The organism is Ohtaekwangia sp., assembly GCF_036568665.1.
Taxonomy (GTDB): domain Bacteria; phylum Bacteroidota; class Bacteroidia; order Cytophagales; family Cyclobacteriaceae; genus Ohtaekwangia.
Window position 1 is genome coordinate 1 of sequence record NZ_DATCSD010000354.1, and the last position, 49725, is coordinate 49725.

The 49725-nt window shown below is 44.1% G+C and carries 37 protein-coding genes; 19 read left to right on the forward strand and 18 right to left on the reverse strand.

Annotated elements, in window-relative coordinates; translation table 11 throughout:
- Positions 1-240: 240 nt before the first annotated feature.
- The 4 genes from VIN08_RS20195 to VIN08_RS20210 form a co-directional block, all read right to left on the reverse strand.
- Complete coding sequence (locus tag VIN08_RS20195; RefSeq protein ID WP_331968892.1) at positions 241-1521, reverse strand: vanadium-dependent haloperoxidase; 1281 nt, start codon at positions 1519-1521, stop codon at positions 241-243.
- Positions 1522-1606: 85 nt separating this feature from the next.
- A complete protein-coding gene (locus VIN08_RS20200) occupies positions 1607-2485 on the reverse strand; it encodes an AraC family transcriptional regulator (protein ID WP_331968894.1) in 879 nt (292 codons plus the stop codon).
- 262 nt (positions 2486-2747) lie between these two features.
- Positions 2748-3398 (reverse strand): NADPH-dependent F420 reductase, encoded by a 651-nt coding sequence (locus VIN08_RS20205; RefSeq protein WP_331968896.1) that lies wholly within the window; start codon positions 3396-3398, stop codon positions 2748-2750.
- A gap of 107 nt (positions 3399-3505) precedes the next feature.
- Positions 3506-4126, reverse strand: a complete 621-nt coding sequence (locus VIN08_RS20210; RefSeq protein ID WP_331968899.1) for a Crp/Fnr family transcriptional regulator — start codon at positions 4124-4126, stop codon at positions 3506-3508.
- A 451-nt stretch (positions 4127-4577) separates the two neighbouring features.
- Between VIN08_RS20210 and VIN08_RS20215 the strand changes: the two genes are divergently transcribed.
- Positions 4578-5165 carry a TlpA family protein disulfide reductase gene (locus VIN08_RS20215; RefSeq protein ID WP_331968901.1) on the forward strand — a complete coding sequence of 196 codons (588 nt, stop codon included), beginning with the start codon at positions 4578-4580 and terminating at the stop codon, positions 5163-5165.
- 95 nt (positions 5166-5260) lie between these two features.
- On the opposite strand, the gene VIN08_RS20220 is transcribed toward VIN08_RS20215, so the two are convergent.
- From VIN08_RS20220 to VIN08_RS20270, 11 genes are all read right to left on the reverse strand, one after another.
- Complete coding sequence (locus tag VIN08_RS20220) at positions 5261-6121, reverse strand: helix-turn-helix domain-containing protein (RefSeq protein WP_331968903.1); 861 nt, start codon at positions 6119-6121, stop codon at positions 5261-5263.
- A 478-nt stretch (positions 6122-6599) separates the two neighbouring features.
- Positions 6600-7901 (reverse strand): HupE/UreJ family protein, encoded by a 1302-nt coding sequence (locus tag VIN08_RS20225; protein WP_331968906.1) that lies wholly within the window; start codon positions 7899-7901, stop codon positions 6600-6602.
- The gene (locus VIN08_RS20230) at positions 7882-9600 is read right to left on the reverse strand and encodes a DUF3500 domain-containing protein (protein ID WP_331968908.1); all 1719 of its coding nucleotides are present in this window, start codon (positions 9598-9600) and stop codon (positions 7882-7884) included. Before VIN08_RS20230 ends, VIN08_RS20225 begins: the two co-directional genes overlap by 20 nt.
- A gap of 142 nt (positions 9601-9742) precedes the next feature.
- A complete protein-coding gene (locus VIN08_RS20235) occupies positions 9743-10699 on the reverse strand; it encodes an alpha/beta hydrolase (protein ID WP_331968911.1) in 957 nt (318 codons plus the stop codon).
- 500 nt (positions 10700-11199) lie between these two features.
- Complete coding sequence (locus VIN08_RS20240) at positions 11200-12405, reverse strand: hypothetical protein (RefSeq protein WP_331968913.1); 1206 nt, start codon at positions 12403-12405, stop codon at positions 11200-11202.
- A 177-nt stretch (positions 12406-12582) separates the two neighbouring features.
- Entirely contained in the window at positions 12583-13962 is a 1380-nt protein-coding gene (locus tag VIN08_RS20245) for an alpha-L-fucosidase (RefSeq protein WP_331968915.1), read from the reverse strand.
- A 30-nt stretch (positions 13963-13992) separates the two neighbouring features.
- Positions 13993-15126 (reverse strand): glycoside hydrolase family 88/105 protein, encoded by a 1134-nt coding sequence (locus VIN08_RS20250; protein WP_331968918.1) that lies wholly within the window; start codon positions 15124-15126, stop codon positions 13993-13995.
- Between the two features lie 85 nt (positions 15127-15211).
- Complete coding sequence (locus VIN08_RS20255) at positions 15212-17125, reverse strand: glycoside hydrolase family 97 protein (protein WP_331968921.1); 1914 nt, start codon at positions 17123-17125, stop codon at positions 15212-15214.
- A gap of 102 nt (positions 17126-17227) precedes the next feature.
- Entirely contained in the window at positions 17228-18721 is a 1494-nt protein-coding gene (locus VIN08_RS20260; protein WP_331968924.1) for a RagB/SusD family nutrient uptake outer membrane protein, read from the reverse strand.
- Between the two features lie 11 nt (positions 18722-18732).
- Entirely contained in the window at positions 18733-21906 is a 3174-nt protein-coding gene (locus VIN08_RS20265) for a TonB-dependent receptor (RefSeq protein ID WP_331968926.1), read from the reverse strand.
- A 535-nt stretch (positions 21907-22441) separates the two neighbouring features.
- Complete coding sequence (locus tag VIN08_RS20270; protein WP_331968929.1) at positions 22442-24925, reverse strand: glycoside hydrolase family 2 TIM barrel-domain containing protein; 2484 nt, start codon at positions 24923-24925, stop codon at positions 22442-22444.
- 526 nt (positions 24926-25451) lie between these two features.
- Between VIN08_RS20270 and VIN08_RS20275 the strand changes: the two genes are divergently transcribed.
- On the forward strand, positions 25452-29567 hold the full coding sequence (locus VIN08_RS20275; protein WP_331968931.1) for a two-component regulator propeller domain-containing protein: 4116 nt from the start codon (positions 25452-25454) through the stop codon (positions 29565-29567).
- 21 nt (positions 29568-29588) lie between these two features.
- On the opposite strand, the gene VIN08_RS20280 is transcribed toward VIN08_RS20275, so the two are convergent.
- Positions 29589-29927, reverse strand: coding sequence for a cyclic-phosphate processing receiver domain-containing protein (locus VIN08_RS20280; protein ID WP_331968933.1), 339 nt, complete (start codon positions 29925-29927; stop codon positions 29589-29591).
- Between the two features lie 119 nt (positions 29928-30046).
- Between VIN08_RS20280 and VIN08_RS20285 the strand changes: the two genes are divergently transcribed.
- From VIN08_RS20285 to VIN08_RS20345, 13 genes are all read left to right on the forward strand, one after another.
- Positions 30047-31459 carry a M48 family metallopeptidase gene (locus tag VIN08_RS20285; RefSeq protein WP_331968935.1) on the forward strand — a complete coding sequence of 471 codons (1413 nt, stop codon included), beginning with the start codon at positions 30047-30049 and terminating at the stop codon, positions 31457-31459.
- Between the two features lie 109 nt (positions 31460-31568).
- Positions 31569-32048: a nuclear transport factor 2 family protein gene (locus tag VIN08_RS20290; RefSeq protein WP_331968936.1), complete on the forward strand. Its 480-nt coding sequence runs from the start codon at positions 31569-31571 to the stop codon at positions 32046-32048.
- Positions 32049-32380: 332 nt separating this feature from the next.
- Complete coding sequence (locus tag VIN08_RS20295) at positions 32381-32659, forward strand: metalloregulator ArsR/SmtB family transcription factor (protein WP_331968938.1); 279 nt, start codon at positions 32381-32383, stop codon at positions 32657-32659.
- A 549-nt stretch (positions 32660-33208) separates the two neighbouring features.
- Positions 33209-34297: an efflux RND transporter periplasmic adaptor subunit gene (locus VIN08_RS20300; protein ID WP_331968941.1), complete on the forward strand. Its 1089-nt coding sequence runs from the start codon at positions 33209-33211 to the stop codon at positions 34295-34297.
- Positions 34298-34333: 36 nt separating this feature from the next.
- Positions 34334-37465, forward strand: a complete 3132-nt coding sequence (locus VIN08_RS20305; protein WP_331968944.1) for an efflux RND transporter permease subunit — start codon at positions 34334-34336, stop codon at positions 37463-37465.
- An 11-nt stretch (positions 37466-37476) separates the two neighbouring features.
- Positions 37477-38820 (forward strand): TolC family protein, encoded by a 1344-nt coding sequence (locus tag VIN08_RS20310; RefSeq protein ID WP_331968947.1) that lies wholly within the window; start codon positions 37477-37479, stop codon positions 38818-38820.
- Positions 38821-38994: 174 nt separating this feature from the next.
- A complete protein-coding gene (locus VIN08_RS20315) occupies positions 38995-39252 on the forward strand; it encodes a hypothetical protein (protein WP_331968950.1) in 258 nt (85 codons plus the stop codon).
- Between the two features lie 19 nt (positions 39253-39271).
- Positions 39272-39487 carry a hypothetical protein gene (locus tag VIN08_RS20320; protein ID WP_331968953.1) on the forward strand — a complete coding sequence of 72 codons (216 nt, stop codon included), beginning with the start codon at positions 39272-39274 and terminating at the stop codon, positions 39485-39487.
- Between the two features lie 185 nt (positions 39488-39672).
- The gene (locus VIN08_RS20325) at positions 39673-40509 is read left to right on the forward strand and encodes an SDR family oxidoreductase (RefSeq protein ID WP_331968955.1); all 837 of its coding nucleotides are present in this window, start codon (positions 39673-39675) and stop codon (positions 40507-40509) included.
- A gap of 179 nt (positions 40510-40688) precedes the next feature.
- The gene (locus VIN08_RS20330) at positions 40689-41522 is read left to right on the forward strand and encodes an oxidoreductase (RefSeq protein ID WP_331968958.1); all 834 of its coding nucleotides are present in this window, start codon (positions 40689-40691) and stop codon (positions 41520-41522) included.
- A 43-nt stretch (positions 41523-41565) separates the two neighbouring features.
- Positions 41566-42411, forward strand: a complete 846-nt coding sequence (locus VIN08_RS20335) for an aldo/keto reductase (RefSeq protein ID WP_331968961.1) — start codon at positions 41566-41568, stop codon at positions 42409-42411.
- Between the two features lie 511 nt (positions 42412-42922).
- Positions 42923-44497 carry an Ig-like domain-containing protein gene (locus VIN08_RS20340; protein WP_331968964.1) on the forward strand — a complete coding sequence of 525 codons (1575 nt, stop codon included), beginning with the start codon at positions 42923-42925 and terminating at the stop codon, positions 44495-44497.
- Positions 44498-44653: 156 nt separating this feature from the next.
- A complete protein-coding gene (locus VIN08_RS20345; protein ID WP_331968967.1) occupies positions 44654-45529 on the forward strand; it encodes an alpha/beta hydrolase in 876 nt (291 codons plus the stop codon).
- On the opposite strand, the gene VIN08_RS20350 is transcribed toward VIN08_RS20345, so the two are convergent.
- Positions 45530-46399 carry an ankyrin repeat domain-containing protein gene (locus VIN08_RS20350; protein WP_331968969.1) on the reverse strand — a complete coding sequence of 290 codons (870 nt, stop codon included), beginning with the start codon at positions 46397-46399 and terminating at the stop codon, positions 45530-45532.
- 17 nt (positions 46400-46416) lie between these two features.
- Positions 46417-47397, reverse strand: a complete 981-nt coding sequence (locus VIN08_RS20355) for a GlxA family transcriptional regulator (RefSeq protein ID WP_331968972.1) — start codon at positions 47395-47397, stop codon at positions 46417-46419.
- Positions 47398-47675: 278 nt separating this feature from the next.
- Here VIN08_RS20355 and VIN08_RS20360 point away from each other — a divergent pair, with 278 nt between their 5' ends.
- From VIN08_RS20360 to VIN08_RS20375, 4 genes are all read left to right on the forward strand, one after another.
- The gene (locus VIN08_RS20360) at positions 47676-47951 is read left to right on the forward strand and encodes a hypothetical protein (protein WP_331968975.1); all 276 of its coding nucleotides are present in this window, start codon (positions 47676-47678) and stop codon (positions 47949-47951) included.
- A gap of 142 nt (positions 47952-48093) precedes the next feature.
- Positions 48094-48432, forward strand: a complete 339-nt coding sequence (locus VIN08_RS20365) for a metalloregulator ArsR/SmtB family transcription factor (protein WP_331968978.1) — start codon at positions 48094-48096, stop codon at positions 48430-48432.
- 128 nt (positions 48433-48560) lie between these two features.
- Entirely contained in the window at positions 48561-49001 is a 441-nt protein-coding gene (locus VIN08_RS20370; protein ID WP_331968981.1) for an SRPBCC domain-containing protein, read from the forward strand.
- A 446-nt stretch (positions 49002-49447) separates the two neighbouring features.
- Positions 49448-49725 (forward strand): hypothetical protein (locus VIN08_RS20375; RefSeq protein ID WP_331968984.1); only part of this gene is annotated, 278 nt, incomplete at its 3' end.

The following is a 49725-nucleotide window of genomic DNA, read 5'->3' on the forward strand; positions in this document are numbered from 1 at the left end:
TATTCACTCCCTAAAAGGTGAATGGCAGGCTGCTCAACAGCTACACGACACAGAACGTGCTAATGCATTAAAGGAAAAACTGAACACCATTCTGAAAGATGCAGATCCTTCCGTGAAAAACAGTACTGCTGCATTTATACCCGTCCTGTCGCTGCCTTCGCACTAGCAAGATATAGTATATATTAAAAAGACCCGCTATACTCAGATATAGCAGGCCTTCAATATAATATGATGCTAAATTTACTTCGAGAGCTTTACGGCCTTTGCTACATTGTCTGCCACTTCTTTGCCAATGAGCAATCCCTGTTCAATAGAGAAACGGTAATGTATACCTCCATATAGCCGGGATATACCGGCCTCACGGGCAGCATCTGTAAAAGAGGTAAATTTCCGTGGAGCCATGCCCAGGTATGAATACGTTTGATCGGTAAAGGCAACGCGATCACCTAATACAACGGTTAATCCTGTTGCTGCTGCCGATGACAACGTAGCATGTGCAGCAGGATATTCCGGGTGAGGCGGTGTTTCAATCAGCGGCATCCATTCTTTCTTTATTAGTCGCTGTATATTCGTTACCGGCCGAACTACGCCATAGGTATATTTACCCTTCCATGCAGCAATAGTAGCATCATAGAGTGACAAATGCATACATGCATACGCAGCTGCACCTTTCTGCAGCGGAATATTATTGGATGCAACCACCTGCGCCAGTATAGAAGACCAATGCCCGGGCACAGTAAGAAATTTACCATTCGGTGAATCATCCCAGAACAACGCTATATTTCTTTGCTCATTGGTTAATGTCTGCGATACATCAAACACTTCCTTTACCATACCAAAATATACCGATGCCGGGTCCGTTGAAAATGCAGGAGGTGCTGTTCGCACAACATCGGTTGTACTACCCGCTACCATCGGTCTGTTTGCCTGCCAGTAAGGCAACGCTGCTTTAGCGAAAGCTGGCGGTGTAGGTTGCCACCAGGCTATTTCTGCAGGAGGTGTATAGGCAGCATTGGCTTTATCGGAGTTATCCATTTCGGCCCATGCTATAACTTCTTCTGCTATTCGTTTACCAAAAGTACCGGAAGCCAGCAACGCATCTTTTGTAATTCCGGATCGCTCCAGCAATACCTGGTTTGCTGCCAGCGTAGAATCTATTATAGCATGGTTCAGATTCCTGCCATAGAAATATACCAACATGGCTGCATACGCTTCGTTGGCTGCTGCTGCAGGAACTATAGCATCTGAAGGAAGTTTCTTCAGCGACAGGTCTGATACCAGCCCCGTAAGTGAATGGTATACTTTACTACCTGCAATAGACGATTCATAGAACGCAACGGCCGAGTAAACAAAATGCCGGGAATACGCCACGTGCCCAACACCTTTGGTTGAGCGAACCAGTTTCAAGTGAACATTTATCCAGTCCGTGAGTAATTTTCCGGAGTGGTCTTCTGCCCATGCTATACCGGGGTAATGGTATAGCAGCAAAATGATACAAAGAATGAGGGGGATTTTTTTCATATCGATTAGTATTTTATCGATTCAAAGATTGGTATATATAGGTTAACACCCTTTGCCTAAAAGGTCAACTTTTTTGTTCAGAAGTTCAGGCAACATCATGAAGAAGCGTTCGCTTGTAATTGGCGGGCGAGCAACCGAAGTATGCTTTAAACGCTTTGCTGAAATGTGCCTGATTCTCGAAACCACTCTCCAGCATAACATCGGGCAATGGTTTACCGGTAGCCGTTAACAGTTGCTCAGCTCGCTCGAGTCGTTTCTTCAGCAGCCAGCGACCCGGAGTTGTTTTATATATAGTTTGAAAGTCGCGCTTGAAAGAAGACAGACTTCTGTTGCACAGTGTGGCGTATTCACCCAACGTGAGGTTGTAAGGAAAATTAGCTTCCATTACATGCTCGAGCATTACACTCTTTTGTGCTGCTACTTCCTGCATATAGGTAATCAACTCAACATTCTCCGGGTTGTTTACGATGTGGATCAGCAGCTCGGTAAATTTTAGCTCGATCAGTTTTTCAGAAGGTGGCGTGTTTGCTGTAAAGTACGGAAGTATAGATTCATAAAACTTATGCAGCATGTCGTTAGTCTTTACCGGAAGAACGAGGTCGTCTTTTACAGAAGAAGCATTTATTACCGGAAGCTGTTCTTTATTGCTTACTACAAAGCGCGAGATAAAAGAATCGGGCAGCACAAATACTACAATACAAAACGGTTCACCAAAGAACTGCTCTACCAAACAGGCACCGCGCTTTACAAGCGACAATGTACCGGCAGTAAGCAACCACGATTTACGCGGTGTATGCAATGCCTTCTGTCCTGACAATACATAGTAGAAGTAATTATACTCCGACCACTTGGCGAGCTTGGTTTGTTTTACCGGGCAATCGTAGCTGAGAAAGAGTAACTCCCTGCACGTGAATTGCCGGAAGTATTGCGGATTGGACTTTAGCAGGGAGATGTAGTTAATCACGGTAATGAAGTTATCAACTGGAAGCAGGGCAAAATTTCATTCAAACAATGCTGCCTCCTGCTATCCTCGTTCATTAACCTCCATAATATACCGGTGTTTCTCCGCGGCTCAAGGGTAGTAAGGCAGACCAGGCACAAAGCAGGAATAAGATAGCAAATATTTCTTTACAGCACATATTATTTTGGCTTGCATGTTATCACAAGTGATATAAAACAACAGGCCACCCGTTAAGGCAGCCTGTGCGTATGAAAGTATATATACATTAAATTTTCGCCTTTGCCTCGGCCAGTGTTACTACTTTGCCGAGTGCTCCATACTCATGCAAGTCGCCAAATACTTCTATGCGGATAGATTGATCAACCCCGCCTGCATATAGCGGTTCAAAGCCACTGTCTTTGATCAGTTCTTCTACTTTGTTTTTCAGCGATGCATCATCGGTTGTGTAAAACAAGACCTTCTCCGGTTTAGTATAGGCCTGACCCGATAATGATGCTGCGGCTAATGAGCCGAAAGCTTTTACCAGCTTTGCATTTCCGGAAAGTAATTGGGCTATAATTTTACCAGCCGATTCTTTTTCGCCAATGATCTTTTTAAAACCACCGTTGCCATCCGGAGCAATGGGATTTGACGGATCGATAATGATCTTGCCCTTCAGCTCAGAAGTATATTTACCCACCAGTTCTTTTATTGTATCAAACCATACGGCCATCACTACAATGTCTGCTTCCTTGATCGCTGTTGATACTTCCAGTGGAGTTGCCAGTGCGCCTGACTCTTTCGCGAATGATTTTGCATCATCCGGTTTTCTGCTGGCTACAATTACCGGACGATTGCTCTTAATCAGGTTAGCGGCTACTATCTTGCCTATATTTCCCAGGCCAATGACAGCAATTTTTGATTTGTTCGTTGTCATAATTTGTAAAGTTTAGTTGTTGCTTGTTGAATGATTTATACTTCAAAACAACTACAACTTCACACGCAGCACCAATGACCGAGTTTAAGAAAAAGTATTGATCTGGATTAAGGGTTTTCTTTACTCCCCTTGCTTCGTCTGCTTCTCACGCGACTCAGAAATTCCGGTGTTACTCCGAGATAGGAAGCGATCTGTACTTGTGAAATACGATTGAGCAGATGCGGATAGTCTTCCAGAAAAGATTGATAACGTTCCTCTGCGGTAGAACTAAACAATTGTGCTATACGCTCTTGTTGCTGCATGAAATGATTTTCCATGAGCACACGAAAAATACGATCGAACTTGGGTGCGTTTACATACAGGTCGATCAGATCTTTATAGGCAATACGCAATACTACTGTATCTTCCAGCGCATCTATATTTAGTACCGATGGTTTTGTACGATGAAAACTGGTGAGGTCTATGATCCAGTAATTCTCTGTGGCGAACTGCAAAACATGCACCGCTCCTTCATGGTCTACTTTATAGAGACGTAAACAGCCGCGCACGACAAAATGAAAATGCTGGCAAACATCGCCATGCTGCAGAGCATACTGTCGCTTTCTATACAGGTGAGGATGAAACTTTGTTATAACCAGTTCCCGCTCCTCTTTGTTGAGAGGTAAAAGTGTATCAAAGTAATCCAGCAAAGGCTGAACAACAGCGAGATGTGAATTTGCAGTATCCATCGGCAAAGTTTCAGAAATCAGAATATTACTCCGTTACCAGCAATAAACGTTACAGGTTTCAAAAAAAGTGAAATCTTCCATATGTCGGATTAAAAATCAGAATAATCTTTAACGACACAGGTATAAGAGCTGCGTAAACAGTCGCAGAACACCGACCCGGTTTGTCTAAACCTGCTATCTTCGACCTTGAACAATTCCGACAGTAACGATTATTCTATTATAGTAGTATACTATAGATTGGCCTGTATCTGAAACCAATAAAGTTACTTTTACATCATCACATTTATCTGCACACTATTATACTTTTGATTTTTTTGCAGGACGTAAAAGCTATGGATCATCGCATATATACTTGCTCAAAAAAAAATATTCCGCCAACGTGAAACCTTCTGAGCATGTACCGGTAATGATCCCAACAAATAAAATTGAAACCCAAATTAATACTCTATTCATGAAAAGCAGACTTATTCTTTTACTCGCAGGTGCCATGTTGTGCGCTGGCATCACTTCGCAGGCAGGCATTAATACAACTTACATTCGAACAGAAGGAGACAGTGCTACAAACAAACCGGCACCTTCCTTCCAGCTAAAAGATATGCATGGCAATACTGTATCACTCTCTGATTATAAAGGAAAAATTGTGGTGATTGATTTCTGGGCTACCTGGTGTGTTCCCTGCCTCCAATCGTTCCCGGCTTTTCAACTGACGGTTGATAAATATAAGAATGACCCGAATGTAGTATTCCTCTTTATTGATACACGCGAGAAATCAGAAAACGCAGAAGCACGTATCACCAAACTACTGGAAGAAAAGAAATATACCTTTAAGGTTATACTCGATGAAAAAGGCGAAGATGGCGCTCAAAATGTAACCTATAAAAAATATGGTTTGATCGGAGTGCCAACCAAGTACGTGATTGATGGCGAAGGTATCATACGCTTTGAAAGTATCGGCTATGATCCGCGCCTGACAGACCAGCAAGCAGCCGATAACCTGGCAGGAATGATTGAAAAGGCTCGCCAGGCATCAGGCAAATAACAGCCCCTTCCAATAAAAAAAGTCCTGATAAATTACCAGGACTTTTTTTATATACTCTAAAGTAAATATATCGGGTACGGTATATCTATATATTACTACTTCCTGAAAGATACCGGTGTCATGCCCGTATGTTTCTTGAAAAGACGTGTAAAATATTCGGGCGTAGAAAAGTTAAGCTGATAGGCTATCTCCGAAACAGAATGAGAAGTATAGCGGAGCAGGTTTTGAGCTTCGCGCACTACATGCTTCTGTATGAGCCATGAAGCAGGTTTACCCGCCACAGCCTGGCACACACGATTAAGGTGTACCGGTGTTATATTCAGTTCGCATGCATACTGGGCAACACTCCTGGAGAACGCACCATTCTTCTTCATGCTGTCCTGAAAATCACGATAGTAGTCTTTGTACAGACTTCCGCGTGTCGGGTTAAAATACGGTACCGACATCAAGCGGAATAATTTCACGATCAACAAACCAACTAACGATCTTACTGCGAAATCTCTTTCAACCTGTGTATCGGAAGCTTCATCATCTATACTGAGCGCAAGTGTAACCAGTTCTGTAAAATCAGACGCTTGCTGAAACTCGGTTATCACGCTGATGTCTTTTAACCGCAGCTGTATATTGGATACATGCTTCAGTATTTCGTTTACAAAAATATCAGACAGCGTAATGATGCGACCCGTTACACCGGGATCAAACTCAAACCCGTGAACAACACAGGGCGGTATAACAATGGCAGCAGGTGCTTCCAGTTCATGGATACCCGAAGTTGTATCTACTTTTACCCATCCGCTTTCGATGAGGAATACCTGGTATAGATTTATATGCAGGTGTGGTGCAACTTTCCAATTAAACAAACCACTCCGGTCGCGGATAGACTCCGAGTATATATAGAATGGTGACGCAAACGGAATATTCTGCTCATACAAGCCATTATAATTCTTCAATTTCATAACACTCCTTTTTTTACCTTTAACATAACCCGGTTGTCAGAAAAATATAGCAGAGGCACAAAATACAAATTACTGTATAAAGTAAGTTTGTTTCAACACCCGAGGATGGGGTAATAGATGTAAGCTTTCCTTCTATAGACATATACATTTACCTCTCTGACAACATCGTGCTTGTTCAAACAACTTATTGAATAGCAAAGCAATCGGATATATAGATGGGATAATTTGCTGTATTGCCTTTCCTGCAGGTATATAGCTACATGCTGAAGCGCAGCCTCAAAGAGTTGAGGCAAATTAATTTAATGTGCCGGTAAAAATCATTTTGAAAAACGGGGCTATGACTGGTTCTTCACAGACTATGCTATCGCCCGAAGAAAAACAGTACCGCGTAAAGTATGATGAAATTTACAGGCTCTGTGAAGTGGAAAGAAGATAACAACCTTCACGCGATACTTTTCTCTGATCCGAAGATTAAACGTCAGATGTATTTTTTCGACATCTTTTGCAAGGTATATAGCACAGCAGCCAATAGCGCAAGCGCTGCCATTAGCCAGGGAGAAAACAAAAATACTTTATCAACCCGTGTGCTGATAAAATTATCTGCGCCGGTTATTCGCTGCACGATCCACCCGACAGAAGCAAGGCCTACCAGGCATGCAAAAGTATTTTTAAAGTATATAAACTGCGTTGTCTGACTCAGCATGATAAACCAGGGTATAATTAGCGCGATGATGTAAAGCTGCATCACTTCAATGCCTGCATTGAAACCAAGCACACTCAAGGCAAGGTCAACATTACTCAGATTTAACTCCTGTAAAGTCTGCGAAAAAGCCAGGCCATGAATAAAGCCAAAGCCGAAGGCTATAAAAATCTCTTTATGATAAAATACAGGTCGCACAGCATGAGCAGCCGAAACCAGTATCGATACGGCTATCATTACTTCAATAAACTGCTGCGGTATATATATCCAGCCCCAAACACCTATGAGCAATGCTATGGAATGACCAATGGTAAATGCCGTAACAATTTTCAAGAGCTTTACTATACTATATTTCAAGCCGGCATAGCCTGACCATTTTTTATCTTCTGCCAGCAGGCAAGCGGGCAAGAGTAAAGTGATAATAAACAACAGGTGATCGGTACCTTCTTTAATATGCTGCATACCTAAAGCGAACATGGCTTTAAAACCCTTAAACCAATTGCCTTCTTCCAGTTTTACTTTCAACGGCCATATTTTTCCCGTGGGTATATCTACAGCAATTACTCCGATCTGTCGGCCATCATCTTTTGTAACACCATTTTGCCAGTCTTGCTCTATCGAAAATATAATAGATTGATTGGGTATCTGGTGAATTACCAAGTCGCAGTGAAATGTAAAATTCCGTAAACTGTTTACGTTGGTTGGCACGAGGTATATTTCAGCAACTATCTCCTGGTAATCGCCTACTCTCACATCATTTGTTTGTTGGGTATATATATTTCCAACAGTGATCGACCAATTACTCTGCAGCGAATCCGAAACTGAAATATGACTCAGGAGATATTGCTTCAGGCTATCAACCGATTGCCCTGATCGCAGATCGATATGCATTTTAGAGGCGAGCTCTAAAATCTCCAGCGGAGTTTTAAACTGCATCAACACCTGCTCTGCATGGATCGTTAATTGCGCTTTGCAGTCCGGTAAAGAATGGGCTCCTGCCCGTCCTGATCCAAGGATCAGAACAAACAGAAGCCACCATCCCGTTTTTATATTATACATATTACCCTTTCGTTCCGCCATAATCTGTTGAGCGATCTCTCCATATAGAATGGAAATGTACTCCGGAAGGGAACACAATTCCACCGGCCACGATAAATTCGATCCACACATGCGGACCATCTATACGGAAGTAATCATACTTGGTAGTCATGGCTGTTGTACCGCTATAGAGTATATAGGTGTTATCCAGCTCGGATGTATAGGTCGAGAGGAAAGCCGCTGCATCGCTATCATCAATGTCGTTGGTATAGGTAGCAATCACATTCAACAACAATTGCTTTTGATCGGAGCTTAATCCACTACATAGCAAACCGGTTGATGTTGAAGGGAACTGCCATTCTTTACCCGGCACCAATACCAGGTCTGTAAAGGTTGAACTTGATTTTGCTGAACTGAGCTGAGAGCTGCTCAAACTTGCCAGCAAGGTTACAAACGCATCGCGCTCCTGGCTGATAGGTGCATAGGTTGTTGAGCCCGATGTAAAGGATACCGGCTCAACCGCTTCGAAGTGTGGTGTAGCACCAACCAGCACCCCGTTGATATAGGTGTTGGCTACCGTCTTATGGTGTCCTGTTTCCAATATCTCGAATGTGCCGGACAAAGAAGGTGTACCGAGGAATGCGAGATAATAATTACCGGAACCATAGTCGCTGCCACCACCATTGGCATTGAGGTAATCATCAGCCGCCCATACTTGTTTTACTTCATCCCAACCTTCGTTGGTAACCGTACCGGTCATCTCTTCGATCAAGGCTTTTGCTGCTGCTAATTGTGTTGAACTTAAGCTCCCCAGTTTTATACCTATACGGGGCGATAATGCTGCCGGTAAATTAGACCATGTTTTTGCATTGGAGAATGTATAGTCTAACTGCACGGTTGATACCTGTGAAGATGAAAGCGTTGCCTTGAATGCTTCTGCCAAACATATAATTTTGGAAACACCACTCTCTGAATCACAGCTTGTACTGGCCACTGTTTCACTTACCGTTAATGCCAATGTACAGGACTGTCCTCCGAAAGATATAGCAAACGAAGCAGTACCGGATGATGCCGGTGTACCAGATATAGTATAGGTGATGCTTCCTGATCCGCTCGCCAATGTACCTGCCTGCAATGTAGCGCTCAAACCGGTTACACCTGTAGAAGCTATAGCTGAACCTGCTGCATACGATACGCCATTACCACCGCTATAGGGAACAGTAGCCGTGCCGGAATAAGAACTTCCGCTGGTTGCTTCTGCAGAGAATGTAGCAGAGCTGCAGGTTAAAGCACTTACCGAAATGGAAGAGCTCGCTACCGATAAAGATAATGAACAGGATTGACCACCGAATGATATAGCAAAGGATGCTGTGCCCGATGCACTCGGTGTACCACTGATACTATAGGTTATACCTCCGGTGCCGCTGCTTAATGTACCGGCTTCCAGTGTAGCGGTTAAACCTGTTACTCCGGTAGAAGCTATAGCAGAGCCTGCGCTAAAGGCAGCACCGTTGCCACCGCTATAGGGTACAGAAGCTGTTGCCGAGTATGACACTCCACTGGTTGCTTCAGCTGAAAATGTAGCCGAGCTACAGGTTAAGCCTGTAACTGTTGCCGAGGTGGCCGTGGCATCATCATCCTGGCAGGCTACAAATATAGTGGTGGAGACCAGGCATATCACTGCCAGCGACAAGAATGCTTCTCCTAATTTTCGTCTTTTCAAATTTTTGTTTTGATTCATGATTCGATAGGTTAGTTAGATCATATACTCCTCTTTTCGTGGTCTTTTTCTTCACGGTTCATTTACTCTTTCTTGCTACTTCATAGTCGGTTAATTTGGTTAGTCTGTTCATTTACACATTAGTCATATTTACCCTATACTTCTATTGTAGTGCTTTATCCAGAAAGGCATATACCTTATCGAGGTTCTCCTGGCTGTTAAACTGTTTACCTCCGTGGCTGGTATCTTTGAGCAGCACCAGTGTTACCTTGTCGTGGCCAAGTACTTTAACCAGTTCGGTGTAGAAATTTTCAGATTGCTCTGTGGGAACCAGAGGATCTTCCATGCCGTGTTCAATAAAAAATGGCGGATCATTTTTCGATATATAGGTAGAAGGATTTGCACGCTTCACCAACTCCGGAATTGCTGTGATTGCTTTACCCAGCAATTTAGATTCGGGTGATGCTGCATTATTATGATCCGCGCGACCTTTACCTCTGGCTTTGAATTGCTGATCCATTTCATTGAATGCTATAGGACCAAACCAGTCCACCACGGCCTGCACCTTACTGCTTTGCTGTATATTTCCGAGACTGGCATCATCAAACTCGGCGACATCGCCTGTTGTTCCGGCCATGGCTGATAAATTGCCACCGGCAGATGCACCCCATGTGGCAAACTTATCGGGGTTGAGTTTATAGGTGCGTGCATTGGCGCGCAGAAAACGGATAGCAGCTTTCACATCCTGTATCTGCGCGGGAAATATAGCTTCACCGCTAAGTCTGTAGTTGACGCTCACAACGGCATAGCCATGCTTCAACCCCTGCAATGCCGGATGAAGTTCAAAGCTTTTTTTATCCCCCATTTCAAAACCGCCTCCGTGAATAAAGATGATCACCGGAAAAGGGCCATTGCCCTCACTCGGAAAGTATATGTCCAGCTTTTGCGCTGCCGATTTAGGAGCATATACTATATCTAGTATTTTATTTTTTATACCTTCCGCATGGCCGGGAGATTGCTCGCCATTAAAAAGCGCTTTGCCATCGGGCTGAGCCAATGCACGGGTAACTAACAATACACAAAATACTATACCCGTAAACTTTGAGAATACAGTCGTCATGAATAAATAAATTGATTGCAATGAGTTAAAAATCTGATCTGTAGAATCGCCCCAAAGAAGGTGTGTTTTACTTGAGCAAAGAACGAGGAGTATAGGCACTTCTATCAGCAGGTTTTTAACATTCTCATGTACAAATAGAACATGCAGAAAAACCAGACGGATGTTTGTTTTGGAAAATGTGATACACTATACCCCGTAAGGCGTTATACGTGTTTATGTGAGTACGTTGGCAGGTGTTTACGTTTAATGCATTAGAACGCTAAACCTTGAACAACTAGCGGTTAACAGAAATTGAATATCGAACAAGGTATATCGAATGTTAAAGCAGTATACTTCCTCTAATAACGATTAACAATTAACGAATAACAGAATTCGAATATCGAACGAGGAACACAATCAACGGATGTTGAAGTTAGGTGTGGCGTCACCTGAACGTTTCACTATTAACGGTTAACTATTAACGGTTAACTATTAACGATTAGCGGATAACCAAAAACGCCTCAAAGGCTTCGAATAAATTTCTCCAGGGAATTATCCTCGCTCAACTCAAAACGCTTGCGTAGTCTGCTGCGTGATTTTTTTACGCTTTGCTCGGAGATACCCAGGGCGCTGGCGGCTTCGCGTAAGGACAGACTAAGTTTTATTAATGCAGACAATCTTAATTCGGAAGATGTTATTTCGGGAAAGCGATACCGGAGGTTGGTAAAGAAAAGCGGATAGACAGCTTCAAATGTTTTTTTGAAATTAGACCAATCGTCTTCTGTGAGAATAGTAGTGTTCAGGATCTTGTCATAGTTCGTTATTCGTTCTGTGTCCAGACCTGTGCTCGTCTTTTTCATCAACTCGATCTCGTCACTTAACCGCATAATCAGATCTGATTTTTCCAGCAGACTTTTGGAGTATATATTTAGCTGCTCGCGCTTGGAGCGCAATAGTTCATCGTGTTGCTGCTGCAATGTATTTTTGGCCTCTTCTATTTCTTTTGTGCGCTCCAGTATACCTTGTTCCAGCCGTTGATTGTGTGTGGTAAGCAGTGCCGATCGCTCCACTTCCATTTTCCGTAATTCTACTTCGTACTTGAATTTCTGATAGGTATGATACGCGGTGATCAACAACGTAGGCACGCTGATAAAAAATAAAATTCCCTGTATAAGGTAATTATTGCGCTCGGCTTCTTTGTACCGTTGCCTGGCATTGACCTTTATGTCGTCTTCAAATTTATTAATGCTCTTTACCAGCGCATCGTATTGCAGGTATAAATGATAGCCGCGATCCTGGTTGGCAAGCTCCCTGAATTTTTCAAATTGATTCTGGTGAAGAAGTTCTACCAGGTATAAATTAAGATTTGCATACGAATTGATGGAATCGCGTAGCCGGTTAAATTCTGCTAAATTATACCCCTGCTTTTTTAACGATTGCTCGGCAACATCCAGCAGTGAATCTTTACTATGAACAGCAATCTTTAACGGGTAGAGATATTTATCTTCCCGAAATAATGCAAAGCTTCTTACCCCCAGATCGATGTTATGAATAATAACAATAGCAAAATGAGAAACCGTAACTTTTATTCTTTCGGCTTCCTGGTGTATTAACCTGTTCTCTTCAATAATGGTATTGTTGTAATAGGTGACTAAAAAATTCAACACAAACAACAACGTGATTGCACTGATGGAAATTCCTATTAACCATTTACTGAATCGCTTCACGGGGAAATATATTTCTTTAATTTAAGAAATAAACGCGATAATGGTTACGTGTATGGGTGTTTAGGTGTATACGTTGGTACGTTGCGCGCTGTTACTGGTGAGGAGCACCAACAACAGCGCGACACTGACAAAGAGCGCAATCAATCAATCACCAACGTATCAACATTCATTTCGCTACTAGCGTTTTATAATTCCCTTTACTTCTACTTTTATTACGGTAGCTATAGGATCGGGGGTTGTTGGTGGTAATGCGATTATCCATTGGTCGCTTTCCTTCCTGGCTTCTACTTTTTTACCACCGGCTAATAAGTGTGCGCTGTAAATTTCATTGGGTAATGCCGGCACGATGAGCTTTCCGTCTTTAGGCCAATCAAAAACTGACAGATATAGTGTTGTGTTTCCGTTCTGTTCTTTTCGTGTGCAGCGGCCCCAGGGTAAGGAGGCAAGCGGTGATGCCTGTGTGCCGTATATAGCCTCACCGTTGGTTTTCATCCAGGTGCCAATGGCTTTGAGCCGGTCTATACTTTCTGTTGGAAATTCACCATCAGCTTTTGGTCCTACGTTGAGCAGGTAATTACCTCCCTTCGATGCAATGTCAAGCAAATTGCGGATCAACGTTTCCGTTGTCTTCCATTTATCATCATAACTTTTATATCCCCAGGTACCATTCATGGTCATGCAGGTTTCCCAATCTTTTCCATCCAGCTCGCTGAGATCCGGTATACGTTGCTCAGGTGTTTTAAAATCACCAGGAAAATCCGGACGTTTCAATCGGTCGTTGGTAATCATGCGCGGCTGCAGCGGAAGCAGTGCCTGAAATTTTTCAGCAAACTCTGTCGTCATGCCTGTAGGTGTATCCCACCACAACACAGCAATGTCGCCATACTTCGTGAGTATCTCTTTTACCTGGGGCACCGCTATATCATTAATATACTCTTCCATCGTTCTGGTGGTTTGTGCGGGATCCCAATGTCCGGAGTGTGCTTCGGTATAGGCATCGATCATGGTACTATCCGGGTTGGCCCAGCCTTCAGTAGTTTTCTTCCTGGCAGCAGCACCCCCGGGATTTACCCAGTCCTGGGCATGCGAATAATATAGTCCTAATTTTATACCATGCCTGCGACACGCTTCTGCCAATGGCTTGATCACATCTTTACCATAGGGTGTGGCATCCACTATATCCCACGTAGTTACTTTCGAATCGAACAACGCAAAGCCATCGTGATGTTTGGAGGTGATCACTATATATTTCATACCGGCATCTTTCGCCATTTTAACCCAGGCATCCGGATCGTATTTAACCGGGTTGAATTGCCTGGCAAATGTTTTATACTCTGCCACCGGTATCTTGCCGCGATTCATAATCCACTCTCCTATACGATTTACTTTGTGCCCCTTATACATACCTGCGGGCACAGCATATACTCCCCAATGGATAAACATACCAAAGCGCGCTTCGCGCCACCACTTCATCTTTTCATCCTTATCTATAGCCTGGCTATATAAGCGGGTAGTCATCAGGAGTATAACAATAACAAACAAAAAAAGCTTCTTCATATCATCGTATTTTTTCAGTTATAGTATAGTTTACTTGCGCAGCAAAGCGGTGGCGCACCATAGCACAGGAGCTTGCCCATGCATATCACCTGTGATACGTTTTCGATCGAGATAATATTGGCGATCGTTTTTCTTATTGGTTCCCTCACATACTTCACCAATGTCACCGTTCGCATCTATATAGGATATCAGTGCGAGCCATCCCTTGCGTGCAGCCGCTCCATATATAGCTTTATCGAGCCATCCGTTCTTCACCCCGGTGATCATGGCGAATGTAAACATACCGGTAGAAGATGTTTCGGGCCACGATGCAGCGTCATCGATCAACTGCCTCCACATTCCCTCGGCTGTTTGATATTGCAGCAACGTAGCCATCATCTTTTTATAGGCTTCCATAATCCGAGGTCTGTCAGCATTATCCAATGGCAATGAACGGAGCAACTCCGCAGTGCCGGCTGCCATCCAGCCATTACCGCGTGCCCAGAAGAAAGGCACATCGGGTGCATGATAGAACAAACCATTATCGCGTTGCAGTGAATCAAGGTACATTACCATTTCGCGGGCAGCACGATCTATATAGTTACGATCGCCCGTAGCACGAAATGCCTGCGCCTGTACTGCGGTGATCATAAACATATCATCGATCCACAAACGTGTTTGCCACGTGTAGCCCATACGATAGAATACGTGCGACTCTTCTTTCACACGCGGGCCCTCCGGTGGCCCCCATTGTTTATCGGCAATACTCTTTCCGAGGCCGAGGTATTTCTGTTCTTTGGTTTGTATATATAGCTCTAACGGTATCGAGCCGAATACACTATAATCTACATGATCTGGCACCGGCACCATGCCTGCTTCGGTGGTAAACAACGGTTCGAAACGTTTGATCAGCGCCTCTTTCAGTTTTTTATCTTTACTTTCTTTCGCAAAAGTGAGCGCACCATACCACGCGCATACTTCCGGGTAGGTAATCACTTTCGGTGGCGCAGGTCTGCCAAAGTTAGGGTGTGGTGTCGCTATAAATCGGTCGGCAACACGTTTACCAATCTCTTCTGGAGCGGAGCCTTTGGGCCAGCCAGAGAGTTGTGTTTGTGCTATAGCGCTGGATATAAATAGCGAAAGGAAGAGTAATGTTACGTAGTTATATAGCTTTTGTGTTTTCATATATCATTTCTTTTATAGAGCTGCTGAATACAGGAGTAAGAAGTAAGGAGTAAGTAGAGGTCATGATATAGCGCTATATTTAGGTTTAATAGAATATAAAGCCGCCTCTGGGTGGTAGGGTTATTTTTATACCTTTTCCGTTTGTTTTGAGGGACTCCGTTTTGAAGGTGGCGGAATCCTTTCCATCGGTGATATAGTCGAATACTGTTTCCTTTTTAATGAAGGGAAGATCGAAAGTGAGCTCCTGTGCAACGGCCTGACCGTTGATGCCACCTATATACCAGGCATTGGCTTTTCTTCTCGCCACTATGATATATTTACCGGGTATACCGGTTATATACTTTGTTTCGTCCCACGTGGTGGGAACTTTGCGTAAAAATTCCTTGGGTTCATCCGGGAGTGCCTCGTATGATTTCATATTGTCGGCAAAATGAAATATACCCGACTCAAATACGATGGCAAGCGCCAGTTCATGCCCAAAGGTGGTCTGGCGTTTGGCTTCGCGCTTGTTGGTAAAAGTTACCGGTGTATAATCCATCGGCCCTACAGCATTGCGCGTAAAAGGAAGTATCGTATTATGTACCGGTGCGCGATCACAAAATTCCTGGCGCCCTGCACCTTCGGCTCCTTTCACAGCTTCCATCGACATCAGGTGCGGATAGGTTCGCTCCCATCCACGCGGCAACGTAGAGCCATGAAAATTTACCATGATCTTATATGCAGCAGCATCGCGCAGTATATCCATATAACGTTGCATGACGGGCTGCTTATCACTATCGAAGAAATCTACTTTTATACCTTTCACGCCCCATGCCTGCAACTTCTCAAATTCCTTTTTCCTTTCATCCGGAAAGGCCATCAGGTTGGCATAGCTCAAAGTATCTTTCTCGCGCCCCATACCGGAATGATACCATAGCACCACGCCTACATGTTTTGTGTTGGCATACTTTACGAGGTCTTCCATCGTGCCGCCTTTCATCTCCGGCCAGCCTGCATCAATGAGTGTATACTCCCACTGCATGGAAGCTGTAAAATCTATATACTCCTTCTGTATGTTGAAATCTTTTGTTGTGGCTCCGGCCGACCACCAACTCCAGCTTGACCGCCCGGGTTTTATCCACGATACATCTTGTATTACGGAAGGTGGATTCAGATCCGTTACAAGTGTAGCCTCCTGTATAGTTGCCAGTGATGGACCGATCACGGCTACACGCCACGGTGTAGACCACGGCAATGTTGAAACGGGCTCGGGATCAGCATCGCTTGTTACTTCTTCTTTTTCAGGAAAGCGTATAGTATATATAGCATGGTTGTCTTTGTCTTCCAGGTGTGTGCCCGCGTAATGTTCATCGAGTGCTGCTTCGGTGATCAGCATCCACAGATCATTAACATTAAATAATGCAGGGAATGCCCAGCCGGCCGGGTTCGGTGAAGCACTCCCTGCAGCTATACCATTTTCATAGAAGGCTTCATAACATGGTTTCTTTCGCACATTCAGATCATAGGGTTGTATCCAGGCATGCGCTGCCTTCGGAACAGCGAAGCCCGATTCTTCTTTTATAATTTTATGCAATACACTCTCCTGTTGGGGAAAATGATAGCGGTAAGCCATGCCATTGTTATAAGCCCGGAAGAATATATATACCTGCTCCTTGTTTTCGTTCTCAAAGATGAGCGTAAGCTCTTTGGCATAATTGCGGGCTTTCAGTTTTTTACCGATCTGCAAAGTATAGGCTTCATCGATCGTGCTCTCTCTTTTTGAAATGAATTTGAGGTTTCGGGAGAATGACTGATCATCGCGCACTATACCCAGGGGCGATGCCTCCAGGGCAATCCGTTTGCCGTACTGCACAGTATATTGCAGCCGTCCTGACTTATTTGAAATGGTTACTTCGATCTTTGCATCCGGAGAGGTTACTTTCCACTCCTGCCCCTGCACTGTTTTTATAGCAACCAATAGAACTATCAATATGGCCGCAGCCGCGTTTCGTATAAACATAGTATAGATATAGTATATATAGTTAAATGAAAATAAACACCAGAGCTTCCTCCGCGAAGCTCTGGCAAAAAAGTTCAGACAACGGGTATGCTCTGTCAATCATTATTGCCAGGGCGGGTTGTTCTGCCACACCCCCTGCATAATATCCATCTGCGATTGCGGCACCGGCCACAAGTAGCCATCAAACTTGCGCTTGTTTCCGTTCTGCGCATATTGAATGGTCGGGATTACCTGCTCAGCAATTTCCCAGCGGATAAGATCATTATACCGCAGTCCTTCGTAAGCAAGCTCCACACGTCTTTCGTTTCGTATGTTATCACGTGTCAATTCTGTCTTAGGAGGCATCTCTACACCTTTGCGTGCACGCACATCGTTCAGCGCCTGCAGCGCACGCGGGTCTGCACCTTGCCCGCTCTCAAACATTGCTTCGGCATATAGCAGCAACAGATCAGCATAGCGCATCTTTACTATATCCTGGTCGCTCAGGTTAGAAGAGTTGGCCGTACGAAGAGTGGGATCGATCCATTTTTTAAAAGCCATGTTGGTAAAAGGTATAGCACTCTCAGACACGCGACCGTCATTGGAGAATGTACCCGTTTTAGTATTGTTGATCCACGGATCGCCCGGTTGAAATATAGTCATCTTCAAACGAGGATCTTTCTCACCGGTTACTGCATCCTTTACTTCATACGCATCGCGCAATTGTGGCGTAGGTGCTACCGACATACGACTACTCACATACTGATCGAGCTGATGATAATCGGCCGGAGCAGTATATATTACCGAAAACATAATTTCCGGGTTATTATCCTGCTCTTTAAAAAAGAGTCCTGGATAGTTTGTATATAGTTTAAATGGATTTTGCGCGTCACCAATCAAACTCCACGCAACATCGGCCGCTTCCTCGTAACGGTTGTTATTCATGAGTATACGCACCTTCAGCATAATGGCGCTTCCCCTCACTGCGTGGCCATCCGTATAGGCAACGTTAGGCAAACCCGCTATCGCTATATCTATATCATTCAACAACTGTTCTACTACATCGGCTTTGGCTGTGCGGGGTGTACTCCTGTAATCACTGTCTATATCCTGTGTTACAAGCACCAATGGCACTGCTCCATAAAACTGAACCAGTTCGTTATAGAAATAGCAACGGTTAAAGAGCGCTTCGGCTTTGTATTTGTTATAGTTGGTTACCGTTAAAACACTTTTTACCCGGTCTATATTATCCAGGAAATAATTACACTTAGCAATACCGTTGTAGCAGTCTGTCCAGAACTGATTGATGGCTCCGCCCGTGCTCGGATTGATGCCCCCTTGTGCAATGCCCATGTAGCCGGCAAAGCTGGAGGTGATGACGGCATTATCCGAAAGACTCTCAATATCAAATGCCACACCGTTGGCACCTCGCACCGAACCAAATATACTGGTGCGATAAGTTGAGTATGTAGCCGTTAAAGCGGCCTGCGCATCCTGTTCTGTTTTCCAGAAATCATCGGAGTTTAATTGTGTTAGCGGTTCGCGATCCAGAAAATCACTGCATGACGAAAGTATATATACCGCGACCAGCAAAAGATATACAGATATATTTTTCATAGTATATTTCTTTATAAGGTTGCCCGCACGCCAAAAGAATATATAGTAGCCTGCGGATAGATAGCCGCGCGGGCCGAAGTTGTTGCTGCACGCTCCGGATCAAGCCCCTGGAAGAACTTGGTAAACGTCTTCAGATTATCCACAGCTGCATATACCCGGAAGCTCTGCATCTTTATCCGCTGACTCCATGCTGTTGGCAATGTATAGCCCAGTTGAATATTCTTGATGCGCAGGTAAGAAGAGTTGCCCAGCCAGAAAGTTGAATTTTGCGAGTTGGGTGTATAGCCACTGTCTACATATATACTGGGAATAGCGTTGGATGTTCCTTCGCCATCCCAGGCTTTTGTCTTCCACCAGGCAGGTGGTGCCGATGCCTGGTTAAAAGGCGATACACCCCAGCCGGTTACATACGTTCTTCGGCCATATACTCCCTGTATAAAAATGCTAAGGTCAAATGATTTATACCCTGCTGTAAAATTCATTCCATAATTGAATTTCGGAAATACGCCATTGACCGTTGTGCGATCATAGGTGAGATCAACCTTGCCATCGGGCACGCCATTCGGACCGCTGATATCTTTGAATTTCAGATCACCCGGTTTCGGTGCTATACTGGTATAGGAGGGTGTAGGACCATTATCGATCTCGCTTTGATTCTGATATATACCATCCTGTACCAGCAGATAGTATGTATTATAGGGAAGACCATTCTGACGTATATTTACACCACTGATCTCGCGCGCACCAAAACGGATAAGTTTATTCCGATACGTTTCCAGGTTAGCGCTAATACCATAGGTAAACTGACCGATCCGGTTACGATGACCGAGTATAAATTCCCATCCGCTGTTTTCCAATATACCATCATTGATCGTTGGTGCATTTAAACCGATATGATCGGGCACCTGCAGATCGCGAAGTATATCTTTTGTTTTTTTCCTGTACCAGTCTACCGAACCTGTTAACTTGGCGTTGAACAATGCAAAGTCGAGTCCCAGATCAACTACGGTTGTCGTCTCCCATTTTATATTCGGATTGTTGATCGCACGTCTGCTGATTCCCTGCGCCAGTGAACCGGCAAAATTATAGTCAAGCATTTCATCGTCCGATGTGGTTGATATCTGTAGTATATTCTGGTAAGGATAATTACCAATGTTCTGATTACCGAGTTGTCCCCAAGAGCCGCGCAGTTTCAACTCATCCAGCCAGCGTATACTTTTCATAAACGATTCTTCCGCTATACGCCATCCTCCGGATACCGATGGAAACAACGCCCAGCGGTTGCTTGGCGGGAAACGCGAAGAGGCATCGTATCGGAAACTCGCTTCGAGTAAATATTTACCGGCATAATCGTAGTTCGCTCTTCCAAAGAAAGATTGCATCGCCCACTCATACGCATCGCTTCCGTTCGTCTGGCTGGCAGCCGGTGCTACAACAAGTTCCCACAATTCTGTTGATGGGAGTTTGGTTCGATACGCATCGAGGCGATCGTACCGAAAACTCTCCTGCTGATAGCCCAACAACCCATGTATGTTATGTACAGTGGAGATTGTTTTGGTATAGTTCAGCGTTCCAAACAGAGTATATTGATTGGAACGTGTGTTGCGCTGTGCCAGTGAGTTGGCACCACCATTCCATACAGCACCCTGGTTATATATACCGTTGGCATCCGGAAAAAATTCATAGCCAACAGAAGAAACAACCAATGCTTTGTTCATCTCTTCTTCAAAGCGAACCGAGCCCTTTACCTCGGCCGTCAATCCATCAATAACCTGCACATTGATATAGGGGCTGAATAATATATAGCTGTTCACAAAATCTTTACCGCCTCCTGCTGTAGCAATGGCAATGGGATTTTTATTGCCACCTTTATTCTGAAACGCATACGCGGTATATCTGCCACTGCCATCGGGCAGTAACGGTGTGCTGGTAGGTGGCGCTGCATATGCGGATAACATCTGGTCTTCCGAACTATTAAAGTCGATAAGCTGCGGCCCGGTAGTGCCGGTAGTGATAGCGGTATCATGACGCCTGCCTCGCGCCATCGAAACATTACTGCCAAACGTAACGCGGCTGCCCAGATTGGTTTTGAAATTTACCTGTGCATCATACCGTTTATAGTCCGTTGCCAGCAACATCCCCGTATCATCGAGCAAGCCAAAGCCCACGTTGAATGTTGTGCCTGCCTTGCCTCCGTTTACGCTGAGAAAATGTTTATGTATAGGAGCGCTTCTGATCAGATACGAAGTCCAGTCTGCGCTGGGATATTGCGCAGGATTGTTGACAGCACCCTGGCGATACATTTCGATCTGATCATCGGTATAGCGCCACTGGGGTTGTCTTCCGGAGTGATCGATCGCTTTATTCATCAGCTGCATATACTCTACGGAATTGGTAACACGATCGATCTTGATAGAAGGATTCTGTGAAGAGTAGGTATAGCTATAGTCAACACTCAGCCTTCCCTCCTTTCCTTTTTTTGTTGTTACCAGAATTACGCCATTGGCTGCACGCGAACCATATATAGCAGCCGAGGCAGCATCTTTCAGCACCGATATATCTTCGATCATATTCGGATTCAGCAGATCGAGTCTGCCTTCTATACCATCGATCAACACCAATGGATTACTGCCTGCTGAACTAAATGTACCTTGTCCGCGAATGCGTATCTGGTTGCTCTCGTCACCGGGGGCAGCAGAGTTCTGCGTGATCTGCAAACCGGGAGTACGCCCTTGCAGTAAAGATATAGTATTGGGCGCTTGCCGCGAGGTAATATCACTACCTGCAATGGTAGACACTGCTGCGGTCATATTTACTTTCTTCTGTGTACCGTACCCGACTACTACAACTTCGCTGAGTGTTTCTACATCAGGCTCCAGTGCTATATCGATCGTGTTCTTTCCACTCACGGCTATGCGTTGTGTTTTATAGCCTATAAATGAAAATACAAGTGTAGCATCCGGTTTGTCGATCGAGATCGAATACTCTCCATTTATATCAGAGGTTGTACCCAGCGCGGTGCCTTCTATCAGAATGCTCACACCCGGCAATGATTCACCATCTGTTGAAGAGACTTTTCCTTTCACCTGCTGTGCCCACGATGCGTGGCCAAGCAGCAGCAGTACTATTGCGAACCATCCTGCGGTGCTGATCCGTTTTCTATTCTGCGGTAATGTTCTCATCATACGCTTGAATATTTTTACTCGCTGATCATTTATCGACCGGTGTTACCATGACTGTTACTCCGGAAACAATCCGCATATACCTTGACAGGTATACCCGGCAATTACAGTGTGCATTCTTTTTCATAATGGGGTTGGTTTAGGGCGTTGCTATATATAGGTTGCGCAAAAGCAGCGTGACACCACGCAAACGTTTGACGCATAGCCAAATTTTGCACACAACAGCCCGTTTCAAGGGTATAGAAACTGTTCAAAAACAGGAAGAAATCGTTCAGATGATGGTGATGAACAACCTATAGGGACTAATCGGATAAAAATTACACCCGCAACGGTTTAAATATATAGGTATGCCGGTATCAGTATGATGATATTGCGTATTGACAGGTGTACGTCTGTAGCAGGGAGAGCACTACGTCACTTCAACCGCAACATAAAGAAAAAGAAAATATACTACGTGCAGTCAGGTGTTCCCACCTGACTGAGTGCAAAAGAAAATATACTTTATAGTAGCACCCATTGCAGAGTGGAAACTTGTAACTTAATTAAGGCCTATCTTCGCATCTGCAAGATTCAGAAAAATGGTTGGTATACCGGGCGACTGCACACTGAGTATATTTTTATCCGTGCCGGCCTTTATGCTGATAACAGCCCGGCCATTGCAGGCTTGTACTTTTCGCGAGCCGGAAGAAGTTCCCTGGTTATCGATCAGGTTACCCTCGCCTGCCAATGAAAAGTATATCCAGTTTCTCGCATCAAGACAAAGTATATTTTTATCGTCCGTAAGTTTTACTTCTACAGTTACGATGTTCTTATCTACCCTGACTTTCTCTACGGTTAACCGTGCAGGATTTGCCCAGCGCTCGGTTTGATATTGCTGTGTTATTTCATCTTCTACCACTACTTTACCTTTTCGCGCTTTCACATGCAGTATAGTATTGCCTTCCGCAAAAGGCACCATCCATCGTAAACCTGCAGCCGGAAAATCCTGACTGTCTCTTTTCTTTATACCATAGCTTTTGCCATTTACAAACAACTCGGCTTCATCACAGTTGGAATATACTTTTACAATCTTCTGTTCCTGCGCATTTCCCCAGCGCACCGGCCAGGTATGTCCATATATATGTACCATCGGTTTATCGGCCCAGTATGATTGAAATACATAGTACGATTCTTTCTTTGTGAAGTCGCGCTCAACAACACCTTTCTGATTTACATATGGCACCGGGTTATCGGGTCGCACCGGTGTAGAAAAATCTTTGAACGGCCAGTACGCTGTACCTGTAAGCCACGGCATAGTTTCCTGTTCTTTCAAATGCCAATCGATCAGGTTACAAATATAGGTCTCACTCCAATCGCCATCTTTGGAAACACGCGGGGCGCCACCACGAAGCGAAGCATCACCGGCACGTTCATCGGCACCGGCTCCGGTTGTAATCTTTACCGGTATATCATCTGTTTCTTCAGCATGTCTGCCGGCATGACTATCGCCACCCCACTCTACATGCAGAAAGTGTTTTACCGATTCAAATTCTTTTCGCGATACATCTTTATACTCGGTATAGCGCCCTCTATACCAGCCGGCCCAAATGGAAGGTGAGTATACATCTACTATGTCTTTACAGAAATCGCATCTGCGGATCGCAGTTTTTCGTGCAGGATCCAACGCGTGCGCTATAGCATTCAGCTCCTTCATAAAGGCACGAATCTTTTCTTTATCAAACTCCTGAAAATCTCCCGGCCAGTCATTTTCATTGCCGAGTCCCCAGATAATTACCGAGGGGTGATTATAGTGCTGCGTGATCATGTTGGTTAACATACCCCGCGCCTGATTCTTATACAGATCATTCCCTAATCCTCCGCGACACCACGGAATTTCTTCCCACACTAAAATGCCAAGACTATCGCACAGGTTCAGTACAATGCGCGACTGCTGATAATGTCCGAGGCGAATAAAATTCACGCCCATCTCTTTCATCATGATCATCTCCTGGCGGATCATCGTCTCCGTCATAGCAGCACCAACACCGGCATGATCTTCATGGCGATGCGTGCCGCGCAAAAGCAATCGCTTACCGTTAAGTATAAAGGGTCCGTGATCTTCAAAGACAAAACTGCGCAGGCCGATCCTTTCAGTGTATAAATGCGTACCTGCGGCAGAAGCTAATCGAACTTCCACCGTGTAGAGGTTGGGTTGTGCTGGCGACCACAACTTCGGTTTCTCCAGTGTAACAGTCCATGCAGGCAGTGAATCGTTCGTTATCGTCACTGCAGATTTATACTGTCGCACCACTTTTCCCGAAGGGTCGCTCACGCGTACTTCTATATCAGCGTTGCTAATATGGTGGGGATTATAGAGCTGTGTTTTTATTTTCAGCACAGCAGTTCCTTTTTCATTGATCTGGTGCGAAGCAGCAATCCGCTCAACTGAAAGAGCCGGTATATATACCAGATTCAGATAGCGGGTAATGCCCCCATATACATTGAAGTCCGACAGATTGGATGGGATCATCTGCAAATCGCGCGAATTATCGCAGCGAATAGCAACCGGTATCTTTCCACCAAATTGTTTTTGATATACTCCCAGCTTTTTAAATTCTTCTACTGCTTCTGTAATATCTACTGTCCATTCGTCATAACCGCCAACATGCGAACCAACTTTTGTAGTATAGATATATACTTCTGTTTTCTGCGCAGCCCCTTCAAAGTGCAAGAGTGTACGACCGTTCTCATTCGGATTACCAATAGATAATACAGTACGATACCAGCCGGGTCCCTGATAATAGTTTATATCCGGATCAACAGCGTCTGCAGCATTGAAGCAATGGGGCAGTTGTACTTTCTCCCACAGCGGCACACTCTCGGGCGCACCTTCTCCTACAGGCCGCATGGCTTCCCATATACCACCGAGATCGCCTTTATAAAATTCCCAACGGTCCGTCAGGCGAATGCTCTGCCCCAATACAGGACGCAACGCTGTCGCTATAGTTAATAAGAAAACACTTACTGCAATTTTTATACTCATATCAACACACTCATTCTATACATATATACTTGTGACGAACGATCCAGTACAGATCATTATCCACTACAGGCTGATCACCAGCAACGTCATCAACATCATTACCAGCAGAAACATAACAACTCCTTCCAGTATGCGGGTATGGCGTATCCTTTTTTCTTCTTTTCGTTTCATGAGATTCATAACGTTGTATACAAGGTCAATATCCGTGGTTTGGTTTTTCCGGAAGGTATCCAAACAATTCATTAAGGTTAAAAAAACGTTCACGCGTCTCTCCCTCCTGTGTGGGACGAAAAACAGACATCACCACACCTACTGGTGGCACTACTTTATTTTATTGCAAGAAGCACAACAGCGGGAGCGTCAGGTGGAGAAAACGATCAATAATGTGTAAAATCTGTTCGCCAGTGCTTTTTCCGTTTACCTGCTTCCATGTGGCAGGCTCCACGCAATAACCGGCTGGCTTTTACAACCAAATGTTTCTAAATTCGGATACTACAACGTTTGAACCCTAAAAACAAAAAAGCCTATGGGAAGGATTTTTTTCCGGATGGTGATGCTTTTATCCTTACTCGCATGCAGCCCATGCTATATTTCTGCACAGCCGGCCAGCAAGGTAACGTTCGACCACCTGGGCATTGAAGAAGGTCTTTCGCAAAGCAGTGTTTTTGCTATTACGCAGGATGCCGATGGCTTTATGTGGTTTGGTACACGCGATGGATTGAACCGTTATGACTCCCGCATGATCAGGACTTACCGGCATGAAGCCAACAACCCGCAAAGTATTTCCGGCAACAGTGTACATTGTTTATTGGTTGATAGTAAAAAGCAACTCTGGGTAGGCACGAGCGAAGGTATAAATATATACCGGGCAGCTTCCGATAATTTTGTGCGCGGCAAACTCAATCCTGATTCAGACGAGGGGCTGCACAACAATCATATTGCCGCTATACATGAAACAAAAAACGGAACGATCTGGATCGGCACGCACGGAGGACTATCAAAAGTGATATCAAGAGACCCGCTGAGGTTTATACACTTTCGGCACAGTGATACTATAGCAAGCAGTTTGCTTGATGATGAGATACGCGCACTATATACTGACCATGCCGGCAACCTCTGGGTGGGCACAACCAAAGGTATAAGCAAACTGGTTGAAGCTTCAGGGAAATATACTTTCATCAATTACCCTATACACTCCACTCATATACAAGGGAAAACCTGGATCAACAGTATACTGGAAGACGACCAGGGAAATATACTCATAGCCACTGAGCAAAGCGGCATTAAAGTACTTGACCCGAACACAGGCAACATAACTTCTTTCACCTTTCAAAACAACGAAGGCCGCGATATTGAAACCGTACGCGTAATACAACGGGATAACCACACGCTGTGGATAGGAACGCTGGAAGGATTATATACGTATGACCTGAGAAGCGGCACATCACATTTTTTCAGAAATGATCCGGATAACAATTTATCGCTGAGTGATAACTCCGTGCGGTCTATTTTTAAAGATCCATCGGGCACGCATTGGATCGGTACATTTTACGGTGGCGTAAATTATTATAGTCCGCTGTCGCGACAATTTGAAAAGATCAATCTGAAGGATCAGCAGAATCGCGAGATCTATAAGATAGCCGGTGCTATTATGACAGACGATCAGCATAATCTCTGGATCGGCACCGATGGGAATGGTTTGTTTTGCCAGAATACCAAAGGGAAGATCATTGCCCAGTTCAAACATAATCCGGATGACGCGAACAGCATTAGTCATAATAAAATAAAATGTCTGCTCCGGGAGGATAATGGTTTATGGATCGGCACAATCAACGGATTAAACTTTTATGATTTCAGGCGTAAAAAGATCCAACGCTATTTTCATAACGCACAGGATACTGCTTCACTGCCGGACGATCGCATTTACGATCTGAAAAGGGATACGGATGGCAACCTCTGGATCGGCACCTATCGTGGCGGGCTCTGCCGGCTCAATCGAAAGACGATGACTTTCGAAAAAATTGAACATCGCGCAGCAGACTCTACATCGCTTAGTTCCGATGGCATTACCTATATATATGAAGATCGTGAGCACAATCTGTGGATAGGCACTGTATCGGGTCTGAATAAAAAACTGCGCGGTAAAAATACATTTGTACGATACGTGAATGCGCGCAATCAAAATAACATGTATGTACTTTGTGTATATGAAGACAAACAGAAGCGGCTTTGGGTTGGCACACGCGATACAGGACTGAAACTAAAAACAGCAGACAATACTTTTCGCACCTTTACCGTGGATGATGGCCTTGCCGGCAATTCAGTAAATGGTATACTGGAAGATGCGCGTGGTATACTCTGGATCAGCACCGAGAACGGATTATCGCGTTTTGATCCTGCTACATTTACCTGCAAAAACTATAACAAGAACGATGGCCTTATCTGCAGTGAGTTTAACTTCAACTCCTTTCACAAAGATATAGCAGGCTTTATGTACTTCGGAGGTTACAATGGTATCGTTAAATTTCACCCGGATAGCATTCGCGAAAATGCAGCACCCCCGGTGTTACAATTTACCCGGCTGAAACTTTTCAATAAAGAAGTAACGATCGGTGCCGGGAGTATACTTCACACCAATCTTTCACAAACCGCTAACCTGGAGTTTGCCCATAGCGAGAATATATTTTCCCTTGAATTTGCTTCACTCAACTTTATTCATCCGGGTAAGAACCGGTATGCCTATAAACTGGAAGGATTTGAAGAGCAATGGAATTATGTTAGTGAACCCATTGCCACCTATATGAACCTGAGTCCCGGCAAATATACTTTGTTGGTAAAAGGCTCCAACAACGATGGCGTGTGGAGCGAACATCCTGTACAAATGAAAATTACCGTACTACCGCCCTTATGGAAAACGTGGTGGGCCTATGGTATATATTGCGCTATTATACTGCTGCTGGTATATGCACTGCTTCGGTTCAATAAAATGCGCTGGAAGCTGGTGCACGATTTGAAGATTGAACAAATGGAGAAAGATCAGCAGGATAAACTTCATAAAGCCAAGCTTAACTTCTTTACCAACATTGCACACGAGATTCGCACACCGCTAACGCTGATGGTTAGTCCGCTGGAACAGGCTATAGAACATGTGCAGGCAAACGAACCGGTTTTGCAGAAACAATTGCGCACGATACAATCCAACACCGGCCGTCTTACACGACTGGTAAATCAATTGCTCGATTTTCAAAAGCAGGAATCAGGCACACTTAAACTGAAAACAGCCGAAGGAAATATTATCGCGCTCCTGCAGGAAGTTATCTTTACCTGCACAGAGTATGCACAGGCCCGCAACATTCAGTTACATTTTACGGCACCGGAAGAAGCTATATACCTGCGCTACGATCGCGATGAACTGGAAAAAGTATTTTACAATTTACTTTACAACGCATTCAAATTTACTCCGGGTGGTGGTCGCATTTCCCTGGCAGTATTCAAAGAAGATATAGCTTCAGCCAATATACCTTCATCCGTAAAAATTATACTGGAAGACAACGGGATTGGTATAGCTGAAGCGGATGTTCCGAAAATATTTAACCGGTTCTTCCAGGTTGAAAATGCGGGTGTTCGCGAAGCCGGGTTTGGTATAGGCCTTTCGCTTACCAAAGGTATAATTGATCTGCATGGCGGTGCCATTACCGTTGAAAGCCAGGAAGCAGAACTGGGGCAATCCGGTTTTACGAGGTTTGTTATTACCCTGCCGGTTCATCTTCCGTCAGCAGAGGCACCTGCTATATTTCCGGATAGCACGACTGAAAAACATACTGCATCGATATATATACCGGTATGTCCTGATCAACCTGTCGCCATAAAAAGTACACGGGCATCGGCACATCAAATATTACTGGTAGAAGACAATGCTGAAATACGAAGCTGCATACGCGATATACTTGCTACGCATTATAATGTAGTGGAAGCTGCCAACGGATCCGAAGCCCTGCCACTGGCCAGACGAAATTTACCCGATGTTATTATCAGCGACATTGCCATGCCTGCTATGGACGGACTTGAATTTACCCGCCATATAAAAAATGACGAACGCACCCGGCATATACCGGTTATACTGCTCACAGCACGCAGTGCAGCCGAACATCAGATTGAAGGTATAGATTGCGGGGCCGATGAGTATATTACCAAACCATTCCACAGCAGAATACTGTTGCTAAAGATCAGGAACCTGCTCGCCATGCGCGAACAACTTAAAGAGAAATACCAGAAGATCGTTACCCTGCAACCACCACACGAAGAAGTAGAAGATCCGGATAACAAATTTCTCCAGCGACTAATGGGTATATTAGATGTTAACCTGAACGATGCTGATTTTAACGTTACAAAATTAGTATCGGAGATCGGCATGAGTCGACCGGTGTTGTTCAGGAAAGTAAAAATGCTCACGGGTTTATCGGTGATCGACCTGATCCGGTCTACGCGCCTGAAGAAAGCCGAGATGTTATTACGTCAAAAGAAAATGACAATCTCGGAGGTTGCCTTTACCGTGGGCTTTAATGATCCTAAATATTTCAGTAAATCTTTTCATGCACAATTCGGCACAACGCCCTCGCGGTATATGGAATCGCTGGAGTAACTATATATTTCACAACACCTGCTATTCTTTCTTCAAAAATCGGATATAGTTATTTAGCAACGATTCAATATTGGATTTTGCTACAGGGTTTGATGAGTGTACATAAAACTTCAAAGCTGAAAGATCGAGTTCGCTTTCATACACCAGCCACTTGGCAGCATCATATCCTTCCGGTAACAAAGTTCCATCAGCATTACATCCCAGGTCATTATCAAAACTGATAAATGCCGGAAGCCCTGTTTCCTGTATAGTTTTCACAAACGCATCATACGATCGAACAATTACAAAATCTGTATCCTTGGCCTCGGGATATATCATTTGAACCGATCGTATATCATCCAGAAATAACTTGTATTCCATTCCCCTCGAGAGCATTTGTTGTTGAAAATAATTTTTTATTCAACAAGGTTGGTAATATTTTTGAATTTCGTATGCATCCTCTTAAAAGTTTCCGTACTGTATACAACGTATTGCTTTGCATGCTGATAACTTCAGTATGCTTCGCACAGTATCCGTATAACTATACGATCCGAAAAGTATCTACGGGCCGCTCGCAGGACATGATGGATCGGGTGGAAGAATTGTTTGCTGTGGAGACGCAGACAGATTTTAAAGATTACCGGAACGATAATATGGTACAGTCGATCAACAGCGAGCGGCTGGCCAATATGAAGAAGAGTATTAAGCGCGGTTATTATATTATAGACGACACGCTGCAACAATTTGTAGACGGTGTATTGAACCGAATCATTCAGGAAAATGAAATCACCAGCGAATCGAAGCATTTCATATTGATAGCAGACGATGCTTCCCTCACCGCGCTATGTTATGGCAAAGGTATATTTGTTATCAACATCGGACTGCTGGCGAATATCAATAGCGAAGACCAGCTCGCGTTTGTACTGGCACACGAAATGGCGCATGATGCACTGGGGCATATTCGCGAAAAGATATTAAAGGAACGAACCTTGCGGCTCGGTGCCAAATCAAAAAAGTTTGCTCAACAGGTATTCAGCTACAACCGGAATATAGACCTGGAAGAAATAGAAGAATACCGAAGCACTGCGTATGACGTAATGCGTTACTCGCGCACCATGGAAACACAAGCAGACTCGCTTGGCCTGCTATATATAGGCCGGGCAGGCTACCAAAAACAAGCCGCTATAGAATTGCTGGAACTGCTCAAAGAAAAACAGAAACCGAAATATCCGATCGGTGTGGATTTCTTTCTTCCGTTTGATAGTCCGCAGTATCCTTTTCAAAGTTACTGGCTCAACGACAGGGCCAACATCTTTAATGCTTCACGCAAAGGCAGCACAAATGTTTTTTCGTATGATTCTCTGCAAACGCACCCCGATCTGGAAAAGCGACAGCTCTACCTTGCAGCAGCTAACTATCCTGTGCCGCAGCATACGTTCGACAAACAAACCGATTCATATAAAAGTATAGCCTTGGCCGAAATGCAGGTTATACAAAGTGCGTTGCGTGCCGGTAAATACGATCTCACGCTATATTACGCTATGCAGATGCTGAAGAAGTATCCGAAGAATGCATTTGTTATTAACCGTATAGCCGCTGCGTTGGTATATACCCTGGTGGCGAAAGATGAGAATATCTTCACCAGCATCGTATCGCCCTATACACGAACCTATAATGAAGAATTACGACTGATCAACAATTTTCTTTATAACCTGGAACGCAAAGAGCTGGGGGAAGTAGCGTATTACTTTATGAAACGCGAAGATCATTTTAATCCCAACGAACGAAGCCACTATTACCTGCTGTGGCGCATCTGCGACCTTACCTATCGGTATACGGAGAAAAACGCCCTGGCAAAAACGTACAGCACAAAATTCAACAGTGATATCAGTACGTTTAATTTCAAGAAATAATTACCCGCTTCAATAATAATCAGCGCTGTTCCGTTTTGTACAATTCCGGCAGGCAGGGCTGCGCTAGTTTTGTTGTACAATATATATGAACAACAAAACGAAACACATTATGAAAGCAATCAAACTCCTGATCGGAATGATGGTAGCCATTACCACGCTTGGGCTATGGGCCTGCAACTCTGCACAATCTACTACAGCAACGAGCCTTGAAGAAGCCAAGAAAGCCATTGCCGCCAGCAACGATATATACTTTCAGGCTTTTGTAAAAGGTGACTCTTCTATCTTTATAGAGCGCTATGCAGACGACTGCTGCATTATGCCTCCGGGTGCTCCTGCCCTGTGCGGACCAAATGCTGCACTGCATTTCTTTCGCGCAGCGTATCAAGACATCGGGTTACGCAACGGCAAATTCATTACTACTAAAGTATATGGCCTCAGTGATGAGTTTGTAACAGAAGAAGGGCTGTGGCAATCGTTCGATGCTAACAACGTTATGTTCGATGATGGCAAATTCCTGGTGCTCTGGCGGAAAACTGCGAAAGGCTGGAAGATGTATCGCGATTCATTTAGTAGTAATCATAGTCGGTAAGCTGAAAGTGAAAAGCTGAAAGTAGAAAGACGGTGAGCCGGGAGGTCCGGAAATTATTTTTTTCCCGCTGATTTTGCAGATAGGCGCAGAACACAATATATAGTATAAAGCTGAAAGTGGGAATACCGTGTATTTACTTTCAGCTTTTTGCTTTAGACTTATAGCTTCCAGCAGCCGGTAGCCAGTAACCAGCAACTACTTTGAACCTTTCTCCAAACCGAAATTGTTGTAACACCAAACGCAGGCAGGAGGCCGCAAAGTTGGTTTCATACCGACCGGTTTCTTTTGCCAATGCCAAATTGTACATTTGTCCCGATCAATTTTAATGCGCCATGAATTCCAAGAAGGCCGAAAAGATTGCAAAAGCTTTGTCTGATGCCAACCGACTCCTCATATTAAAGGAGATAAAAAAGCAAAATGATTGTCTCTATTGTGTAGACCTCGGCAATATTATAGATCTCGCCCAACCATCTATTGCTCACCACCTCAAGCAATTAACCGACACCGAAATTATACTCCAGGAAAAAGAAGGGCGTAACGTGAAGTACAATCTCAATAATAAAATAATCGAAGACTATATAGAGTTTCTCCAGGATCTCAAAACCGACTGATGGAGGAAAGATTGAAAGATTGAAAGATTGAAAGATTGAAAGATTGAAAGATTGAAAGATTGAAAGATTGAAAGACTTTAAAAATTTCAAGATTCAGACAAATTCAATCGTGATTTCAATTCCAGGAAGATCATGGCAACAGTATAAATATTCCAATATTCTAATTTCAGAATCTTCTAATCTTCCAATATTCTAATCTTCCAATTTTAGTCTCGTTGTTTGAATTTTATAATAATCTGTTTCTTCTATATAAGTTTCACCTGCCAGTAACCTTCTACTTTTGTATTGTCAATTCATGAAAGTAGCAGCTAATAACAAAGCAATCGACAAGTACATCAAATTTCCAGCAGCCTCTTAAAGGCTAACTGATGTTTGGACAATCATCTCAAAATCATTTATTGAAAAAAATCGATAAATATTTTCAACATATCGAAACATTTCGATTAATAAATAGGTTGTAAGCCCATGGAAACAAAAATCGACAACGCGCGGATGCGCCTTAACCTATCGAAAAACTTAAATAAATCAATAATAAAACGAGTAACCCGTATGCAAATCACTCCCAAATCCCCGTTTCTGCATGCCGCATATGCTATTCTAAGCGTGGCTGCATTTTCTGCTCTTCTCGCGGCCTGCACTACGCAGGCAGAAAACCTCGGCTCTAAAGAGGACACTAAAAAATCTGCTCCTGCCTTTGTCGGCACACCGGTAGACGCTGCTATTGTTAAGGCAGGTCTTATCAAAGATGAACTTGAACTTACCGGCACGGTAGTAGCCAATCAAACTGTAGACATCGTAAGCGAATTGACTCGCCGTATAGAACGTGTTCAGGTAAAAGAAGGAAGCCGTGTACGCAAAGGCGATCTGCTTTTTCAATTAGATGATGCTGACCTGCAGGCTCAACTGGAACGCTTTCAGCAACAGGAAAAATTAGCGAAGCTGAATGAAACTCGTCTTCGTGACTTGCTTGAAAAAGAAGCTGTAGCGCAACAAGACTATGATGAAGCGATCACAAACCTGCATGTATTACAGGCACAAATCCGCGAAGTACAAGTAACAATCCGCAAAGCAAAGATCACAGCTCCGTTTGACGGACAGATTGGTATCATCAATGTTCACCCGGGTGCCATCGTATCGGTAAACACTATATTAACCAATATAGAAGACAACCAGGTGGTAAAGATACAGTTCTCTGTGCCTGAGAAATATACCAACGTTATTCACCTCGGCAGTGTACAGTCCTTTACTACACCGGCAGGTCATCGTGACTATACTACTAAAATTGTAGCACGCTCTGCCAGCCTGAATGAAGGTACACGTTCATTACTGGTGCGTGGTCTTACCGAAAATCAGGATGGATCATTGGTACCAGGATTGAGTACAAGACTCCGGTTATCGCTGGGTGATGATAACAAAACACTATCTATACCTTCGCAGGCTGTTATACCTTCGGTAGGTGGATATACTGTATTTGTATCACACAAAAATGTAGTTCAACCCGTACCGGTAGAGATCGGTCAGCGTAGCGCAAGTGCTATCGAGATTTTGAAAGGATTGAACAATGGCGATACCGTTGTAACCACCAATCAACTTCGCCTTACACCCGGCTCACCGGTACATATCGTTACCATTAACTAAGCTGGTAACACCCCTATATATTAAGAAAGAAATTTTATGAGTGCTATTTCACAAGTAAGTATATCCCGCCCGGTTTTGGCGGGAGTGATGTCAGTTTTGCTTATACTTTTCGGGATCGTAGGCTATACCTTTCTCGGAACCCGCGAATATCCCGTTACCGATTCGCCCATCGTATTGGTAACAACAGTATATCCCGGAGCGAGTGCCGATATAATCGCATCGCAGGTAACAAAACCACTGGAAGAAGCTATAGCTGAAGCCAACGGTATACGCGCAATGTCGTCTGTATCGCGTGAGCAGGTGAGTATTATTACGGTTGAATTTAACCTCGATGCCGACCTGGAAGCCGTAGCAAATGACGTGCGCGATAAAGTATCCAAGTCGCGTCAGCAATTGCCGGCAGATATAGAACCAACCATCGTTGAAAAATCTGGTCCTGGTGATATACTCGTATTCCTCACCGTAGAAAGCAATACGAAAAGTCTGGAAGATGTAACGGACTTTGTGAACATCAATATCAAGGAACGTTTACAATCTATACCCGGTGTTCGCCTGGTTGACAGTTATGCCGGAAGAAAACGCTCGATGCGTTTGAGAATGGACCCTATAAAACTGGCAGCGTACGGTCTTACACCTGCGGATGTACAAACAGCTTTACAACGCGAGAATGTTGACCTTCCCAGCGGACGGATTGAAGGTGAAAATACCGAAGTATCACTGCGCACAGAAGGACGCCTTGTTACGGAGGAAGACTTCAACAACATGATCATTCTGCAGAAAGAAGGTGCTATCGTTCGCTTCCGCGATATAGGAGAAGCCGTGATGTCGTCACAGAATGAACGCACTGCCATGATCATTGGCGAAGGCCAGGTAGCACGCTACGGTGTGGGCACGGGCGTACAGCCACAGCGTGGTGCCAACTCGCTCGCCATTGTCGATGAATTCAAGAATCGCTTTGACGAGATCGTTGCTTCTGCTCCCAAAGACTATATTATATCGCTCGGTAAAGATTTTACTGTACCGGTACGTAATTCATTATCTGAAGTAGAAGAAACACTGATCCTCGCCTTCGTACTTGTAGCGTTGATCATCTTTATATTCCTGCGCGACTGGCGAAGCACGATCATTCCACTGGTAGCTATACCGGTATCGATCATCTCTTCGTTCTTCATTATGTATATAGCCGACTTCTCGATCAACGTGCTTACTCTCCTCGGCCTCGTACTCGCGATTGGTCTGGTGGTGGATGATGCGATTGTAGTGTTGGAAAATATATATGCCAAGATAGAAGGCGGCATGAAGCCGATCGAAGCAGCACGCAAGGGCTCTAATGAAATATACTTTGCCGTTATCTCTACCACCATTACACTGGCAGCCGTTTTCCTTCCTATACTTTTCCTCGGTGGTATCACCGGAAGATTGTTCAAGGAATTTGCCATCGTGGTATCGGGGTCTGTATTGATCTCTGCGTTTGTCGCACTGACGCTGTCACCGATGATGAGTGCATACCTCTTAAAATCACACAGTGGTCATAACTGGTTATACCGTAAAACAGAACCGTGGTTTATAGCGTTGAACAATGGTTATGAACGATCACTCCGTTTCTTCTTCAAAGCACGCTGGGTTGGATTTATACTCCTGGTAGCATCATTAGGTCTTGCATGGATACTGGCACCAACGTTACCGTCAGAACTTGCACCACTCGAAGATCGCTCGATGATTGGTCTCGCAGTGATAGCACCGGAAGGTACCTCGTTCGAGAGCATGGAACAGACGATGAAGGAGATCAACAACTTTGTTTCTGATTCTATCCCTGAACTGCATGCCGACAGAACATACGCAGGTATAGCAGCTTCGGTAGGTACATTGGCGCAACCGGTAAACTCCGGCTTCCAATGGGTATTCCTGAAAGATCCGAAAGATCGCGCCAGTGGATTAACACAACAGCAGATCTATGAAAAGCTGGTAGCAGCATCGGGTAAATTCAGAAACGTCATTATCATCCCGATACAGTTCCCGACCATTGGTGGCTTTACTACATCACAACCATTGCAATATATAGTGCAGGCACCGGAGTTATCCGAACTGGTAAAAGTAATGCCGGCATTGATGGGTGCTGTATATCAAAGTAAAAAGTTAAGTTTCCAGGATCCTGACTTTAAAGTAAACCGTCCGGAGATAGGTATATCGATCGATCGCCAGCGCGCAGCACAACTGGGTATATCTACACAAGAGATAGGCCGCACATTGCAACTCGCGCTCAGCGGAAGACGCTACGGCTACTTTATATACAACGACCGTCAGTATGAAGTGATCGGTCAGCTCGATCGCAAAGAACGCCTGGCTCCTGCCGATGTACACTCACTCTTCCTGCGTGCAGAAAATGGTGAGATGGTATCGCTCGACAATCTTGTGAGCATGAAAGAAAATGTGAGCCCTCCTGCTATATATAGGTATAACCAGTCCTATAGCGTAACCATCTCTGCAACACCGGCACCGGGCGTAAGCTTGGGTGAAGCGATCAAAGAGATGGATGAGATTACCAAGAAAGTTTTACCGGAAGGATTTACGACAGACCTTGGTGGACAAAGCCGCGACTATGCTGAAAGCAGTTCGAGCCTCATCTTCGCTTTCGTATTCGCTATACTCCTGATATACCTGGTACTGGCTGCACAGTTTGAAAGTCTTATCGATCCGTTCATTATACTTTTAACTGTACCTATGGCCATCACCGGTGCGTTGCTCAGCCTCTGGTTTACCGGGCAATCGATCAACGTCTTCAGTGAGATCGGTATCATTATGCTCATCGGTCTTATCACGAAGAATGGTATCCTCATCGTAGAGTTTGCCAACCAACGCAAGGAAGAAGGCATGTCGGTAAAAGATGCTGTACTCGCTGCAGCCGCTTCACGCTTCCGCCCTATATTAATGACAACCTTCGCGATGATCTTCGGTACACTGCCTATAGCCCTCTCGCTGGGAACCGCTTCCGGCAGCCGTACATCGCTGGGTATAGCGGTGGTAGGTGGACTGGTATTTGCCGGTGTACTTACCCTGTATGTTATACCTTCTGTATACTCATACTTCTCACGTCCTTATAAAGTAAAAGAATCCGAAGGCAGTGAAGATGTGAGCACCAGTGCTCCGAGTCATCCCGCTATCGTTTAGTAATTACCCTTATGAAATCACAACACATCAAATCTATCTATATACCAGTTGTGCTGCTGGCCTTGCTCCTCACATCAGGAGCACAGGCGCAGCAACAACAACTGTCGCTTGAAAATGCCATCACACTCGCGAAGTCTTCTAACCCGGAGATACTCGTGAGTACACTGGAAGTAGAGAAAGCCAAGCAACAACGTGTAGTATCGCGCAGTTTATTGCTGCCTACGGTAAATGCTACTGCAGCAGCCAATCATTACTTTCAGTTACCGGCCTTCTTTGGTTTTGGAGAAACAACTGAAGGTGGCAAAGTTCCTTATGGCCGCTTTGGCGGTAAAGATCAACTGGCTGCTGCTGTTACAGCGGTGCAGCCGCTTTACAATCCGCAGGCTTATCCAACCTTGCGCCGCTCACATTTGCAGGAGAGTGAATCCGAGGCCAATGCCAGCAGTAAGCAGATAGAAGTACTCGCGGCTGTAAAGCAAACGTACCTCACTATATTAGTACTGGAGCAACGCATTAAGCTGCAGCAGGAAAGTATAACCCGTAACAAGCGTGTGCTGCAAGATGCACGCTCGCTGTTCGCACAAGGTAAAGCACTGCGGGTAGATACACTGCGCGCTTTCACATCGGTTAAAAACCTGGAGCCGGCACTTACACAATTACTCTATGCGGTAGAAACACAAACGCTGCAATTGAAAACCTATATAGGTCTTGATTCGCTGCAGGAAGTTTCACTCACCGATTCACTCACCGTGCCTGCCCCGGAAACTATACCGGACGAAGCAACCGTATATACCAACGCACGCCAGAACAACCCGGAGTTTAAAGCACTGAGCTTGCGCGAAGATATAGGACGCGAATCGGTAAAGGTTGCTTCCGGACTTCGTAAGCCGGTAGTGGCTGCGGTAGCACAATATCAAGTGCAGTCGCAAACCAATCGCTTTGAATATGGACAAGCGTATTATCCTACGTCTTCGTATGTAGGCCTGCAGGTAACCGTACCGTTGTTTGCCGGTTTTAATAACCAGGCGAAAGTAAAGCAAGCGGCTTACACACAACAACAGGCTACATTGGTAAAACGCCACGCAGAAGATCAGCTTCATGCGCAGGTACACGATGTTATAGCACGCAGCCAGGAATCGGTAGAGCGTTTAAGAACAACAGCCGTAGTACGCGAAACAGCACAAGTAAGCTATACCATCATTCAGTATCGCTATAAGAATGGTATAGCATCACGACTGGAACTTACGGATGCAGAGCTGGCACTATCAACAGCACAGGCCAATTACCTCGAAGCAGTATACGATTACCTCACCGCGCGCATTCAACTTGATAAACTCATGGGAGTGGTTTTATAGAATTATCCTGTAAAGAATCGTACGGTATCGGATGGGAAGCAATTCTCATCCGATTTTTATTTATACAGGTATAAACGATATCCTTCGGAAACAAAATCCACGCATTCGGAAAAAAGAATTTTAGAGATAGCTACAACTACGCACTTTAGTTTAAAAATTTAACCCGTTAAAATTATGAGTCTAACTAAAGTATTAGAAAACTGGTCAGATTACGACAACAAAAAGAAGAAAGGCGAAGATGCCAATTTCTTTTCATGTACCGAGTCGTGGGAGGTTGATTACCTTGTTAACAAAATAAAAAAGGTGTTTCCCTCTCAAACTACAGACGCCATCGTAAGAGCTATACAAGCTTGTTGCAGTTCCATTAGCGCTCCAAGGCCACGCAGAGTATTTGTTGAATGTGTTTTAAGGAGACTGGGATTGCTGATCTGAAAAACTTAAACAAAAAAACATGAAATCAATTTTAGTCTTTCTAAGTGGCGTAGGCTTCCAAGAGTTATTCGTATTTGTTCTGGCCATTGGATTTTGCATCCTGTTATTTCTCGCTTTGCGTGCCTTGTTTCTATGGTATTGGAAAATCAACGAGATCGTAAACAATCAAAAAACACAGATCAGACTATTAAGTGATTTACTCCAGGAGATAAAGAAGAACTCCACCAAACCCTAATCTTCTAATCTTACAATCTTTTAATCTTCCAATCTTTAAATCTTACAATCCTCCAATCATCCAATTATTTGAATTATACAAAAATCTGTTTCACCTCCGCAACTCCTACCTCTTCGCAGCCCTATACTTTTGTGTCATCGTTCATGAACAAAAAGTAATTATCAACTCTTATTTAAAACTGCGTTATGAAAAACAAAGTATGGTTCATTACCGGAGCCTCAAAAGGGCTTGGACTCTCCTTAGTAAAAAAATTATTAACTGCTGGCTATAGCGTTGCTGCTACATCGCGAAATATACAGGAACTCACCCGTGCTGTAAATACATCATCCGCTGCGTTTCTTCCGCTGGCGATGGATCTGCACAGTGAAACAAGTGTAGAGCAGGCGATCAGCGAAACCATTAAAAAGTTTGGCAACATCGACATCGTGGTAAACAATGCAGGCTATGGTCTTGCCGGTGCGTTGGAAGAATTAACCGATGCCGAGGCACGTGCTAACTTTGATGTAAATGTATTCGGGGCACTCAACGTAATTCGCAAAGCATTACCGCACTTACGCGAGCAACAATCCGGACACATCTATAACATTGCATCTATAGGAGGCTTTACAGGCGCCTTCCCGGGCTTTGGTATATATTGCGCTACTAAATTTGCTTTGCATGGTTTATCTGAATCTTTATCAGAAGAAGTAAAGCCATTCAACATCAAGGTAACGATCGTATCACCGGGCTACTTCCGCACAAATTTCCTCGAAGCTTCCTCACTCAACGTACCGAAGCATCCGATCCAGGCCTATAAATCGGTGCGCGAAATGCAGACACTTCACCAGGATGTATATAACGGAAACCAGGCGGGCGATCCCGACAAAGCTTCTGACGTGATGATACAATTAGCCAGCAGCGAAAATGCTCCGCTACATTTATTCCTCGGCTCCGATGCATACCAGTTTGCTGAGCAAAAGATAGAAGCTATACAAGCGGATATGAAATCGGTAGAAGCGCTGGCAACGGCTACGGGGTTTTAAAAGTTCTTTGTTCCGAGTTTAAAATTCAAAGTTTCAGGTTCAAGGTCGGGGGTAACTTTGAACTCTGAACTTTGAGTTCTGTCAATCTTTGAAATTCATAATACCATCTTTGATTTCAAAAGGTATAAATCTTCACTTTCGCGTGTCTGCTTCCGTTATAGCATCAAAGAAAAAAAGACATGAAAAAAGTATGGTTGATAACGGGAGCTTCTCAGGGTCTGGGGCTCGCTCTTGTAAAATACCTGTTGGCCCACAATCAACAGGTAATCGCCACGACCCGCGAGCCATTGTGTTTTAAAGCAAAGACGAAATTGGAACATCCCAACCTGGAAGTGATCGGACTCGATCTAACCAGTGAAGCGGATGTGAAACATACTATAACCAACATCATCAAGCATTACGGACGTATTGATGTATTGATCAACAATGCGGGCTTTGGATACCTCGGTGCTATAGAAGAAGCCACACAGGAAGATATAGCGCGTGTGTTCGAGATCAATGTACATGCAGCACTGCGAATGATACGCCTGGTATTGCCCGGCATGCGCTCTGCACGGTCAGGACATATCGTGAACATCTCATCTATAGGAGGTCTCAGCGCTTCAGCAGGCTTCGGTATATATAATGCTACCAAGTTTGCTGTAGAGGGATTTTCGGAAGCGCTTGCCGCAGAAGTAAAAGACTTTGGCATTCACGTTACGATTGTTGAACCCGGATATTTCCGTACCGGCTTTCTCGATCACTCGCTTGTTATGGCACGCAACGATATAGCAGACTATCGAAACACATCGGGCAAAGCCAAACTTAACCGCATTGTGCGCAACGGAAAACAACCCGGCAATCCGGATCTGGCCGCAAAAGCAATATTTACTGTAGCTTCGGGGAACAATCCCCCGCTGCGATTGTTGTTGGGAGAAGACGCTTACGAACGCGCCACGCAGAAATTTACCCAGACACTGCAAGAGTTCGAACGCATGAAACCGCTCACGATAGCCACCGCCTATACAGATTAATATATACTTCATTTATACTATACATTCTTAAAATTATTGTAACATGGAAACACTCAAAACAACATCCACTTTTAAACTTGGCAATACACTTTCCATTAACCGCGTGGGCTATGGAGCCATGCAGCTTACCGGCACCGGAGTATTTGGCGATGCACCTAACCGCGACAACGCTATACGTGTTCTGCAGGAAGCAGTAGCAGCAGGAGTAAATTTTATTGACACCGCAGAAGCATACGGACCTAAATTCAATGAGAGCCTGATAGCCGATGCACTATACCCCTATAAGAAAGGTGTAGTGATTGCTACCAAAGGAGGTTTCAATCGTCCGGGTCCTGGTCAATGGATTCCCAATGGTGATCCCAATCATATTCGCGAAAATATAGAGGGCAGTTTAAAACGCTTAAAGGTCGACACGATTGATCTGTGGCAGCTCCATCGCATCGATGCCAATGTACCGGTAGAAAAAACACTGGCACCCGTAGCCGAAGCTGTTAAAGCGGGAAAGATCCGTTACGTAGGATTATCAGAAGTTGATATAAAACAAATTGAGCAGGCGGAGAAAATTGTACCGATCGTATCTGTGCAGAATTTATATAACCTCGGCAATCGCAGCTGGGAAGAAGTTGTTGACTACACCGCGAAACGTAACATAGCATTTATACCCTGGTTTCCGTTGGCATCCGGCCCGGATAAACTACAGGATAAGATCGGTGCCATTGCTAAAAAACACAATGCTACCACAGCACAGATAGCATTAGCGTGGTTACTGAAGCGTTCGGCAAATATTCTGCTTATACCCGGCACAAGTTCAGTAGGTCACCTGCACGAAAATATTCAGGCTGGCACCATTGAATTAAGCGAAGAAGAATTTGCAGAACTCTCCCGGTAATTTTCAGAGAGATAGTAAATATAAAGCGACCTGTATTTTACGGGTCGCTTTTTTTTGCTTTAGTCTTATCAGTTATCAGTTAACCGTTATCCGTACTTCAACATTCGCTGGTCGGTGTTCCTTGTTCGATATTCGAATTCTGTTATTCGTTAATTGTTAATCGTTGCCCGTGGGAGTGTATTTTACTTCAACATTCGATGTTCCGTGTTCGTTATTCAGTATTCATTAACCCACTTGTGTTTCAGCCTCTTAGATCATTTACAATATATAACACTTATACCGGTGGTATAAATATAGGTATAGATGGTAGGGAGTTTATCGAGGAAAACAGCAACATAACTTATCTATAACATTTCGGATAGTGAAGATATTGATATTAAGCTATATTTTCAGCCACGCACATAAGCGTGTTGTATAAAATATACCTATATCGCGCATTGTAAAAATCGATAGCTACCAGGGCTATGCCGGAACGCCTCAATAATGAACCTTTATTCTAACTATATAAACCATGTTACATTTTACTAAAAACGCGCTTGGCGCAAGTGTACTCTTTGTCCTTTTTGTTTCGAGTATTCTTTTTCTAAGTTCTTGCAGTGACGATGATCCGGTGAAGGATACTACTTCTCCTGAAGTTTCTGTATCTGGTCTTGATGATGGAGCAACTGTCTGGAATACAGTTTCTCTAAGCATAACAGCTTCTGATGATTCAGGAGTTGATAGTGTTAAGCTATATATTGATGGCAAGGTTAGTGCCTCGCTGACACAAACGCCCTATGATCTGACATGGGATTCCAATACCGTAACGGATGGAAGCCATACTGCTAAAGTAGTGGTGATCGATAAATCCGGCAATGCTTCTGAAAAGGAAATTTCATTTACTGTGAGTAACACGCTTCTCAACTTTACTATACCTTCCAATCAACTGGTAACAACCGGAAGCAATACAGAACGCGGCTTTGTATTTCTTTCAGACGAGAACGGTAAAGTGCTTGCATCTACCGAATACGAAAATGGAAAAAGCTACCAGCTCAAAAATGCTGATTTCAGCGGCACTACTTTTTTCCTGACAGAGATCTTTGTTGTTACCGGCAGTACAAGAACTTCCAGTCGCTTGTGGACATGGTCGCAGATTGAGCGCGGAAAGAACTGGATCTTTTTCAGAAACACCAATGCAATTACCAAGACGTATGCAGGCAATGCTAACCTGACACTTAAAAATGCTGCTGATAACTATTACTATAACCTCTACGCTAACGGAGAAGTTACATCCGACTATAGCACTACATCGGCTACGATCAAACTGTTGAAAAGCCCAAGCAAACTGCTGGTAACAAAATTCAGCTATGACGATTCTGCAACTCCTACTTACGGATTATATTCCGGTATACAAGTCGGTACCAACCAGGTTAATCTGGCACTGGTAAGTACGCCATTAACAAAAGCTACGATCACTAATCCGGCAGGTACATATTCTTCCAGCATCGATATCTTCGGACTTACGGCAAGTAACAATTTTGATGAAGTATACCGCCTCGGAGGTGGCTCTTCCGGAAACGGCACAACCCTGGATTACTATTACCCGGGCACTGCATTCCCGATGTATTATTGGGATTTTTATTACGAGTCGCCTGATATCTATTATCAACAGGCAGGCAGCGCCACTTCGTTTGCCGTGAGTGATGTAACCGGCGATGTAACATCCAGCTTTAGCGATAACAAAATTACCTATACCGCCAGTGGTGATTTTGATTTTCTGACACTGGCATCGGAAGGAGAGTATTCTTCGTGGTACTATATCCTGCCGAAGGGAACCAGTCAATCTATACCGAAGCTCGAAATACCAGCTATACTCAGTGCCTATACCTTTCCGACACTCAGCGCTGATTATACGTACAGCATTTACAACATGGGCGAGATTACTACTTACGATGATCTGAAGACCTTTGTAAGACAATCGACCTATAGCGTGGATGAACTTTTTGATCTGGGTAAGGAGTATAAACAAAAAGCTTTCAGAAAAACATCTTCCGGAGGAAGAACAGCACATCCCCGGACTCCCCTTACACTCAAGGCCAGAAGATAGTCAGGAGCGCATACTTATATAGGAGATAACAAGCATTTCCTGTTTAAACCCTGCATTCAAAAAAGAATGCAGGGTTTATTTTTATAGAGTAACACATGTCATAAATGGTTTATCGGCAATTCACTATTTTTGTTATACCATCCAAACCTCACCCGTATGAAAACATCATCCTGCTATATCTTGCTTCTTGTATTGATTATTGTTGCCTGCCAGAAAAAAGAAAAGGTTGAAAGCGGCTATATACAAGCGGGAGGTATAAAGGTATACTACGAGAGTCGTGGTGAAGGACCCGCGGTACTTTTATTACATGCCGGGTTACAGGACTGCAGAATGTGGGATGCGCAGTTACCTGCACTCACCGGCAACCACCGTGTTATAACGGTTGACCTACCCGCACACGGAAAAACTACAGGCATGGACACAACGCTGTTGATGGAAGATGTACTCGCTGCTGTGCTTGACAGCCTGCATATAGTCAAGACAAGTGTGATCGGATTATCGTATGGATCGGCTAGTGCTACAGATCTTGTATTGGCATACCCGAAGAAGATTGACAAAGTTATACTGGTATCGCCCGGACTTACCGGTTGGCAAGACGTTCTTAAACCGGACTCGATCAGTCTTTATTACTTTACAGCATTGGATAGCGCCTTTATGAAAGACGATCATACAAAAACAGCAGCGCTCTTTACAAAAGCCTGGTGCGATGGCCCGTTCCGCACTCCGGAACAGGTAGATTCTGCCACGCGCAAATATATACTTACTACTACACTGCAAAATCTTCAGCAACACACCAACGACCGCTGGGTAAGTTTCGCTGAGGAAACAGGAGCCGATCGCGCACATACAATCGAAAATCCTGTACTGATTATTTATGGTGATAAAGATATACCGTTCATCATCGAAGTAAGTCACTTCCTGAACAAGTCCATTGCAGGATCAAAAGAAGTAATGATTCCGAATGTAGCACACATGCTGAACATGGAAGCACCGGAAACATTCAACAAAACGATAACTGATTTTCTAAAGTAATTATTTGTTAGCTCTTTCCCGGAGATACGCTTCGATAATTTTGAAACGCTCACGGGCAGCATCATCATATCCATCTTCGCGCTGCAGATATTCTATCCATTCTAAAGGTGTTCCGTGGTATATATGATCTTTCAATTGCAGATCAGCACCGGCTTCCACGAGTATCTTTACAGCATCCAGCGATCCGGAATATACCGCCTGATGTAATGCCGTGGCATGACTATGAAAACCACCGGCACCATCGGGATATGCATTTACCTGTGCACCCCAACCGAGAAGTGAAGCAACCATATTTGCCTGCCCATAAAACGCGGCTGCCACCAATGCTAAATTCTTATCTTCTATACCTGAACGTTGCGAGAGCCAGGCTATATCGTGTGTTCGTTCCAGGCATATAGCAGCGGCAAGTGTTACAGTACCACCGCGTTCCAGAATTCTGTTAGCGGCATCTTTATTACCATGTGCCAATGCCCCTATACCTGTGCCCGGTATAACACCGGCATCAATAAGCATATCGATCAATTCCAGTTGTACACCCGATTCACGAGGCACTCTGCCCGTAGCAACCAAACCGAGTGTATAGTCCAGTTGTTGTTCAGCACTTTCAGGAGCTTCACGTTTCACGCTTTGTATCAGCAGTCGTGCTATATCTACTATATTCCCGGGTAACTTTCCATTTCGAACGGGATTATCCGCGATGTACCAGATGAGATACGGATCTTTGAAATATCCATCCCACGTTGATACCAGTCGGTCACGCACCAATCGCGGATTTTGCGACAAGAGTTTCTCTAACCGGTATATATTGCCAGCATCAATAGCCTCTACCGCTTCGCGAAACAGTGGGTCCGAAATTTCAGCGTTACTCATATACTATATTTCAGCAATCAATTTACTTCAAGCATAGGGCTATATTTGTTGCGATACTGCACAGGCGATAGCCCCGTGATGCGTTTGAACGTGGTGCGAAATGCCTTTGTGTCAGTATAGCCAACTTTATACATCACCTCATTTACATTTTCGCGCGATGACTCCAGGCTTTTTTTAGCAGCTTCGATCTTTACCCGCTGTATATATTCTGCCACCGTGTTGGATGTTGCCTTCTTGAATCTGCGTTCCAGGTTTCTGCGGCCCAGGGCAAACATCGATGCCAGTTGGTCCACCGTGATCTTATCCTGAAAATTACTCTCGATAAATTCCTGCGCCTTGCGGATCGGTTCATCTTCATGTTCCTTTTGTCCCTGAAACATAATGAACGGTGACTGACTGCTGCGCTCAATCTCAATAGCAAACACTTTCGATGACAACAGCGACATATCGCGTCCCGCATATTTCTCTATAAGATATAGTATAAGATTGAGATACGAAAACGCTCCTCCACTGGAATATATACCACGCTCGTCCGTAATGATGCGTTCGGTAACAAGTTCTACATCCGGAAACATTTTTCTAAATTCGTTCGCAGCCATCCAATGTGTAGCGCACTTTTTTCCTTTCAGCAAACCGGTTGATGCCAATATAAATGCTCCCATACACAAGCTGGCAACCTCAGCTCCTGCTTTATAGTGTTTGGTAATCCACGGTATAAAATCTTTATTCGCCTCGAGTGCTTCCGGTATAGAACCATCTACCGCTGGTATTATAATGAGATCGGTTTTGGTAACATCTTTTAAAAGAACATCAGCATGCACCGTATAGGAGCCACCGCTCACCACTGTTTCTTCGTCCAGCCCAACAAGTTGCACAGTAAATAACGGAGCCACGTCTTTCATCTTTAAAAACTGGTTCACTTGCGTGAACAATTGCCGGGTACCTTCCAGGCTTCCCAGGATCGCTCCTCTCGGAATTAAAATTGAAATGTGTTTCATCGCGCTAAAAGTTTTTATGATTTCGTAAACAACCCGGAAAAAAAATCCTGAATCCCGCAGGAAAGAAGTCCCGTTTCATAAATCAAAACTAAAGCAATGTGCTGTCGCAATCAACCCCTTGAATTGCTGCATTTACACCCCTGCCCGTCACGGGCAATTCAACTAGATTTGCTCTGCAGGCGATACACTATTAAGCTTGTTATCACACGCAAGTACGATCGCGATAAGGACTTTCACGTAGAGTATATATTCGATCAGGAATAAATTCACAACGCCCCATGATAGAAGTATTTAAAACAAATGTTACAGAACAACGACAGGCAGCGATGCTGATTGACCGCATTCATAAAACATTTGTGAATTATACTGCCAACTTCGATCTGGAAGATTGTGATAAGATACTGCGTGTAAAATGTTCCATTGGATGGGTACAGGCAGAACCTTTGATCGACCTGTTAAAAGATTTCGGGTTTCAGGCAGAAGTGCTTCCCGAAAATGATATACCTATATTTTACCAGATGCTGGCGCAGGCACAATCTTTATCAACCTCTTGATATCTCTTTTCCTTCTTGGCTGTTAATATTTCGCACTCTGCCCGGAGTGTGAAATATTAACTTGTCCTAAAAAAAACGATAATACTTGCGTAACCGAACGGTTTCACATAAATTTGTAACCGATTAGTTACACATATACTCTATGAGACGAGATGTATTTCAGGCCATTGCGGACCCGACCCGGAGGGAGATTATCCATTTGATAGCTCACAAAACACTTAACCTGAATGCCGTGGCAGAGAATTTTGATGTGAGCCGGCCGGCTATATCCAAGCACATTAAAATTTTAAGCGAGTGCGGACTCATTGTTATCAAACAGCAGGGACGTGAGCGTTACTGCGAAGCCCGGCTCGACAGGCTAAACGAAGTCTCCCACTGGGTAGAACAATACCGTGAGTTCTGGAATCAAAAGCTTGACTCCCTGGGAGTATATCTGAACACCAAACAAAAGCAGCAAAAGAAAAAGGGTAACAAAAAGTAACAACTACAACGGTATGGCCGCACGCATAAGCGTGACCATTTGCATTCTTCAGTCACCGCGCACACGGGGATTGAAAGCATTGTGATTCTTAATTTATAGACGTTATTCAAACATCAAACAACAAAAACATGGACAGCACTCCCTTCACTATCGAACGGACCTACAACGCACCGATTGATTCCGTTTGGAAAGCGATCACCGACAAAAGTGAAATGAAACAATGGTATTTCGATCTGGCAGAGTTCAGAGCGGAAGTAGGATTCGAATTTCAGTTCTCAGCAAAAGGCAACGATGGAACGGTATATGTACATCTCTGTAAAGTAACCGAAGTAGTGAAAGGCAAGAAGCTAACCTATAGCTGGCGCTACAAAGACTATGAAGGCAACTCGCATGTAACGTTCGAGCTGTTTAAAGAGGGCGATCAAACACGACTGAAACTCACGCACACCGGTCTCGAAACATTCCCTGCCAACAATCCTGATTTTGCAAGGAAGAGCTTCTCCGATGGATGGACCTATATCGTGGGCACTTCCCTTAAAAATTACCTGGAGAAGGTAACTGCTAGCTAATAGTTTTCTGAGCAAAAAGTGGAAAGCTAAAGTGGAAAGTAAGTACGCACCACCCTCTGCTTTCAGCTTTCTACTTTATGCTTTATGCTATATATATCTTACAGCTTTACACGTTAATAGAAAAACGCAGAAGCTTCCTGACTTCGGTGATGTATTTATTCCTGTATTGGCTCCAACTGATTTATATTGCAACGTACGGATTTAGTTTACTATGGAAATCGCACCATAACTCAATACATCCTAACGAGTCGTGCAGGAAGACAGTGATTGGTCTGTCTTCTGCTATACGGGGATATTTACCTTTATAACAGCACCGTTCACGATCGCATCATTCATCATGTTGTTATTATAAGATATCGTTCAATGATGCAGGCATGAGTTACAGCTTCTCAAAAAGTTAACAGAGATATTTTTCGTACCTTCAGGCGAAGTGTTATATATAGTGCATGTTGAAGAAATTAATTCCGTTAGCATTTGCGATTATTGTGGCCTGCTCACATCATCCGGAGTCAAAGAAAGCGGAAGTCGGTCTTTCGTTGATTAAAAAACTGGAGACCTATGATGTTGATCTTAGCAAACCACAACCTGGCGATTGGCTATACGAGCATGAGGAGAAGGGTCAGTCATTTGAACAATACATAAAATTCAAACCTGTTTCTCCCAATGAAGTTCAAAAGAAAATATACCTGCAACCTGTAGGAACATTTTCTGCTCTGCAACAGGA

Coding starts and splice junctions, on each gene's coding strand:
- VIN08_RS20195 (WP_331968892.1), bottom strand. CDS start 1,521: ATGAAAAAAATCCCCCTCATTCTTTGTATCATTTTGCTGCTATACCAT.
- VIN08_RS20205 (WP_331968896.1), bottom strand. CDS start 3,398: ATGACAACGAACAAATCAAAAATTGCTGTCATTGGCCTGGGAAATATA.
- VIN08_RS20210 (WP_331968899.1), bottom strand. CDS start 4,126: ATGGATACTGCAAATTCACATCTCGCTGTTGTTCAGCCTTTGCTGGAT.
- VIN08_RS20215 (WP_331968901.1), top strand. CDS start 4,578: ATGAAAAGCAGACTTATTCTTTTACTCGCAGGTGCCATGTTGTGCGCT.
- VIN08_RS20220 (WP_331968903.1), bottom strand. CDS start 6,121: ATGAAATTGAAGAATTATAATGGCTTGTATGAGCAGAATATTCCGTTT.
- VIN08_RS20225 (WP_331968906.1), bottom strand. CDS start 7,901: ATGGCGGAACGAAAGGGTAATATGTATAATATAAAAACGGGATGGTGG.
- VIN08_RS20230 (WP_331968908.1), bottom strand. CDS start 9,600: ATGAATCAAAACAAAAATTTGAAAAGACGAAAATTAGGAGAAGCATTC.
- VIN08_RS20235 (WP_331968911.1), bottom strand. CDS start 10,699: ATGACGACTGTATTCTCAAAGTTTACGGGTATAGTATTTTGTGTATTG.
- VIN08_RS20245 (WP_331968915.1), bottom strand. CDS start 13,962: ATGAAGAAGCTTTTTTTGTTTGTTATTGTTATACTCCTGATGACTACC.
- VIN08_RS20250 (WP_331968918.1), bottom strand. CDS start 15,126: ATGAAAACACAAAAGCTATATAACTACGTAACATTACTCTTCCTTTCG.
- VIN08_RS20255 (WP_331968921.1), bottom strand. CDS start 17,125: ATGTTTATACGAAACGCGGCTGCGGCCATATTGATAGTTCTATTGGTT.
- VIN08_RS20260 (WP_331968924.1), bottom strand. CDS start 18,721: ATGAAAAATATATCTGTATATCTTTTGCTGGTCGCGGTATATATACTT.
- VIN08_RS20265 (WP_331968926.1), bottom strand. CDS start 21,906: ATGATGAGAACATTACCGCAGAATAGAAAACGGATCAGCACCGCAGGA.
- VIN08_RS20270 (WP_331968929.1), bottom strand. CDS start 24,925: ATGAGTATAAAAATTGCAGTAAGTGTTTTCTTATTAACTATAGCGACA.
- VIN08_RS20275 (WP_331968931.1), top strand. CDS start 25,452: ATGGGAAGGATTTTTTTCCGGATGGTGATGCTTTTATCCTTACTCGCA.
- VIN08_RS20280 (WP_331968933.1), bottom strand. CDS start 29,927: ATGGAATACAAGTTATTTCTGGATGATATACGATCGGTTCAAATGATA.
- VIN08_RS20285 (WP_331968935.1), top strand. CDS start 30,047: ATGCTGATAACTTCAGTATGCTTCGCACAGTATCCGTATAACTATACG.
- VIN08_RS20290 (WP_331968936.1), top strand. CDS start 31,569: ATGAAAGCAATCAAACTCCTGATCGGAATGATGGTAGCCATTACCACG.
- VIN08_RS20295 (WP_331968938.1), top strand. CDS start 32,381: ATGAATTCCAAGAAGGCCGAAAAGATTGCAAAAGCTTTGTCTGATGCC.
- VIN08_RS20300 (WP_331968941.1), top strand. CDS start 33,209: ATGCAAATCACTCCCAAATCCCCGTTTCTGCATGCCGCATATGCTATT.
- VIN08_RS20305 (WP_331968944.1), top strand. CDS start 34,334: ATGAGTGCTATTTCACAAGTAAGTATATCCCGCCCGGTTTTGGCGGGA.
- VIN08_RS20310 (WP_331968947.1), top strand. CDS start 37,477: ATGAAATCACAACACATCAAATCTATCTATATACCAGTTGTGCTGCTG.
- VIN08_RS20315 (WP_331968950.1), top strand. CDS start 38,995: ATGAGTCTAACTAAAGTATTAGAAAACTGGTCAGATTACGACAACAAA.
- VIN08_RS20320 (WP_331968953.1), top strand. CDS start 39,272: ATGAAATCAATTTTAGTCTTTCTAAGTGGCGTAGGCTTCCAAGAGTTA.
- VIN08_RS20325 (WP_331968955.1), top strand. CDS start 39,673: ATGAAAAACAAAGTATGGTTCATTACCGGAGCCTCAAAAGGGCTTGGA.
- VIN08_RS20330 (WP_331968958.1), top strand. CDS start 40,689: ATGAAAAAAGTATGGTTGATAACGGGAGCTTCTCAGGGTCTGGGGCTC.
- VIN08_RS20335 (WP_331968961.1), top strand. CDS start 41,566: ATGGAAACACTCAAAACAACATCCACTTTTAAACTTGGCAATACACTT.
- VIN08_RS20340 (WP_331968964.1), top strand. CDS start 42,923: ATGTTACATTTTACTAAAAACGCGCTTGGCGCAAGTGTACTCTTTGTC.
- VIN08_RS20345 (WP_331968967.1), top strand. CDS start 44,654: ATGAAAACATCATCCTGCTATATCTTGCTTCTTGTATTGATTATTGTT.
- VIN08_RS20350 (WP_331968969.1), bottom strand. CDS start 46,399: ATGAGTAACGCTGAAATTTCGGACCCACTGTTTCGCGAAGCGGTAGAG.
- VIN08_RS20355 (WP_331968972.1), bottom strand. CDS start 47,397: ATGAAACACATTTCAATTTTAATTCCGAGAGGAGCGATCCTGGGAAGC.
- VIN08_RS20360 (WP_331968975.1), top strand. CDS start 47,676: ATGATAGAAGTATTTAAAACAAATGTTACAGAACAACGACAGGCAGCG.
- VIN08_RS20365 (WP_331968978.1), top strand. CDS start 48,094: ATGAGACGAGATGTATTTCAGGCCATTGCGGACCCGACCCGGAGGGAG.
- VIN08_RS20370 (WP_331968981.1), top strand. CDS start 48,561: ATGGACAGCACTCCCTTCACTATCGAACGGACCTACAACGCACCGATT.